Here is a 56,786-nt window from a genome sequence, read left to right as displayed (position 1 = left end):
CCTTCGACGTGGCAGCACCGCAGAACTACCTCGCAGTCATCAAAGTCATCGGTGTCGGCGGCGGTGGTGTCAATGCCATCAACCGGATGATCGAGGTCGGTCTCAAGGGCGTCGAGTTCATCGCCATCAACACCGACGCGCAGGCGCTGTTGATGAGCGACGCCGACGTCAAACTCGACGTCGGCCGCGAACTCACCCGCGGACTCGGCGCCGGAGCCAACCCGGCCGTGGGCCGCAAGGCCGCCGAGGACCACCGCGAGGAGATCGAGGAGGTCCTCAAGGGGGCCGACATGGTCTTCGTGACGGCCGGTGAAGGCGGCGGCACCGGCACCGGCGGCGCCCCCGTCGTGGCCAACATCGCACGCACCCTGGGCGCCCTCACCATCGGCGTGGTCACGCGCCCGTTCACCTTCGAGGGACGGCGCCGCGCCAACCAGGCCGAGGACGGCATCGCCGAACTCCGCGAAGAGGTCGACACCCTCATCGTCATCCCGAACGACCGGCTGCTGTCCATCTCGGACCGCCAGGTCTCGGTCCTCGACGCCTTCAAGTCGGCGGACCAGGTCCTGCTCTCCGGTGTCCAGGGCATTACCGACCTCATCACCACCCCCGGTCTGATCAACCTCGACTTCGCCGACGTCAAGTCGGTCATGTCCGAGGCCGGCTCGGCCCTGATGGGCATCGGTTCGGCCCGCGGCGACGACCGCGCGGTGGCCGCGGCCGAGATGGCGATCTCCTCGCCGCTCCTTGAGGCGTCCATCGACGGCGCCCGAGGTGTCCTTCTCTCCATCTCCGGCGGTTCCGACCTCGGCCTGTTCGAGATCAACGAGGCCGCCCAGCTGGTGAGCGAGGCCGCCCACCCCGAGGCCAACATCATCTTCGGCGCGGTCATCGACGACGCCCTCGGTGACGAAGTCCGGGTCACCGTGATCGCGGCAGGCTTCGACGGCGGCCAGCCGCCGGCCCGCCGGGACAACGTCCTCGGTTCGGCCTCGTCGTCCTCGTCCTCGGGCCGCCGTGAGGAGCCCACCCCGGTACGGCAGACCGAGAGCCGCCCGTCCTTCGGCTCGCTCGGCAGCGTGACGCCCAAGGAGGAGTCGGAGCAGGCTCCCGAGCCGGTGGCCGACCTTCCGGTCTCCCCGCCGGTCCCGCCGTCGCGGTCCTACTCGGACAGCGCGGCCGAGGAACTGGACGTGCCGGACTTCCTGAAGTGATAGATCAGCGCTCCGGAACGAGCACTGTGAACGGCGCGCACTTCGCCTTCACCGACAGGTGGGGCGGGGTGAGCGCCGTTCCGTACGAGGAGCTCAACCTCGGCGGAGCGGTCGGCGACGACCCCGAAGCCGTACGCGCCAACCGTGAACTGGCCGCCAAGTCCCTGGGGCTCGACGCCGCCCAGGTGGTCTGGATGAACCAGGTGCACGGGGCCGACGTGGCGGTGGTGGACCGGCCCTGGGGTTCCGCCGAGCCGATCCCCTCGGTCGACGCGGTCGTCACCGCCCGGCGCGGACTGGTCCTCGCCGTCCTCACGGCCGACTGCACTCCCGTGCTGCTCGCCGACCCGGTCGCCAAGGTCGCCGCCGCGGCCCACGCGGGCCGGCCCGGCATGATCGCCGGGGTCGTCCCCGCCGCCGTACGGGCCATGACGAAACTCGGTGCCGAACCGTCCCGGATCGTCGCCCGCACCGGACCCGCCGTCTGCGGCCGGTGCTACGAAGTGCCGGACGCCATGCGCGCCGAGGTGGCCGCCGTCGAACCGGCGGCGCACGCCGAGACGAGCTGGGGCACTCCCGCGGTCGACGTGACCGCCGGCGTGCACGCGCAGCTCGAGCGGCTCGGGGTGCACGACCGGGAGCAGTCGCCGGTGTGCACGCTGGAGTCGGGGGACCACTTCTCGTACCGCCGCGATCGCACCACGGGGCGACTCGCGGGATATGTGTGGCTGGACTGAGGGGCATGACGGACCGTAAGGACGAACTCGCCGGAAACCTGGCGAAGGTGGAGGAGCGCATCGCCGCCGCGTGTGCGGCCGCCGGGCGGGAGCGCGGGGACGTCACGCTGATCGTGGTCACCAAGACCCACCCCGCGAGGGATGTGCGGATGCTGGCGGAACTCGGCGTGCGTCATGTCGCCGAGAACCGCGACCAGGATGCGGCACCGAAGGCCGCGGAATGTGCCGACTTGCCCCTTGTCTGGCACTTCGTCGGTCAGTTGCAGACCAATAAAGTGCGATCCGTGGTCGGTTACGCGGATCTTGTGCAGTCCGTCGATCGTTCCAAGCTGGTGACTGCCCTGTCGAAGGAGGCCGTGCGGGTCGGGCGCGAAGTGGGCTGCCTGATCCAGGTGGCGCTCGACGCGGGAGCGAGCGGGAGAGGGGAGCGGGGTGGCGTAGGGCCTGGCGGGATCGCGGAGTTGGCCGACCTCGTCGCCGACGCCCCGGGGCTGCGGCTCGACGGGCTGATGACCGTCGCTCCGCTCACCGGGGAGTACGCGGGGCGCGAACAGGCGGCGTTCGAGCGGCTGATGGATTTGTCGACGGACCTGCGCCGAGCGCATCCGGCTGCGAACATGGTCTCCGCAGGGATGAGTGCGGACCTCGAACAAGCCGTGGCGGCCGGAGCGACACATGTACGCGTCGGTACGGCGGTACTCGGAGTACGCCCCAGGCTCGGGTAACGTCGCCAGGAAGTCGGACCACAGCAGAAAATATGGTCATTACCGCAGCATAGCGGGCATAACGACCTCGTGGATCGCGGGCACTTGGCAGTCGTCAGCCGATCCACCACAGAGCGGAGGACTCAGAGAATGGCCGGCGCGATGCGCAAGATGGCGGTCTACCTCGGCCTCGTGGAGGACGATGGGTACGACGGCCGCGGTTTTGATCCCGACGACGACTTCGAACCCGAGCTGGATCCGGAGCCCGAGCGCGACCGGCGACGGCATGAGCTGTCGCACCAGCCGCACAGCTCGCACCAGTCCCACCAGGCACATCAGCCTGAAAGGGACGAACCGGTACGAGTGGTGCAACCTCCGGTGTCACGCGACCCGCTGCCCCGATCCGCTTCGCTAGGCGCGGAATCCGGGCGCCCGGCGCGCATCGCGCCCGTGGCATCCATCACACAAGAACGCGCAAGCCTGGAGAAGAACGCACCGGTGATCATGCCCAAGGTCGTGTCGGAACGAGAGCCTTACCGGATCACGACACTTCACCCCCGGACCTACAACGAGGCCCGTACCATCGGGGAACACTTCCGTGAGGGCACCCCGGTGATCATGAATCTGACTGAGATGGATGACACAGACGCGAAGCGACTTGTCGACTTTGCGGCCGGTTTGGTGTTTGGTCTTCACGGCAGCATCGAGCGGGTGACGCAGAAGGTGTTCCTGTTGTCGCCTGCTAACGTCGATGTCACGGCGGAGGACAAGGCCCGCATCGCAGAGGGCGGGTTCTTCAACCAGAGCTGAGACGCAGGACCGGAAACGGCAGTACAAGTAGGACCCAGCAGTACGGATCAGGGGAGAGGGAAGCGCAGGCAATGAGCGTGGTTCTGGATGTCATCTACATCGCGCTGATGTGCTTCCTCATCGTGCTGATCTTCCGGTTGGTCATGGACTACGTCTTCCAGTTCGCCCGCTCGTGGCAACCCGGCAAGGCGATGGTGGTCGTTCTGGAGGCCACCTACACTGTCACTGATCCACCGCTCAAGCTTCTGCGGCGGTTCATTCCGCCGCTGCGTCTCGGGGGCGTGGCGCTCGACCTGTCCTTCTTCGTACTGATGATCATCGTCTACATCCTGATCTCCGTCGTGAGCCGGCTGTGAACGATACGGTCTTGCCGAATGCCGACGACTACGTTGAGGTGAAGAGATGCCGTTGACCCCCGAGGACGTGCGGAACAAGCAGTTCACGACCGTCCGCCTCCGAGAAGGCTATGACGAGGACGAGGTCGATGCCTTCCTCGACGAGGTCGAAGCCGAACTGACTCGCCTGCTCCGCGAGAACGAGGACCTGCGCGCCAAGCTGGCGGCGGCCACGCGCGCTGCTGCCCAGAATCAGCAGAACATGCGCAAGCCCCCGGAGCAGCAACAGGACCAGCAGCAGGGCGGCATGCAGCAACAGGGAGGCATGCAGCAGCAGGGTATGCCTCAGCAGGGAATGCCGCAGCAAGGCATGCCTCAGCAGGGTATGCCGCAGCAGGGCATGCGAGGTCCCGGCTCTCCGGTGCCGGCCGGAATATCTGGCCCGCCGCAGCAGCAGATGGGTGGCCCCATGGGTGGCCCGCCCCAGCTGCCGAGCGGTGCACCGCAGCTGCCTGCCGGTCCCGGTGGTGGCCAGGGCGGCCCGCAGGGTCCCGGTCAGATGGGCCAGGGTCCGATGGGTCAGGGCCCGATGGGTGGCCAGCCCCCCATGCACCAGCAGATGGGTGGCCCGATGGGCGGTCCCATGGGCGGTCCCGGTCAGGGCCCCGGTGGCGACAGCGCCGCCCGCGTCCTCTCGCTGGCTCAGCAGACCGCCGACCAGGCGATCGCCGAGGCACGTTCCGAGGCCAACAAGATCGTCGGTGAGGCGCGTTCGCGTGCCGAGGGTCTTGAGCGTGACGCCCGTGCCAAGGCCGACGCCCTGGAGCGGGACGCGCAGGAGAAGCACCGTGTCGCGATGGGCTCCCTGGAGTCCGCCCGCGCCACGCTGGAGCGCAAGGTCGAGGACCTGCGTGGCTTCGAGCGCGAGTACCGCACGCGTCTGAAGTCCTACCTGGAGTCGCAGCTGCGTCAGTTGGAGACCCAGGCGGACGACTCGCTGGCACCGCCGCGCGCTCCGGCGGCCGCGTCGCTGCCGCCGTCCCCGGCGCCTTCCATGGCTCCGGCAGGCGCCAGTGCCCCGTCGTACGGCGGCGGCAACCAGGGCATGGGCGGCGGCCCGTCTCCTGCCGGTCCGTCCTACGGCGGCCAGCAGCAGATGTCCCCGGCGATGACCCAGCCGATGGCGCCGGTACGGCCGCAGGGCCCGTCGCCGATGGGCCAGGCTCCCTCGCCGATGCGCGGCTTCCTCATCGACGAGGACGACAACTGACGGTTATGAGTACGCCGTAGGCGTCGGCAGCGTTCAGGGCGGGGCCCCGGATTTTCATCCGGGGCCCCGCCCTTTTGCCGTGCGCGTCCCGGGCTTTGCCGTGCGTGTTCGGGTGCCGGTGCAGGTGTCCTGCGTACGCAACGCCGAAGGCCCGGGTGCGCCAAGATCTTCTTGGACCGCCCGGGCCTTCGTGTGTCGGTGTGCCCCGGGTTACGCCTTGCGCAGGCGGAACGTCAGGGACAGACCCTCGTCCGTGAACGGGGATCCGTAGGTGTCGTCCGTCTCACCCTGGGCGAAGTCACTCGCGAGGACCTCGTCGGCGATGAGGCCGGAGTGCTCGGACAGGGCCGCGACGACGGCCGGGTCCGTGGACGTCCAGCGCAGCGCGATGCGGTCGGCCACGTCGAGGCCGCTGTTCTTGCGGGCCTCCTGGATCAGGCGGATCGCGTCCCGGGCCAGGCCCGCCTGACGCAGCTGCTCCGTGATCTCCAGGTCGAGGGCGACCGTCGCGCCCGAGTCGGACGCCACCGACCAGCCCTCGCGCGGGGTCTCCGTGATGATGACCTCGTCAGGGGCGAGCGTGACCGTCTCGCCGTCGACCTCCACCGATGCCGTGCCCTCGCGCAGGGCCAGGGACAGGGCGGCGGCGTCCGCGTTCGCGACGGCCTTCGCCACGTCCTGGACCCGCTTGCCGAACCGCTTGCCCAGCGCACGGAAGTTGGCCTTCGCCGTCGTGTCGACCAGCGAACCGCCCACCTCGGACAGCGACGCCAGTGACTCGACGTTCAGCTCCTCCGTGATCTGCGCGTGCAGCTCGGCGTCGAGGGAGCCGAAGCCCGTCGCCGCGATCAGCGCGCGCCGCAGCGGCTGACGTGTCTTCACACCCGACTCCGCGCGCGTGGCACGGCCCAGCTCCACCAGTCGTCGTACCAGGACCATCTGCTTCGACAGTTCCGGGTCGATGGCGGACAGGTCCGCCTGCGGCCAGGACGCCAGGTGCACCGACTCGGGGGCGTCGGGGCTGACCGGCACCACCAGGTCCTGCCAGACCCGCTCGGTGATGAACGGGGTCAGCGGGGCCAGCAGCTTGGTGACCGTCTCGACGACCTCGTGCAGGGTGCGCAGCGCCGCCTTGTCGCCCTGCCAGAAGCGGCGACGGGAACGGCGTACGTACCAGTTGGACAGGTCGTCGACGAACGCCGAGAGCAGCTTTCCGGCGCGCTGGGTGTCGTACGACTCCAGGGCCTGCGTCACCTGGTCGGTGAGCGCGTGGAGTTCGGACAGGAGCCAGCGGTCGAGGACCGGCCGGTCCGCCGGGGCCGGATCGGCCTCGCCGGGTGCCCAGTCGGACGTGCGGGCGTACAGGGCCTGGAAGGCGACCGTGTTCCAGTACGTGAGGAGCGTCTTGCGGACGACCTCCTGGATGGTGCCGTGGCCGACGCGGCGGGCCGCCCACGGGGAGCCGCCGGCCGCCATGAACCAGCGGACCGCGTCCGCTCCGTGCTGTTCCATCAGCGGGATCGGCTGCAGGATGTTGCCCAGGTGCTTGGACATCTTGCGGCCGTCCTCGGCGAGGATGTGACCGAGGCAGACGACGTTCTCGTACGACGACTTGTCGAAGACGAGCGTGCCGACGGCCATGAGGGTGTAGAACCACCCGCGTGTCTGGTCGATGGCCTCCGAGATGAACTGCGCCGGGTAGCGGCTCTCGAAGAGCTCCTTGTTCTTGTGCGGGTAGCCCCACTGCGCGAACGGCATCGAACCCGAGTCGTACCAGGCGTCGATGACCTCCGGTACGCGCGTGGCCGTCTTCCGGCACGTCGGGCAGGCGAAGGTGACGTCGTCGATGAACGGGCGGTGCGGGTCGAGCTCCGACTGGTCGGTGCCGGTCAGCTCGGTCAGTTCGGCGCGGGAGCCGACGCAGGTGAGGTGGCCGTCCTCGCAAGTCCAGATGGGCAGCGGGGTGCCCCAGTAGCGGCTGCGGGAGAGCGCCCAGTCGATGTTGTTGTTCAGCCAGTCGCCGAAACGGCCGTGCTTGACGGAGTCCGGGAACCAGTTGGTCTTCTCGTTCTCCTGGAGGAGGCGGTCCTTGACGGCCGTGGTGCGGATGTACCAGGACGGCTGCGCGTAGTAGAGGAGCGCGGTGTGGCAGCGCCAGCAGTGCGGGTAGCTGTGCTCGTACGGGATGTGCTTGAAGAGCAGACCGCGGTTGTGGAGGTCCTCGGTGAGCTTCTCGTCCGCCTTCTTGAAGAAGACGCCGCCCACGAGGGGGACGTCCTCCTCGAAGGTGCCGTCCCGGCGGACCGGGTTCACGACGGGGAGGCCGTACGTGCGGCAGACCTTGAGGTCGTCCTCGCCGAAGGCGGGGGACTGGTGGACCAGCCCCGTACCGTCCTCGGTCGTCACGTACTCGGCGTTGACCACGTAGTGGGCCGGTTCCGGGAACTCGACCAGCTCGAACGGGCGTTGGTAGGTCCAGTGCTCCATCTCGGCGCCGGTGAAGGTCTCGCCCGTGACCTCCCAGCCCTCGCCGAGGGCCTTCTCGACGAGCGGCTCCGCGACGACGAGCCTCTCCTCGCCGTTCGTCGCGACGACGTACCTGACGGCGGGGTGCGCGGCGACGGCGGTGTTGGAGACCAGCGTCCACGGGGTCGTCGTCCACACCAGGAGCGCTGCCTGGCCGGCGAGCGGACCGGAGGTGAGCGGGAAACGGACGTACACCGACGGGTCGACGATCGTCTCGTAGCCCTGCGCCAGCTCGTGGTCCGACAGACCCGTCTCGTCGCGCGGGCACCAGGGGGCGACGCGGTAGTCCTGGACCAGCAGCCCCTTGTTGAAGATCTCCTTCAGCGACCACCAGACGGAGTCCACGTACTCGGGGTCCATCGTGCGGTACGCGTCGTCCAGGTCGACCCAGTAGCCCATGCGGTTCGTGAGCTCGGTGAAGGCGTCGGTGTGGCGGGTCACGGAGTCGCGGCACTTGGCGTTGAACTCGGCGATGCCGTACGCCTCGATGTCCTTCTTGCCGTTGAAGCCGAGCTCCTTCTCCACGGCGATCTCGACCGGCAGGCCGTGGCAGTCCCAGCCGGCCTTGCGGGCCACGTGGTAGCCGCGCATGGTGCGGAAGCGGGGGAAGACGTCCTTGAAGACGCGCGCCTCGATGTGGTGGGCCCCCGGCATGCCGTTGGCCGTGGGCGGGCCCTCGTAGAACACCCACTCGGGGCGGCCCTCGGACTGTTCCAGGGTCTTGGCGAAGATCTTCTGCTCGCGCCAGAAGTCGAGCACGGCGTGCTCGAGCGCGGGCAGGTCGACCTGGGCGGGAACCTGGCGGTACGTCGGCGTTGTCATCAGCGAGCTTCCTCCGGCGGACTTGCTGCGTTCCGTCCGGAGGGACGAGAGCTGTGTCATTCCCTGCGCCGCCTTCGGCGCGCTCCCGCGGTACCACCCTCCTTGGCTCTCCGGTGCGCCGTACGCGCCGGTGAGCCCCCTCATTGGGGTCGCGATGCCGGGTCTACTGGCCGCCTTCTTTCGGCTACGGCTTTCTTCCGGCGGCTCCGGGGTGATCTTCACGTCGCGCTCGCCCCCGGGCTTCCACCGTCCCCGGGTCGCTCTGGGCTGCGTACGTCGCTACTCGTCCCCATCCACGCTTTTCGCTCCGCCCAGTGTACGGCGCCGCGGGGACAGCGGCCGACCGCTTTATCGGCGGCCGTCGGCGGGTGCTCGGTGAGGGCCGGGATGACCCGAATGGCGAGGGGCGCGTGTTCGCACAGTGGGATGCCCCGCTGGGCGGATTACCCGGCGGGGAGCTGGGCACAACGCATGCAGGTTTGCCGCGCGGCGTTCGCGAGGCGGGCGAATCGGGCGGTGCGCCCCGTTGCCGCGAGACTCAAGTCGATTTATCGTCCCAGCACGATTCGCGTGCAAGATCACAATATGTGAAGGGGGCGCGGCCATGGTGGCGAAGAAGACCGCCGTACAGCAGTCGGCGTCCGGGTCCACGGGAGCCTCCGGCGGTGCGGCCAAGGACGTCGGTGGGAAGAAGAGCACGCAGAGGGGCGCGGCCGGGAGGGAAGCCAAGGCCGTGAAGACGGTGGGTACGGCGGCGAAGAGGACCGCCGCGAAGGGCACGGGGGCGGGGGCGAGTGCGGGTACGGGGGGCAAGAGGGCCGTGCCGAAGAAGGCGGCATCGGTGAAGACGGCCGCTGCCAAGAAGGCGGCGGCTTCCGGGGCGGCCCCGTCCGAGGCCGCGGAGGAAGGGCTGGAGAGACCGGCGGCGAAGGAGGCGAGAGACGGCAGGAGGGGGGTGGTGGCGAGGAAGGCCGTGGCCAAGAAGACGGCGGCCAATAAGGCGGCGGCTACGAAGGTGTCGGGCGGGAAGAAGACCGGGGGGAAGACGGTGGCGGCCACGCAGGCCGAAGCCACGAAGGTGGCGGACGGGAAGGCGGCCGCCGTGCAGGAGACGGGCGGAAAGGCGGCGGCCACGAAGGCCGAAGCCACGAAGGTGGCGGACGGGAAGGCGGCCGCCGTGCAGGAGACGGGCGGAAAGGCGGCGGCCACGAAGGCCGGGGCTGTGACGGAGACCCGCGGGAAGGCGGCGGCCGTGAGGAAGACGGGCGGGAAGGCCGCGGCCGGTAAGGGCGCAGGCGGAACGGTGGCGGCCACGAAGGCGGTGGCCACGAAGGAGACCGGGGCGAAGAAGACCGCTGACCGCAAGAGCGGTGCCGCGAGGAGCGGCACTGGTAAAAGCACCTCCACGAAGAGCGCAGCCAAGACGACTGCGGCCAAGAAGAGCACGGTCATGAAGGCGGGCGCGGCGCAGGCCGCGGAGCAGACGGGAGCCACGACGGTGGTTGCGAAGAAGACTCCTGGCACGGCCACGGCGGCGAAGACCGCCCTGCCCAAGGCGCGGATCGTCGCGGCGAAGCCCGGCGAGCTCGCGGTACGCCCCGGCGAGGACCCATGGACGCCGGAAGAGGTCGCGGAGGCGCGCGCAGAACTGTCGTCCGAGGCGACGCGGCTGAGCGACGAGATCACCTCGTCCGAACAGTCCCTGGTGGGCTTGATGCGGGACTCCGGGGACGGCGCCGGCGACGACCAGGCGGACACCGGCACGAAGAACATCACGCGCGAGCACGAGATGGCTCTCGCGGCCAACGCGCGCGAGATGCTCATCCAGACCGAGCGCGCCCTGCAACGGCTCGACGCGGGCACCTACGGCCTGTGCGAGAACTGCGGCAACCCCATCGGCAAGGCCCGCATGCAGGCCTTCCCGCGGGCCACCCTGTGCGTGGAGTGCAAGCAGAAGCAGGAACGCCGGTACTGATCACCTCGCCGCCTGGGGGCGTGTCGTACCCTCGTCCTCAGTCAGGTACCTAGGTTGAGGGACTCACGTGGCAGAGGCGGAGCGCATCATCGGTACGCCGGATATCCCAGAGGCGGCGGGAGGCGGGCCGGAGCAGTCCGAGGAGCACGCCGCGGACGCGTCGGAGACCGCCGCGGGGGCCGAGCGGCCCCGGGGCAGGCGGCGGATCGCCGTGCTGTTCGCCGTCGCGGCCTTCGCGTACGCCCTCGACCTGATCAGCAAGATGATCGTGGTCGCGAAGCTGGAGCACCACGCGCCGATCGAGATCATCGGGGACTGGCTGAAGTTCGAGGCGATCCGCAACGCGGGCGCGGCCTTCGGCTTCGGCGAGGCCTTCACCGTGATCTTCACGGTGATCGCGGCGGCCGTGATCGTGGTCATCGCCCGTCTCGCCCGCAAGCTCTACAGCCTGCCCTGGGCGATCGCGCTCGGCCTGCTGCTCGGCGGTGCGCTCGGCAATCTCACCGACCGGATCTTCCGCTCGCCGGGCGTGTTCGAGGGCGCGGTCGTGGACTTCATCGCGCCCAAGCACTTCGCCGTCTTCAACCTGGCCGACTCGGCGATCGTGTGCGGCGGCATCCTGATCGTGCTGCTGTCGTTCAAGGGTCTCGACCCCGACGGCACCGTCCACAAGGACTGAGGACCGCGCACTCTCGTACGAGAGTGCCGGACCTGTCCGGCATACTCGACGGGTGAGCACGATTCCCGAGATCCGAAACCTGCCCGTGCCCGACGGCTTGGAGGGCGAGCGTGTCGACGCCGCCATCTCCCGCATGTTCGGCTTCTCCCGTACGAAGGCCGCCGAGCTCGCCGCGGCGGGGAAGGTCACGGTCGACGGCTCGGTGGTCGGGAAGTCCGAGCGGGTGCACGGCGGGGCCTGGCTGGAGGTCGAGATGCCGCAGGCGCCCGCGCCGGTGCAGATCGTCGCCGAACCGGTCGAGGGCATGGAGATCGTGCACGACGACGACGACGTGGTCGTGATCGTCAAGCCGGTCGGCGTGGCCGCGCACCCCAGCCCCGGCTGGAGTGGGACGACCGTGATCGGCGGGCTCGCCGCCGCCGGGTACCGGATCTCCACCTCGGGCGCCGCCGAGCGTCAGGGCATCGTGCACCGTCTGGACGTGGGCACGTCCGGCCTGATGGTCGTGGCGAAGTCCGAGTACGCGTACACCTCGCTCAAGCGCCAGTTCAAGGAGCGCACGGTCGACAAGCGCTACCACACGCTCGTCCAGGGCCACCCGGACCCGACCAGTGGCACCATCGACGCGCCCATCGGCCGGCACCCGAACCACGACTACAAGTGGGCGGTCACGGCCGAGGGCAAGCCGTCCATCACGCACTACGACCTCATCGAGGCGTTCCGTGCGGCCTCCCTGCTCGACGTGAAGCTGGAGACCGGCCGCACCCACCAGATCCGCGTCCACATGGCCGCTCACCGGCACCCGTGCGTCGGCGACCTGACGTACGGCGCCGACCCCACGCTCGCCAAGCGGCTCGGCCTGACCCGCCAGTGGCTGCACGCCGTACGGCTGGGCTTCGAGCACCCCGGGGACGGCCAGTGGGTGGAGTTCGAGTGCGGCTACCCGGACGACCTGCAGCAGGCCCTGGACCAGGTCCGCGAGGAGACCTACGCGTGAGCTCCGCGTACCTCGTGCGGGTCGCCGAGGACCTCGCCGACCGTGAGGCGTGCTTCGCGGTCCGCAAGGAGGTCTTCGTCGGCGAGCAGGGGGTCCCCGCCGACCTGGAGTACGACGCGTACGACGCCGGCGCCGTGCATGTGCTGGCGGTCCGGGAGGACGGGACGCCGCTCGGGACCGGGCGGCTGCTGTACGGCGAGGCGGCCGCCGCCAAGACAGACGGCGACCTGTCGGTGGGATCGCTGGGGCGGCTCGCCGTGACGCAGGACGCACGAGGCCTGGGCATAGGGGCCGCTCTGGTAGGCGCCGTCGAGGACGCGGCACGCGCGCGTGGCCTCGCGGCGGTGGACCTGCACGCCCAGACACACGCGCTCGGGTTCTACGAGCGGTTGGGATACGTGGCGTACGGCCCGGAGTTCCCGGACGCCGGGATGCCGCACCGGGCGATGCGGCGCGTGCTGTAGCCGCCGTGCCTGCTGTGGCGAGGGCGTCGAACGGCCGGTGAACACGGTGGCGTGGCAGGCTTGAGGTCTGCTGTGTGAACGCCGAGACGCCCCGGAGCCTGACCGTGGATCAGTTGGCCCTGCTGTTCGTGCTGTTGCTCGGGGCCGTGATGAGCGTCCCGGTCGGGGACCGGCTGAAACTGCCGGCGCCGGTGCTGATGACGCTCCTCGGGATAGTCCTCGCGCTGCTCGACTTCGTGCCGAACGTCAGCATCCCGCCGGAACTCATCCTGCCCCTGCTGTTGCCGCCGCTGCTGTACGCGGCCGTACGGCGCACCTCCTGGCGGCAGTTCACCGCCAACATCCGGCCGATCTTCCTGCTGGCCGTGGCGCTGGTGTTCGTCACCACGGTGTGTGTGGCCGCCGTCGCGAACGCGATCGTGCCGGGGCTGCCGGTGGCCGCCGCCGTGGCGCTCGGCGCGCTGGTCGCGCCGCCCGACCCGGTCGCCGCGACCGCCGTCGCGGGCCAACTCGGGCTGCCGCGGCGGCTGGTGTCCATCCTGGAGGGCGAGGGGCTCTTCAACGACGTGACGGCCATCGTGCTGTACCACGTGGCGATCACCGCGGCCGTGAGCGGGACCTTCTCGCCGTGGCGGGCCGGGCTGGACCTGGTGCTGTCCGCCGTGGTGGCGGTGGTCGTCGGGATCGTGCTGGGGTGGGGCGCCAACAAGCTGATGGATTTGCTCGGGGACCCCACCCTGCAGATCGGGATGACGCTGCTGGTGCCGTTCGCCTCGTACGTGCTGGCCGAGGAGTTCCGCGGGTCCGGGGTGCTGGCCGTGCTCACGACCGCGCTGTTCCTCGCCGAGTACGCCACCGATCCCGACGACGTGCTGACACGGCTGGCCGGGCACACCTTCTGGGACATCGTCGACACGCTGGTCACCGGGGTCGCCTTCGGGCTGATCGGTCTCGAGCTGCACAACGCGATCCGGACCGCGTCCGGACGGTGGGGCGAGATGCTCGGGTGGGCGGCGGCGATCGTGGGTGTGGTCGTGCTCGTACGGCTGCTGTGGCTGTTGCCGGCCACCTGGCTCACCAAGCGGCTGCATGCGAGGCGGGACCACGACGAGGACATTCCGATGAGTCTGCGGGAGACCGTCGTCATGTGGTGGTCCGGGATGCGAGGAGTGGCGTCGGTGGCGCTGGCGTTGGCGATTCCCCTGCAGACCGATGACGGTTCGGCCTTTCCCGACCGGGACGAGATCGTGTTCATCGCGTTCGGAGTGATCATGGCCACCCTGGTGCTGCAGGGGCTGACCCTGCCGTGGCTGGTGAGGCGACTGGGTGTGCAGGCCGACACGGACCGGGAGAAGGAGTTCGAGAAGGCGCTGGCCGTGCGGGCGGCGAAGGCGGCGAAGCGCAGGCTCCGCGAGATCGAGGCTGCGGAGGAGCTGCCGGAGGAGTTGTCCGAGCAGATGCTGCGGCGGGCCCACGATATCGGCGTGCGGATCAGTCCGGAGGTGGTGGAGGACGAGCGGCGGGAGGCGCATGAGCAGCGGGTGCGCAGGCTCAAGCGGGTGCGGCGGATCCAGGGGGAGATGTTGAGCGCGGCCCGGCATGAGGTGCTGGCGGCGCGGAGTGAGGCGGGGGCGGATCCGGAGGTGGTGGATCGGGTGCTGCGGCATCTGGATGTGCGGAGTTTGCGGTGATGTGTCGGGTGCGGGCGGGTGGGAATTGCCCTGTTGGTTTCCCACCCGCGCACCACCGTTTCCAGTTGGTCGAGGGGGCGGGCCCTCCTGTGGGGGTTGCTCGTCGGCGGCGGCTGCCCGTTCGTGCTTCGCCGGGTCAGCCGCCCGAGCGCGGTGACTCGTAGCCGCGGCTCGCGGCCACCCCGTCGCGCGCGAGGTCGTCCCGGTGGGGGCGGCCGTTCGTGCGGCTCGGGGGCAGGTACGCGTCCGCCGTGTTGACCCGGGGGAGGGCGTACGGGTGTTCCGTGGCCAGCCAGCGGATCATCTGTTCGCGGACCGTGACGCGGACCGTCCAGATGTCGTCGGCGTCCTTGGCGGTCATCAGCGCCCGCACCTGCATGGTGTTCGGGGTGGTGTCCGTCACGTCCAGGCCGTAGGCGCGGCCGTCCCAGGCGGGGCACTCGCGCAGGATGTCGCGGAGCTTGTCGCGCATCGTGTCCACCGGCGCGGTGTGGTCGACGTGCCAGAAGACGATGCCGGTCATCTGGGGGGTGCCGCGCGACCAGTTCTCGAACGGCTTGGACGTGAAGTACGAGACGGGCATGGTGATCCGGCGCTCGTCCCAGGTCCGTACGGTCAGGAAGGTCAGCGTGATCTCCTCGACCGTGCCCCACTCGCCGTCCACCACGACGGTGTCGCCGATGCGCACCATGTCGCCGAAGGCGATCTGGAACCCCGCGAACATGTTGCTGAGCGTCGACTGGGCGGCGACACCGGCGACGATGCCGAGGATTCCGGCCGAGGCCAGCAGCGAGGCGCCCGCCGCGCGGAACGCCGGGAACGTCAGCAGCATCGTGGCCACGGCCACCACGCCGACGGTCGCGGAGACCACGCGCATGATCAGCGACACCTGGGTACGGACGCGCCGGACCCGGGCCGGGTCGCGGTGGGCGCGCGCATAGCGGGTGTACGTCGTCTCCACTATCGCGGCGGCGATCCGGATCACCAGCCACGCCGTTGCCCCGATCAGCACCAGCGTGAGGGTACGGCCGATGCCGATGCTGTGCCGTTCCAGAAGCTTCGCCTCGTCGTACGACCCTCTCAGCATGGCCGCGCAGAGCACGAGTTGGTAGGGGATACGGCCACGGCGCAGCAGACCCCACAGGGGGGTCTCGTGATGCCGTGCGTCGGCCTTGCGCAGCAACAGATCGGTCGCCCAGCCGATGACCAGGGTGAGGGCGACCGACCCGCCGACCACGATCAGTGGGCGGAGTAGATTCTCCATGCCCACGAACGTAACCGGCCTCGGGCGTTCATGAACATGTGACTTCGCGCTCAAGGTGGGTACGGCCGTGGCACGGGGCGAAGATCGCGGCCGTGACCTGCGTTGTCGTACCCGGCTGGCACCATGGCCTCATGAACATCGTGCTCTTTCACTCGACCTTCGGTCTCAGGCCCGCGGTGCGCGCCGCGGCGGACCGGCTGCGCGCGGCCNATCGCGGCCGTGACCTGCGTTGTCGTACCCGGCTGGCACCATGGCCTCATGAACATCGTGCTCTTTCACTCGACCTTCGGTCTCAGGCCCGCGGTGCGCGCCGCGGCGGACCGGCTGCGCGCGGCCGGACACGAGGTGTGGACGCCGGACCTCTTCGAGGGGCGTACGTTCGAGACGGTCGAGGAGGGCATGGCCTTCAACGACGGGATCGGCAAGGACGAGTTGCTCAAGCGCGCCGTCCTGGCCGCCGCGCCCTACTCGGAACGCGGACTGGTCTACGCCGGGTTCTCCCTCGGCGCGTCCGTCGCGCAGACCCTCGCGCTCGGTGACGAGAAGGCGCGTGGCCTGCTGCTCCTGCACGGCACGTCGGACATCGCGGCGAACGCGACCGTGGACGAGCTGCCCGTGCAGCTGCACGTCGCCGAGCCGGACCCCTTCGAGACCGACGACTGGCTGAGCGCCTGGTACCTCCAGATGGGCAGAGCGGGCGCGGACGTGGAGGTGTACCGGTACGCCGGGGCCGGCCACCTGTACACCGACCCCGACCTGCCCGACTACGACGAGGAGGCCGCCGAGGCCACCTGGCGGGTGGCGCTCGGTTTCCTCGACAGTCTGTAGAGCCCGTGCTGCGCGGCTACACGGGGTCGTACGTCCGCTCCACCTTCTGGGTGCCGCTGCGCGTGCGGTACGAGCGGGCCCAGGCCGAGGTCGCGTCCGGCCTGGTGCGGTCGGACAGGACGTAGTAGTCCATCTGCGCGCGGGCGGCCGTGATGTCCAGGACGCCGTAGCCGTGGCGGTCGGTGTCGACCCAGTGGACGTGCCGGTTGGCGGCCTTGATGATCGGCGCGGCGACCGCGGAGATCGTGCCCTCGGGGGCCTTCACGATGTCGTCGAGGTTGTCGGAGGTGACGGAGGTGACGACGAACTCCGTGGCCGCCGAGGCGGACAGCGGGTAGGTGCCGGCGTCCACCGGTACGTCGTTGGCCCACGCCATGTGGATGTCGCCGGTCAGGAAGACGGTGTTGCGGATGGCGTTCGAGCGCAGATGGGCCAGCAGTTCGCGGCGGTCGTCGGTGTAGCCGTCCCACTGGTCGGTGTTGAGGGCGAGGCCCTCCTTCGGCAGGCCGAGCAGTTCGGCGAGCGGTCTGAGCAGGTCGGCGGCGAGGGAGCCGATCGCGAACGGCGAGATCATCACGGAGTTGCCGATCAGCCGCCAGGTGGTGTCGGACGTCTTGAGCCCGGCCTTCAGCCAGTCGAGCTGGGCGCGGCCGGTGAGCGTGCGGTCCGGGTCGTCGACCGAGCCGTTGCCGACGGCGGCCTGCTGCGAGCGGAAGGAGCGCAGGTCCAGGAGCGAGAGGTCGACGAGCTTGCCGAAGCGCAGCCGCCGGTAGGTGGTGCCGGCGATCGCGGTGCGCACCGGCATCCACTCGAAGTAGGCCTGCTTGGCGGCTGCCTGACGCGCCGACCAGGCGCCCTCGGCACCCTCGGTGTGGTTCTCGGCCCCGCCTGACCAGGCGTCGTTGGCGAACTCGTGGTCGTCCCAGATGGCGATGACGGGAGCGACGGCGTGCAGGGCCTGGAGGTCGGCGTCGGTCTTGTAACGTCCGTGCCGGATGCGGTAGTCGGCCAGGGTGAGGATCTCGTGCGCGGGCGCGTGCGGCCGGACCACGGTGTCGCGCGTCCCGTACTCGCCGGTGCCGTACTCGTAGATGTAGTCGCCCAGGTGCAGCCAGGCGTCCAGGTCGCCGCGGGCCGCGAGATGGCGGTACGACGAGAAGTAGCCGGCCTCCCAGTTGGCGCAGGAGACCACGCCGAAGCGGAGGTTCGCGACGGCGGCGTCGGCGGCCGGGGCGGTGCGGGTGCGGGCGACGGGGGAGTCGGTGCCCCCGGCGGAGAAGCGGAACCAGTAGTCGGTGGCGGGTTCCAGGCCGCGTACGTCCGCCTTGACGGTGTGGTCCGAGGCGGCGGTCGCGGTGACCGAGCCCTTGGCGACGATGTTCGTCAGCGCCTTGTCCCTGGCGACGACCCAGTCGACCGAGGTGTCCGGGCCGAGCCCGGAGCCCGGTATCGCCTCGGCGGTGGGCGTCACCCGGGTCCACAGCAGGACGCCGCCCGGCAGGGGATCGCCGGAGGCGACGCCGTGCAGGAAGGCGGGGGAGTCCGTGGCGGCCCGGGCGGGCAGGGCGGCGGCCAGGGGGCCGGCCAGGACGGCGGTGGCGGCCGCGGCCTTGACGACCGTACGGCGGCGCGGGGACAGGGAGTTGACTTGCTCGGATGCTCTGTGTCGTCTGGTCACGGCCGATCAGGTTACTGATCGGTATGCACGAGAGCGGGCGAACTCGCGAAAGTTCGCCCGCTCTTTGTCCGACGGTCGCTCTTCGAGCGGCGTCCGGGTCAGGCCTTGAGGGCCGCCTGGATCGCCGTGTTGAAGTCGGCGACCGTCATCGGCGCGTTCTTGCCGTCGGAGCCGGTCAGCGTCTTGCCGTCCATCTTCAGGGTCGGGGTGCCGGTCACGCCGCTGTCGTCGAACTTCGCCGACATCTCCAGCGCCCACTTGTCGTAGGTGCCGTTCTTCACGGCGCTCTGGAACTTCGTGTTGCCCTTGAGCGCGGAGACCGTGTCGGCCACCTTGATGAGGTAGGCGTCGTCCTTGAACTTGTCGTCGTTCTCCTCCGGGTGCCACTTCGTCGAGTACAGGGCGGTCTTGTACTCGAGGAAGGCCTCGGGGCTGACGTCGAGCGCGGCGCCCATGGCGCTGAGGGCGTTCTTGGAGCCCTCGCCGCCCAGGCCGTTGTCGAGGAAGCTGGCGCCGACGTACTGCACCTTGTAGGTGCCGTCCTCGACGCCCTTGTCCACCGTCGTGCCGACGGTCTGCTCGAACTGGGCGCAGACCGGGCAGCGCGGGTCCTCGTACATGACCAGGGTCTTCTTGGCGCTGCTCTTGCCGATGACGACGGTCGTGCCGTTCGTGCCCGTGGTGTTGGCCGGCTTGACGAGCTTGTCGTCCTTGGCGGCGTCCCAGTAACCGGGCTTGTTGCCCTGGACGACCGTGTAGCCGATGCCGCCGGCTATCGCCAGGACGGCGACTATGGAACCGGCGACGATGACCTGCCGCTTGACCTTGTTGCGCTTGGCCTGGCGCTCGCGCTCCTGGCGCAGGCGCTCGCGGGCTGCGGTCTTCGCGGCCTGGCTGTTCCGCTTTGCCATGGGTGATCTCCGTAAGGGGACGCGCACACGTCGTGTGCGGGATACGTAAGGGGGACTGGTGGTGCTCAGGCGAAAGCGACCGAGCACGGCGGTCCACGCCGTCCCAGGGAGTGCACGAGGATCCGCTCGCGCGCGGTGCTCGTACGGCGGCCGGGGCGCTGCGGGCGGCACACGGAGGGCGACGGCCCCGCGGTCACGGCCACCGCCGCGACCGCCAGCAGCAGCGGCCGGAAGGTGGTCGCGGTCATCGCCCGCAGCAACTGGGCCAGCGCGCGCTCGCCGCGGCGCAGCCAGGCGGCGGCCAGGAGGCCGACGCCCAGGTGCGCGCCGAGCAGCAGCCAGGCTGTCGCCGGATCGGCGTGGGCGAGCAGACCGCCGAGGCGGTCCGGGTCGGCGCCCGTCACCCGGGCCAGCGGGGCGCCGACACTGGTGCCGTCGCCGCACAGCAGGTCGAGGCCGACGGAGCGCAGCGGGCCGGTGACCGGGCCGCCCGCGGCGCCGTAGCAGACGTGCTGGCCGGTGGTGAACACGGTGTCGGCGGCCAGCTCCAGCGGGATCAGCAGGGCGGCGATCCGGCCGAAGCCGCGCTCGCGGCCGGCCAGCGCGTAGGCCAGGGCGAACACGGCGGCGGCGACCACCGCCACCGTGTTCAGCGGCAGCGGCGTCCGGGACAGCAGCACGTGCGACGCGGTGCTGAGCGTCACGACGAGTGCCGTGAACAGCGCCGCGCGCACGGCTCTGAGCTGGGTCCCGGATATGTCCATAGCGGAGGAGAGTCTGTCACGCGGGCCTGTAAGGGACCCCTAAAGGGTTCCTGTGCGCGGCCGTTCCGTCACAGACCTGGAATCCGGCCGTTGCGGAACAGGTCCACGAAGATCTGGTGGTCGGCGCGCGCGCGTGCGCCGTAGCCGTGCGCGAAGTCGACCAGGAGGTTCGCGAAGCCGGCGCCGTCGTCGGAGTCCGCCGCGAGGGCCGCGTCGATGGCCCGCTCGGTGGAGAAGGGCACCAGGGACTCGCCGGACTGGTCGTCCGCCGCCCCGTGCATGGTGGCGGTGGCCCGGCCCAGGTCGGCGACGACCCCGGCGATCTCCTCCGGGTCGTCGATGTCGCCCCAGTCGAGGTCCACGGCGTACGGCGAGACCTCGGCGACCAGCTGGCCCGAGCCGCCCAGCTCGGTCCAGCCGAGCCACGGGTCGGCGTGAGCCTGGAGGGCACGCTGCGAGATCACCGTGCGGTGGCCCTCGTGCTGGAAGTAGTCCCGGATCGCCGGGTCCGTGATGTGGCGGGAGACGGCCGGGGTCTGGGCCTGCTTGATGTAGATCACGACGTCGTTCTCCAGGGCGTCGCTGTGGCCCTCCAGGAGGATGTTGTAGGACGGCAGCCCGGCCGAGCCGATGCCGATGCCGCGGCGGCCGACGACGTCCTTCACGCGGTACGAGTCGGGGCGGGCCAGGGACGAGTCCGGCAGCGTCTCCAGGTAGCCGTCGAAAGCGGCGAGGACCTTGTAGCGGGTGGCCGCGTCCAGTTCGATGGAGCCGCCGCCCGGGGCGAAGCGGCGCTCGAAGTCACGGATCTCCGTCATCGAGTCGAGCAGGCCGAAGCGGGTCAGCGAGCGGGCGTCGCGCAGCGCGTCGAGGAGCGGGCCCTCGGCGGTGTCCAGGGTGAAGGGCGGCACCTCGTCGCTCTTGGCGCCGGTGGCCAGGGCGTGGATCCGCTCGCGGTACGCACCCGCGTACACCCGCACCAGCTCGGTGATCTGGTCGTCGCCGAGCGCCTTCGCGTACCCGATCAGGGCGATGGAGGCGGAGAAGCGCTTCAGGTCCCAGGTGAAGGGGCCGACGTACGCCTCGTCGAAGTCGTTGACGTTGAAGATCAGCCGGCCGTTGGCGTCCATGTACGTGCCGAAGTTCTCCGCGTGCAGGTCGCCGTGGATCCACACCCGGGAGGTGCGCTCGTCCAGATACGGGCCACGGAGTATCCGCTCGCCACCCTGCCCACCCTGCCCGGCGTTCTCGGCGTCGAGGTCGTGGTAGAAGAGGCACGCCGTGCCCCGGTAGAACGCGAACGCCGAGGCCGCCATCTTGCGGAACTTGACGCGGAACGCTGCCGGGTCGGCGGCCAGGAGCTGCCCGAAGGCGGTGTCGAAAACGGCGAGGATCTCCTCGCCGCGGTGCTCGTCGTTGAGCTGCGGGACCGACATCGCTGGGTGCCTCCTGGTGCGGGTGGTGCGTGACATGGGGGGCGGATCGCCCGTCTTCTTGCAACGTCCGACGGTACGCGGGAGTGCCCCGCGACTCCTCCTTGAAGGTACGGGGGAGACGCCTCCCGGTGTCAGTGCCGAGGCATAGACTTCGACGCTGTCCCCCCAGACTGCCCGCAGCCTGTCGCCGAGCGTTTTCCATGGAGGCCACGCCGTGTCAAAGCCGCCGTTCACGCACCTGCACGTCCACACCCAGTACTCGCTGCTGGACGGTGCCGCGCGGCTCAAGGACATGTTCGACGCGTGCAACGAGATGGGCATGACCCACATCGCGATGTCCGACCACGGCAACCTGCACGGGGCGTACGACTTCTTCCACACCGCGAAGAAGGCGGGGGTCACCCCGATCATCGGCATCGAGGCGTACGTCGCGCCCGAGTCCCGGCGCAACAAGCGCAAGATCCAGTGGGGCCAGCCGCACCAGAAGCGGGACGACGTCTCCGGTTCGGGTGGTTACACCCACAAGACGATCTGGGCGGCCAACGCGAAGGGCCTGCACAACCTCTTCAAGCTCTCCTCCGACGCGTACGCCGAGGGCTGGCTGCAGAAGTGGCCCCGCATGGACAAGGAGACCATCTCCCAGTGGTCCGAGGGGCTCATCGCCTCCACCGGCTGTCCCTCCGGCGAGCTCCAGACCCGGCTGCGGCTCGGCCAGTTCGACGAGGCGCTGAAGGCGGCCTCCGAGTACCAGGACATCTTCGGCAAGGACCGGTACTTCCTGGAGCTGATGGACCACGGCATCGAGATCGAGCACCGGGTCCGCGACGGACTGCTGGAGATCGGCAAGAAGCTCGGCATCCCGCCGCTGGTCACCAACGACTCGCACTACACGTACGCGCACGAGTCGGTCGCGCATGACGCGCTGCTGTGCATCCAGACCGGCAAGAACCTCTCCGACCCGGACCGCTTCCGCTTCGACGGCACCGGCTACTACCTGAAGTCCACCGACGAGATGTACGCCATCGACTCCTCGGACGCCTGGCAGGAGGGCTGCGCCAACACCCTCCTGGTGGCCGAGCAGATCGACACGGCCGGCATGTTCGAGGCGAAGAACCTCATGCCGAAGTTCGACATCCCCGAGGGCTTCACCGAGGTCACCTGGTTCAAGGAGGAGGTCCGCCGGGGCATGGAGCGCCGCTTCCCCGGCGGCATTCCGGAAGACCGGCAGAAGCAGGTCGAGTACGAGATGGACGTCATCATCCAGATGGGGTTCCCGGGGTACTTCCTCGTCGTCGCCGACTTCATCATGTGGGCCAAGAACCAGGGCATCGCGGTCGGCCCCGGCCGAGGCTCCGCGGCCGGCTCGATCGTCGCGTACGCCATGGGCATCACCGACCTCGACCCGATCCCGCACGGCCTGATCTTCGAGCGGTTCCTCAACCCCGAGCGCGTCTCCATGCCCGATGTCGACATCGACTTCGACGAGCGTCGGCGCGTCGAGGTGATCCGGTACGTGACCGAGAAGTACGGCGCCGACAAGGTCGCCATGATCGGCACCTACGGCAAGATCAAGGCGAAGAACGCCATCAAGGACTCCGCGCGCGTGCTCGGCTACCCGTACGCGATGGGCGACCGCCTCACCAAGGCGATGCCCGCCGACGTCCTCGGCAAGGGCATCGACCTGAACGGCATCACCGACCCCACGCACCCCCGCTACAGCGAGGCGGGCGAGATCCGGGCGATGTACGAGAACGAACCGGACGTGAAGAAGGTCATCGACACCGCCAAGGGCGTCGAGGGTCTGGTCCGGCAGATGGGTGTGCACGCGGCGGGCGTGATCATGTCCAGCGAACCCATCGTCGACCACGCCCCCATCTGGGTGCGGCACACCGACGGCGTGACCATCACCCAGTGGGACTACCCCCAGTGCGAGTCGCTGGGCCTGCTGAAGATGGACTTCCTGGGCCTGCGCAACCTCACGATCATGGACGACGCCATCAAGATGGTGAAGGCCAACAAGGGCATCGATCTGGAGATGCTCGCCCTGCCGCTGGACGACCCCAAGACCTTCGAACTGCTCTGCCGCGGTGACACCCTCGGTGTCTTCCAGTTCGACGGCGGCCCGATGCGTTCGCTGCTCCGCCAGATGCAGCCCGACAACTTCGAGGACATCTCCGCCGTCTCGGCCCTCTACCGGCCGGGCCCGATGGGCATGAACTCGCACATCAACTACGCGGAGCGCAAGAACGGCCGCCAGGAGATCACGCCGATCCACAAGGAGCTGGAGGAGCCCCTCGAGGAGGTCCTGGCCGTCACCTACGGCCTGATCGTCTACCAGGAGCAGGTCCAGAAGGCCGCCCAGATCATCGCCGGGTACTCGCTCGGCGAGGCCGACATCCTCCGCCGCGTGATGGGCAAGAAGAAGCCCGACGAGCTGGCGAAGAACTTCGTCCTCTTCCAGGAGGGCGCCAAGAAGAAGGGGTACAGCGACGAGGCCATCCAGGCCCTGTGGGACGTGCTGGTCCCCTTCGCCGGATACGCGTTCAACAAGGCCCACTCGGCCGCGTACGGACTGGTCTCGTACTGGACGGCGTACCTGAAGGCGAACTACCCCGCCGAGTACATGGCCGCGCTGCTCACCTCGGTCAAGGACGACAAGGACAAGTCGGCCGTCTACCTCAACGAGTGCCGGCGCATGGGCATCAAGGTGCTCCCGCCGAACGTCAACGAGTCGATGTCCAACTTCGCCGCGCAGGGCGACGACGTGATCCTCTTCGGCCTCTCCGCGGTGCGCAACGTCGGTACGAACGTGGTCGAGTCGATCATCAAGAGCCGCAACTCCAAGGGAAAGTACGCGTCCTTCCCCGACTACCTCGACAAGGTCGAGGCGGTCGTCTGCAACAAGCGCACCACCGAATCGCTGATCAAGGCGGGCGCCTTCGACAGCATGGGGCACACCCGCAAGGGCCTCACCGCGCACTTCGAGCCGATGATCGACAACGTGGTGGCGGTCAAGCGCAAGGAGGCCGAGGGCCAGTTCGACCTCTTCGGCGGCATGGGCGAGGAGGAGACGAGCGAGCCCGGCTTCGGACTCGACGTGGAGTTCACGACCGACGAGTGGGACAAGGCCTATCTGCTCGCCCAGGAGCGGGAGATGCTCGGTCTGTACGTCTCCGACCACCCGCTCTTCGGCCTGGAGCACGTGCTGTCCGACAAGGCCGACGCGGGCATCGCCCAGCTCACCGGAGGTGAGCACTCCGACGGCGCGGTCGTCACCATCGGCGGCATCATCTCGGGCCTCCAGCGCAAGATGACCAAGCAGGGCAACGCCTGGGCCATCGCCACGGTCGAGGACCTGGCCGGCTCCATCGAGTGCATGTTCTTCCCCGCGACCTACCAGCTCGTGTCGACCCAACTCGTCGAGGACGCCGTGGTGTTCGTCAAGGGCCGTCTCGACAAGCGCGAGGACGTGCCCCGCCTCGTCGCGATGGAGCTCCAGGTGCCGGACCTGTCGAACGCGGGCACCAACGCCCCCGTCATCCTCACCATCCCGGCCACCCGGGTCACCCCGCCGATGGTCAGCCGGCTCGGCGAGATCCTCAGCCACCACAAGGGCGACAGCGAGGTGCGGATCAAGCTCCAGGGCCCGCGCAAGACGACCGTGCTGCGTCTGGACCGGCATCGGGTGAAGCCGGATCCGGCGCTCTTCGGCGATCTGAAGGTGCTGCTGGGGCCGTCCTGCCTGGCCGGTTGAGCGGCTGACCGGCCGAGCAACTGACGTACGCGAGGGGCGCGCCCATGATCGGGTGCGCCCCTCGGTGTGTGCCGGGCCGCAACAGCCCGTGACGCGGAGGTCAGTTGTGACCGAAGCGCTTCTCGCGGCTCTTGCGTGCCATGTCGCCGGGAGTCGCCTGCGGGGCGTGAGACGGGGGCTGCGTGTCCACCGTGGGCTGCTGGACCGTCTGGTGGCCACGCTCGGACTGCGACTGCTTACGTTCACGGTTCTTGTTCTTGGCCATGGTGTCTGCCTCCTGAAGGGGATCTAGGGGCCAGGGCCGGGATCAGATTCACATAGGCTGACAAGGAGCGCATGTCGGATAATTACCGTCTGTGACAGGGTTGGTCGGGGAGCGATACCTCGAAACGCCACGCCGAAGATCGAGTTCGGGCCGTTAACCCCCGCACGGTCGGGCAGACTCGAAGGAAGCCCGAAGCAAACCTCCCGGAAAGAGGGTGGATCGCGTGGACCGCTGCATCGTCCTGGTGGACGCCGGGTATCTGCTGGGGGCCGCCGCCAGTCTCCTCGCCGGGGAGCCCTCGCGGTCCCGCATCACCGTCGACCACACCGCCCTCGTCCAGGGCCTGCGTGAACGCGCCGAGTCCGACACGGAACGGCCCCTGCTGCGCATCTACTGGTTCGACGGCGCCCCCGACCGCGTCCCGCAGCCCGAGCACCGCAGACTGCGCGTGATGCCCCGCGTCACCGTCCGGCTGGGCGCCCTGACCCGCAGCGACGGACGCTGGGCCCAGAAGGGCGTGGACGCCGCGATGCACGCCGAGCTGACCGAGCTGGCCCGCAACCGCGCCTGCTCCGACGTCGTCCTGGTGACCGGCGACGGGGACCTGCTGCCGGGCATGATGGCCGCCAAGGAGCACGGGGTCGCCGTACACCTGTGGGCCGTGCAGGCCGCCGACGGGGACTACAACCAGTCCGAGGACCTGGTCGCCGAGGCCGACGAGCGGCGCGTGCTGGACCGCACGTGGATCACCAAGGCCGTACGTGCCAAGGACCTCGGCGGGATCTGCGCGCCGCCGCCCGTGCCGCGGCCCGAGATCGCCGCGATCCTCTCCGCGCCGCTGCCCGAGTCCGCGCACTCCGCGCACTCCACTGCGGCCGAGCGGTCGGTCGAGGAGGAGCACGCCCCGGCGGCCGCCGTCTCGGAGAACGGCACGCAGGAGCGGGCACCCGCCGCCAAGGGCGTGCCCACGCCGAAGGACCTGGCCGCGCTGCGCGCGCCCGGCCCGCAGCCCGCCCAGCCCCCGCAGACCGCGACCCTGCGCTGGTCCTCAGACAAAGGGTGGGTCGACCGGCCCGGCGGCGCCGTCGAGCCCCCCGAGGTCGCCTCGCTGCCGACGCTCGCCCAGGTGACCACGGCGGAGCAGCGGTGGGCCGACCGGGAGGAGGACATCACGACCGTCGGCGGCGACCCGTTCGAGGTCGGACAGGTGTTCGCGCGGCGCTGGATGGAGCGCCTCGGGGACCAGGTCCACCTGCAGAAACTGTCCGGGATGTACCCGCGGATCCCGCACCGGATCGACGGCGAGCTGCTGCGGTACGCCGCGCGGTTCGGGCTGCTCGCGCACAAGGACGACCAGATCGACGAGCACGACCGGTATGCGATCCGGGCCGGGTTCTGGCGGGAGATCGACGTGCGGACGGCCGCCGAACACGCGCCCGCCGGGGAGTGAGATCTTTACCGGTGGTTGTGCCGTTATGGACCGACCCGAGAGCGGACCAGGGTTCCGGACCCCGTAGTCTCGTGCCTTGTGAGTACGCGCGCGACACCGGCACTTCGACACAGTGATGATGTCGTGTGCGCCGTGCGCGGGCTGACCAAGACCTATCCGGCCGTTCGGGGGCGGCGCGGCACGCCGGCAACGCCCGAGGTGAGGGCCACCGACGACGTACGGCTGGAGATCAGGCGCGGCGAGATCTTCGGGCTCCTCGGACCGAACGGCGCCGGGAAGACCACCCTCGTACGGCAGCTGACCGGGCTGATGCGGCCCGACCGCGGCAGTGTCGAGATCCTCGGGCACGACATCGTGCGGCACCCGGAGCGGGCCTCGCGGATCCTCGCCTACCTCGGGCAGGAGTCCACCGCCCTCGACGACCTGACCGTGTCGCTCGCCGCCGAGACCACCGGACGGCTGCGCGGGCTGGAGGCGGCGCAGGCACGGGCCGAGCGGGACGCCGTACTCGACGAGCTGGGGCTCACCCCGCTCGCCGGGCGGCCGCTCAGGAAACTCTCCGGCGGACAGCGCCGGCTCGCCTGCTTCGCCGCCGCGCTCGTCGGGGCGCGGCCGCTGCTCGTCCTCGACGAGCCCACCAGCGGCATGGACCCCGTGGCGCGACGCGCGGTGTGGTCCGCCGTCGACCGGCGCCGGGCCGAGCACGGCACGACCGTCCTGCTCGTCACCCACAACGTCATCGAGGCCGAGACGGTCCTCGACCGGGTCGCCGTGCTCGACCAAGGACGGGTGATCGCCTGCGACACCCCCACAGGACTCAAGGAACAGGTCGCCGGCGAGGTGCGGGTCGACCTGGTGTGGCGCGAGTCCGCCCCGCTGCACGTGCCCGAGGTGGCCGCGCTGCGGGACCGGGCCGTGGAGTCCGGACGCCGCTGGACGCTGCGGCTCGCCCCGGAGGAGGCCCGTACGGTCGTCGCCACGGTCACCGGCGGGGCCGCGTTCGCCGCGCTGGACGACTTCACGCTGACCACGCCGAGCCTGGAGGACGTGTACCTGGCGCTGGGCGGCGCCGCACGACAGGGGCTGGTGAAGGCGTGAGCCGACCGCCCACGGGCGTGAGTACTGTGACCGCCGCATCCGTACCGAACACGACGACTGCCGGAGTGCAACCGAGAGAGGGGAGCCGCGCGACGTGAGTGTCGTACCCGCCGAGGCTCTGCCGGGCAGCGTCCTGGCCGTGGAGGAGACGGTCCGGGAAGCGGCCGAGCTCGGACCGCGCGCACGGCTGTGGCCGGCGCTCGCGGCCGTGTACCGGGCACAGCTGTCCCGCGCGCGGGTGGCGCGGATCCCGCTGCTGTTCGTCGCGACCTTCCAGTCGGTCGGGATCATGATCCTGATGCGGGGGGTCGTGGACGGCGGGGGCGAGGCGCAGGCCGTGGTCGCCGGGTCGTCGGTGCTCGTCGTCGCCTTCGTCGCGCTGAACCTGCTCGCCCAGTACTTCGGCCAGCTGCGCGCCAGCGGCGGCCTCGACCACTACGCGACGCTCCCCGTGCCGCCGGCGGCCGTGGTGCTCGGGGCGGCGGGCGCGTACGCGTCCTTCACCGTGCCGGGGACCGTGGTCACCGCGGTCTTCGGATGCGTGCTGTTCGGGCTGCCGCTCGCGAACCTGTGGGTGCTGCTGGCCGTCATCCCGCTCGCGGGCGCCGCGCTCGCAGGGCTCGGGGCCGCGCTCGGGCTGCTCGCGCCGCGTCCGGAACTGGCCACCCTGCTCGGACAGCTGGGCATGTCCGCGGCGCTCCTGCTCGGGGTCCTGCCGGCGGACCGGATGCCGGAGGCCGTGCGGTTCACGCGGGACCTGCTGCCGTCGACGTACGGCGTCGAGGCCTTCGCGCGGACCTTCGAGCCGCACCCCGACTGGGCGTTCGTGCTCGGTGACCTCGCCGTGTGCGCCGGGGTCGGCGTGGTCTCGCTGGCCGTCGCCACCTGGGCCTACCGCCGGGCGGCCGTCCGATGACGCGCCGCACAGGCGGGCCTGGCACGATGTCAGGGTGACCGCACCGTTGACTCCTCCTCCGCCGCCCCACGAACACTCCTCGCACAGCGCGTGGCAGTCCGTCCCTCCCGGGTACGCGGCCCCCGCGCCGGACGCCCCGTACGGCGCGCACGGTTCGTACGGACAGGACGGTCCCGGGATGAAGACGGAAGTGCGGGAGGCCGCCGTCGTCACGGTGGCGGTGGCGCTCGGCGGGGTGCTGCTCGGGGTGCTGTGGTGGTGGCTGGCGCCGCACGTGCCGCTGGTCGGCGGTCTGGACGAGCAGGGGAACTGGGTCGTCTTCCTCCAGGACACCGAGGGCGAGCAGGCGGTCGGTGTCGATGGAACGTTCACTCTGCTGGCGTTGGCCTTCGGCGTGGTGAGCGCGTCGGCCGTGTTCCTCGTGCGCAGGCGCGGCGGAGTGCCGCTGGTCGTGGCGCTCACCGTCGGCGGGCTGCTCGCGTCGCTGCTGGCGTGGCGGCTCGGGGTGTGGCTGGGGCCCGCCCAGGACGTCATCGCGCATGCCAAGGACGTGGGCAAGGGGGTCACGTTCTCGGCGCCGCTGAAGCTGGGGGCGAAGGGGGCCCTGATGGCCTGGTCGCTGGCCGCGCTGGTCATGCATCTGGGGCTGACGGCGCTCTTCGGGCCCCGGGATCCGGACCCTTACGACCACCAGCAGGGTCCGGTTCCCAAGGACGGCTACGGGACCCCGCAGGCCTGACGATCGACCCAGGTCTCACGCCCGCCCGATGGGGGCCACCACCGCTTCGGTGAGCTTGGCCAGGTCGTCGGGGGAGAGTTCGACCTCCAGGCCGCGGCGGCCCGCCGAGACGCAGATCGTCGGGTGGGCGGAGGCGGACTCGTCCAGGACGGTGGCGAGCTTCTTGCGCTGGCCGAGCGGGGAGATGCCGCCGCGGACATAGCCGGTGGTGCGTTCGGCGAGTGCCGGGTCGGCCATCGCGGCGCGCTTGCCGCCGACCGCCGCCGCCAGTGCCTTGAGGTCCAGCTGGCCGGCCACCGGAACGACGGCGACGGTCAGGGTGCCGTCGACGTCGGCGACCAGCGTCTTGAAGACCCGCTCCGGCGAGACGCCCATCGCCTCGGCCGCCTCCTCGCCGTACGACGGGTGCGCGGGGTCGTGGTCGTAGGAGTGGACCGTGTACGGCACTCCCGCGGCCGTCAGGGCCACCGTCGCCGGCGTGCCGCCCGCCTGCTGCTGCTTCTTCGACTTCTTCGCCATCGCGGCCTGGTTCCGCCTGTTCCCCAGAGGTCGTACGTCAGTTGAGACTCGTCGGGCCGCGCGTCAGTTCCGCCGCGGGCAACGACGGAAGGTTACGGATGATCGCCGTCTCCGCGCGCAGGATTTTCAGTTCGTCGCGCAGCCGGGACGCGGTGTCCGGGGCCTGGAGCAGGCGCTGCTTGGTCGGGACGTCCAGCATCATCGCGGCGGCCACGAGGTAGGAGATCACGGACGGTTCGTCCGGCAGGTCCGCGCCGGTGGACAGGGAGCGCTCGCGGGCGCCGGCGAGGCGCTTCTGGTACTGGCGGAAGGCCCGCAGCACGCCCTCCGCCAGCGCGCCCGCCTCCTCACCCGGGTCCTCGGGCAGCTCCTCCAGTTCCGCCGTCAGGAACGGGCCCGACGCGTCGACCGTCAGCAGCCGTACCCGGGTGGTGCCCGTCGCCAGGACCTCGAAGGTGCCGTCGGCCCCCTCCCGGATGGTCGCGGCGTCCGCGATGCAGCCGAACCCGTGGAACGCCTTGACCGGGTCGTCGCCGAAGCCGGCCGCGGCACCGCGCTCGGCCACGGCGGTCTGGTCCGGCATGCCGGGTGCGGTCGATGCCACCTCGTGGCCGTCACGGATCGCCACCACGGCGAACCGGCGTGGTTCGTCCTCGGGTGTCTTCACCAACTCGCGCATCATGGCGCGATAGCGCTCCTCGAAAATGTTCAGTGGCAGCACGAGCCCCGGGAACAGCACGGAGTTCAGGGGGAAGAGCGGAAGCCGGACGGTGGTCACGACGCAAAAGCCTAATGGTCGCCGGAGTGGGCGCGTCCGCCGTGCTCACTCCGTGGATGGCCGGCAGCCGTGTTCCGGCGGACCTCGTCGCGGATCTCCAGGAACCGGCCGAGCGGATCGTCCGAGAACCGGTCCCAGGGGAAGGAGGTGGCGTACGGGCCGATCCGGTGCAGCTCCTCCTCGGCGTCCGTCCAGCGCTCCAGCCGTACCAGCACGTACACCAGCTTGTTCCGCACCTCGGCCGGCCAGGGGTCGGCCGCCGGGAACCGGGCGGAGAGCGCGATCGCCCGGTCGGCCGCCGCGTCCAGTCGCTCGACCGGTACCTCGGGGCCGCAGCCGTCGGTCAGGTAGGAGAAGGCCGTCCGGGCCGGCAGCGCCTGGACCAGGGAGTCGGCCGGAGCGTCCTGCGCGGCCAGATCGGCGAAGTCGAAGCAGGCGTGGTGGGAGCCGTGCCACGAGGCGGCGAGATAGCGCAGGGCGGCCACATGACAGCCGTAGTGGTGCGGGGCACGGCGGACCGCCGCCTCCCACAGCTGCTCGAAGTACTTGTGCCCGGCGTTCGCGCCGCGCGCGTGGTCCAGCGCGATCCGCCACGGCACCGGGTCCCGGTCGTCGCCGTGCGCGGCGGCCGTGATCAAGGGGGTCGCCTGGCGCAGCAGTTCCGCCCGCGCCGGTGACTGCCAGGCGTGCTCCAGCACGAGCTGGGCGCCGATCAGCAGCGCGTCGGGATCGGTGGGCGCGGCCCTGCGCCAGTCCTCGTACCACTCGCCGCGGGAGCGGGCGAAGGCGGCGAGTCTTCGCGCGTAGCGATCGCGGTTCTCCCAGTCGGCGCCGAGGCGGGTGGCGGCGAGCAGGTGGGCGGCGGGCTCGTAGTCGCCCCGCGCGGCCGCGACGAGTGCGGGACCGAGCCGGTCGTCGGGCGCGTCGAGGAGGATCTCGTCGTCGGCGGGGAGCGGGCCGAGGCGCGAGGGCTCCCGGGGCGTCCGGGACGAGCGGATGAAGGGGGGCAGCAGAGCCATGGTGCCGACCATTGAAGGTCCGCTGGCCGACGGAGCGCCAGTGCGAACGGGCAACTCGCGGAAAGTTGTACGCGCCAAGGTCAAGGACAGGTAAAAGGGTGACCGTTCAACAACTTCTGCCCCACTAGCCCCACCAGCCCCGCTAACCGCGCCGCAGCAGCCGCGTGGCCCCCGCCGCCACCGTCGTCGCCAGGATCCAGCCCAGCAGGATGATCGCGGCGGCCAGCCACTGCCAGCCGCCCCGCAGCTGCCAGGATCCGGCCTGGCCCAGGTCGATCACCGGCAGCAGCAGGTCGAGGGCGAACAGGGCCGGATTCCACTGCGGGTGCTCGCCGCGCCTGATCGGCGGATGGCCGGCGTGCGCGAAGGCCACCGAACTCGCCGCCCACAGCACCGCCATCCACACGGCGGCCCGGCCCGGCCGGTACCCGTAGGCGACCGTCCCGTCCTGCACGTACCCCCACAGCTTGGCGGCGATCGGCAGGCTCTCGCGGCGGCGGCGCTGCTTGGCCAGCAGCACCTCGCGGGCGTCCTCGTCCTCGCCGCCGGTCCGCAGTACGGCGGCGAGTCGTTCGTACGGCTCCGGGTTGTACTCGGCGGTCGCCGCGGCCAGCCACTCCAGCCGTTCGTTCAGCGGGAACGGGCCGCGCGGCACCAGGTTCTCGTAGCTGAAGCCGCCCATGTGCAGCCGGCCAGGGCCCGGCCACGCGTCGGCCCGGTCCATCAGGTTGACCACCCGCGCCCCCGACAGCACGACCGTGCCCCGCGTCGGACGCTCCCCGAGGAAGCGCAGCTCGGGCGTCTGCACGCGGCGCAGTGACAGCTCCTGCTCGTCGGTGAGGGTGAACCGGGCCCGCTCCAGGTCGACCGCGTCCCCGAACCGCCCGTCGTCGAGGCGCAGCCCGCCCTGGCAGGCGAACCGCTGGATGCGCGTCCCGCGCGCGGGCGTCGCGCCGCTGAGCAGGACGCTGCCGACGCCCGCCGGGGTCAGGTACAGCGAGCGCTCCACGGTCAGCTGGGGGGCGTTCAGGGCGAGCCGCGAGTAGGGGTTGACCAGCCGGGCACCGCGCAGGCTCAGCGAGACACCGATCTTCGCGCTGCGCAGGCTCAGCTCGCCGTGCGACTCCAGGAGCTCGGCCTGGAGGTCCTGGCCGACGGTGAGGCCGTCCGCGGCGATCGAGCGGCCGCTGCGGTCGCGGTGCACGATCGCCTGGTTGAGCATCAGATCCGTGCCGATCTGCGCGTCGGTGAGCCGGATGCCGTTCTGGAAACGACAGCGCGGCAGATGCAGATCGCCCTCGGTGTGCACCCGGGCCGCCTCCAGGCGCGGCACCGAGCAGTCCACCATCCGCAGGGTCGTGAAGTGGGCCTCGGGCAGCAGGACGTCCCGCTCGAACCGGCAGCCGCGCAGCTCGACGTACGGCACCACCGTGCCGCCCGCGAGGTCCAGGCTGTCGCTGATCTGCACCCCGACGAGCTTCAGGGACGACACGCGGCCCGCGAGCGCGGGCGGTCCGTCCAGGAGCAGCCAGCACACGATCCGCGCCCGCACGGTCCGCTCGGGCCCCCAGGGGTGCCCGCCGTGCGGATCGTCGACGACGGTGTCGCCGCTGCTCAGGTCGTACACACTGCCGTTGCGGAACGCCTGCCACATCCCGGCCTCGGCGGCGGTCAGATCGTCCGGCAGGTCTCCGTCCCGGATGCCGGCCCCTTCGGTCACGTGGCTTCCATCCCCCTCATCTACTCGTGGGTTCGTACAACTGTTCATGCCCGTTGTGTGACGCCCGGAACACCAGACGTGAAGGGGATCTCCCGGGTTCCGCCCCGGTCTGTATCAGCCATTGATACGCGCGAACGACGCCCGATCCCGGTCTGAGAGAATTGACGACGTGATCTCCCGAATCGATCTGCGCGGCGACGCCCTTCCCGAAGGCCCCGCCCTGCGCGACCTGCTGCCCCGAGCCGACTTCGACGTCTCGGCCGCCCTGGAGAAGGTGCGTCCGATCTGCGAGGCCGTGCATCATCGGGGCGACGCGGCGCTGATCGACTTCGCCGAGAAGTTCGACGGGGTGCGCCTGGAGTCCGTACGGGTTCCGGCCGAGGCGCTGACCGGGGCCCTCGCTGAGCTGGACCCGGCCGTGCGCGCGGCCCTGGAGGAGTCCATCCGCCGCGCCCGTCTCGTCCACCGCGAGCAGCGCCGTACGACGCACACGACCCAGGTCGTGCCCGGCGGTTCGGTGACCGAGAAGTGGGTGCCGGTCGATCGCGTCGGTCTCTACGCGCCCGGCGGGCGGTCCGTCTACCCGTCCTCCGTGATCATGAACGTGGTGCCCGCGCAGGAGGCCGGCGTCGAGTCGATCGCCCTCGCCTCCCCGGCGCAGGCCGACTTCGACGGCCTGCCGCACCCGACGATCCTCGCCGCGTGCGCGCTGCTCGGCATCGACGAGGTGTACGCGGCCGGCGGTGCGACCGCCGTCGCGATGTTCGCGTACGGCACCGAGTCCTGCCCGCCCGCCAACATGGTCACCGGCCCCGGCAACATCTGGGTCGCCGCCGCCAAGCGCTACTTCACCGGCAAGATCGGCATCGACGCCGAGGCCGGCCCGACCGAGATCGCGATCCTCGCGGACGACACGGCCGACCCGGTGCACGTCGCCTCCGACCTGATCAGCCAGGCCGAGCACGACCCGCTGGCCGCCGCCGTGCTGGTCACCGACTCCGTGGAGCTCGCGGACGCGGTGGCGAAGGAGCTGGAGCCGCAGGTCGCGGCCAGCAAGCACATCGAGGACCGGATCGTGCCCGCCCTCGCCGGCAGGCAGTCCGCGATCGTTCTCGTCGACGGCGTGGAGGAAGGGCTCAGGGTCGTCGACGCGTACGGCGCCGAGCACCTGGAGATCCAGACCGCTCAGGCCTCGGACGTCGCCGACCGCGTGCGCAACGCCGGCGCGATCTTCATCGGCCCCTGGGCGCCGGTCTCGCTCGGCGACTACGCGGCCGGGTCCAACCACGTCCTGCCCACCGGCGGCTGCGCCTGCCACTCCTCGGGCCTGTCCGTCCAGTCCTTCCTGCGCGGCATCCACATCGTCGACTACACGAAGGACGCGCTGGCCGACGTGGCGCACCACGTGGTGACGCTCGCGGAGGCGGAGGACCTGCCCGCGCACGGCGCGGCGATCAAGGCGCGGTTCGGATGGAAGGTACCGGCGAGCAAGTGAGTTTTGGAATCGACGATCTCCCCGTACGGGACGAGCTGCGCGGCAAGTCCCCTTATGGCGCCCCCCAGTTGGACGTCCCCGTACGGCTGAACACCAACGAGAACCCCTATCCGCTGCCCGAGCCGCTGGTCGAGCGGATCGCCGAGCGGGTGCGCGAGGCGGCCCGCAACCTCAACCGCTACCCGGACCGGGACGCGGTGGAGCTGCGCACCCAGCTCGCCAAGTACCTCACCGACACCGCCGGGCACGAGGTCGGCGTCGCCAACCTCTGGGCCGCCAACGGCTCCAACGAGGTCATCCAGCAGCTGCTGCAGACCTTCGGCGGACCAGGCCGTACGGCGATCGGCTTCGAGCCGTCGTACTCGATGCACGGACTCATCGCGCGCGGCACCGGCACGGGCTGGATCTCCGGCCCACGGGGCGAGGACTTCACGATCGACCTCGCCGCCGCCGAGAAGGCGATCGCCGAGCACCGGCCGGACGTCGTCTTCGTCACCACCCCCAACAACCCCACCGGAACCGCCGTCCCGCGCGAGACGGTCCTCGCCCTGTACGAGGCCGCGCAGGCGGCGGGGCCCTCGATGGTCGTGGTCGACGAGGCCTACATCGAGTTCAGCCACGGCGCCTCGCTGCTGCCGCTCATCGAGGGCAGGCCGAACCTCGTCGTCTCGCGGACGATGTCCAAGGCCTTCGGCGCGGCGGGGCTGCGCCTCGGCTATCTCGCCGCGCACCCGGCGGTCGTGGACGCCGTCCAGCTCGTACGGCTGCCGTACCACCTGTCCGCGATCACGCAGGCGACCGCGCTGGCCGCCCTGGAGCACACCGACACCCTGCTCGGGTACGTCGAGCAGTTGAAGGCCGAGCGGGACCGGCTGGTCTCCGAACTGCTGGCGATCGGCTACGAGGTGACGGCGTCGGACGCCAACTTCGTGCAGTTCGGCCGGTTCGACGACGCCCACGCCGTGTGGCGACAGATCCTCGACCGGGGCGTCCTGGTCCGGGACAACGGTGTGCCGGGATGGTTGCGGGTCACCGCGGGAACCCCCGCCGAAAACGACGCGTTCCTCGACGCGGTCCGTGAGTTGAAGAAGGAGCAGAGCGCATGAGCCGCGTTGGACGTGTGGAACGGGTGACCAAGGAGACCTCTGTCCTCGTCGAGATCGATCTCGACGGGTCCGGCAAGGTCGATGTGTCGACAGGCGTCGGTTTCTACGACCACATGCTCGACCAGCTCGGCCGGCACGGTCTGTTCGACCTGACCGTGAAGACCGAGGGCGACCTGCACATCGACTCGCACCACACCATCGAGGACAGCGCCCTCGCGCTGGGCGCCGCCTTCAAGCAGGCGCTCGGTGACAAGGTGGGCATCTACCGCTTCGGCAACTGCACGGTCCCGCTGGACGAGTCGCTCGCCCAGGTGACCGTCGACCTGTCCGGCCGCCCGTACCTCGTGCACACCGAGCCCGAGAAGATGGCGCCGATGATCGGTGAGTACGACACCACGATGACCCGGCACATCCTGGAGTCCTTCGTCGCCCAGGCGCAGATCGCCCTGCACGTGCACGTGCCCTACGGACGCAACGCGCACCACATCGTGGAGTGCCAGTTCAAGGCACTGGCCCGGGCGCTGCGGTACGCGTCCGAGCGTGACCCGCGCGCGGCCGGCATCCTCCCGTCCACGAAGGGCGCGCTGTGACCGGCCTGTCGACCATCCTGATCGTCGTCGGCCTCTTCCTGGCCGGCGGGATCTACTCCTTCGTCAAGCAGCAGATGCCGAAGAGCCTCATCGTGCTGCTCTCGATCGGCGCCGCGATGTGCCTCGTCGCGGGCGTCATGAGGCTGGAGGTGTGGAATTGAGCACCGGATCGAAGAAAGTGGTCGTCTTCGACTACGGCTTCGGCAACGTCCGTTCCGCCGAGCGTGCTCTCGCGCGCGCGGGAGCCGACGTCGAGATAACACGCGACTACGACAAGGCCATGAACGCGGACGGCCTGCTGGTGCCGGGCGTCGGCGCCTTCGCCGCCTGTATGAAGGGCCTGAAGGAAGCACGCGGCGACTGGATCGTCGACCGCCGGCTGTCCGGCGGGCGCCCCGTGATGGGCATCTGCGTCGGCATGCAGATCCTCTTCGCGCGCGGCATCGAGCACGGCGTCCAGAGCGAGGGCCTCGACGAGTGGCCCGGCTCGGTCGAACCGCTGCAGGCCGAGATCGTGCCCCACATGGGCTGGAACACCGTCGACGCGCCGGCCGACTCGCAGCTCTTCGCGGGCCTGGACGCCGACGCGCGCTTCTACTTCGTGCACTCCTACGCCGTCCACGACTGGAGCCTGGAGACGCACAACGCGGCCATCCGCGCCCCCAAGGTCACCTGGTCGACCCACGGCAAGCCCTTCGTGGCCGCCGTGGAGAACGGCGCCCTGTGGGCCACGCAGTTCCACCCCGAGAAGTCCGGCGACGCCGGAGCGCAGCTGCTGACCAACTGGATCGGAACCCTCTGATGTCCTCGAACCCCTCAGGACGGCTCGAACTCCTCCCCGCCGTCGACGTCCGTGACGGCCAGGCGGTCCGGCTCGTCCACGGCGAGTCCGGCTCGGAGACCTCGTACGGCTCCCCGCTGCAGGCCGCCCTCGCCTGGCAGCACTCGGGCGCCGAGTGGCTGCACCTGGTCGACCTGGACGCGGCGTTCGGCACCGGCGACAACCGGGCCGTGATCGGCGAGATCGCCAAGGCGATGGACATCAAGGTGGAGCTCTCCGGGGGCATCCGCGACGACGCCGCCCTCGCCGCCGCCCTGGCCACCGGCTGCACCCGGGTCAATCTCGGCACGGCCGCCCTGGAGACCCCGGACTGGGTCGCCAAGGTCATCGCCGAGCACGGCGACAAGATCGCCGTGGGGCTCGACGTACGCGGCACGACATTGCGCGGACGCGGCTGGACCAGCGACGGGGGCGACCTCTACGAGACGCTGGAGCGCCTCGACAAGGAGGGCTGCGCGCGGTACGTGGTGACGGACATCGCCAAGGACGGCACGTTGCAGGGCCCCAACCTGGAACTGCTGCGCAAGGTGTGCGCGGCGACCGACCGGCCCGTCGTGGCCTCCGGCGGTGTGTCGTCGCTGGACGACCTGCGGGCCATCGCCGAGCTGGTACCCCTCGGTGTCGAGGGCGCCATCGTCGGGAAGGCCCTGTACGCGAAGGCGTTCACCCTCGAAGAGGCCCTGGAGGCGGTGGCCCGGTGAGCGACCTTCGACGCGTGACGACCGGCGCGCCCTGGGAGGAGACCTTCGGGTACTCCCGGGCGGTGGAACTCCCGAACGGCCTGGTGCTGGTCTCCGGCTGCACGTCCATCGTGGACGGCGAGATCGCCGGGGGCGACCCGTACGAGCAGACGGTCAACGCCTTCGACGTCGCGTTCGCGGCGCTGGGGGAACTGGGTCTGGGCCGCGAGGACGTCGTGCGGACGCGCATGTACCTCACTCACGCCCGGGACGTCGACGACGTCGGACGCGCTCACAAGGAGCTGTTCGACTCCGTCCGGCCCGCCGCATCCATGATCATCGTCTCCGGCTTCGTGGACCCCAGTCTGGTGGTCGAGGTCGAGGTGGAGGCGTACCGAGGAGCAGACAAGTCATGACCCTGGCCGTCCGAGTCATCCCCTGCCTGGACGTGGACAACGGCCGGGTCGTCAAGGGCGTCAACTTCCAGAACCTGCGCGACGCGGGCGACCCCGTCGAGATGGCCAAGGTGTACGACGCCGAGGGCGCCGACGAGCTGACGTTCCTGGACATCACCGCCTCGTCGGGCAACCGCGAGACGACGTACGACGTGGTGCGCCGCACCGCCGAGCAGGTGTTCATCCCGCTGACGGTCGGCGGCGGCGTCCGTGCGGCCGAGGACGTGGACAAGCTGCTGCGGGCGGGCGCCGACAAGGTGGGCGTCAACACCGCCGCGATCGCCCGCCCCGACCTCATCCGCGAGATCGCCGAGCGGTTCGGCCGGCAGGTGCTCGTCCTGTCGGTGGACGCGCGGCGCACCGAGTCGGGCTCCTTCGAGGTCACCACCCACGGCGGCCGCAAGGGCACCGGCATCGACGCGGTCGAGTGGGCGCACCGGGCCGCCGAGCTGGGCGCGGGGGAGATCCTGCTCAACTCGATGGACGCGGACGGGACGAAGGACGGCTACGACCTGGAGATGATCGCCGCCGTCCGCAAGCACGTGACGGTTCCGGTGATCGCCTCCGGCGGCGCGGGCAAGCTGGCCGACTTCGCGCCGGCCGTCGCGGCGGGCGCGAACGCGGTGCTCGCGGCGTCCGTCTTCCACTTCGGCGATCTGCGGATCGGGCAGGTGAAGGACGCACTACGGGAGTCGGGGCATCCGGTGAGGTGACGTTCGGCTCGAGCCCCGGCTGCCTTTCGAGGCCGCCGGGGCTTTCTTCTTGGCCGAACCGAAGCGGAGCCGAAGAAGGACCTGCGCGAGCACGTCGCCCCGCCCCTGTACGCCTTCCCGTTCCGCGCCTGAAAGGCACCCACCGTGAGCGCCTCACTCACCGCCCCGGCCGTCGGCACCGGCAGACCGGCCCACCGTGACGGCAACGTTCTGCGCTGGCTCGCCGCCTACACCTCCTCGATGGTCGGCGACAGCGTGTACTACATCGCCCTGTCCTGGGCCGCCGTACAGGCCGGGACGCCCGCCCAGGCCGGAGTGGTCATGGCGGTGAGCGCGGTGCCGCGGGCCCTGCTGATGCTGGGCGGGGGAGTGATCGCCGACCGGTTCGGGCCGCGCAGGGTCGTCATCGGCAGTGACGCGGTGCGCTGCGCGGCCGGGTTCGCGGTGGCCGCGCTGCTGTTCTTCACCAGCCCCGGACTGTGGCCGCTGGCCCTGCTCGCCCTGGTCTTCGGCACCGTCGACGCCGTGTTCGTTCCCGCGGTGGGCGCCCTCCCCGCGCGCGTGACGAGCCGCGATCAGCTCGCGCGCGTGCAAGGTATGCGGGGCCTCGCGATCAGATTCGCGAGCATCGTCGGCGCCCCGCTCGGCGGTCTCGCGGTGGCGGCGGGCGGTGCGGCGGCGGCCTTCGGGCTGGCGGGCCTGCTGATCGCGGTGTCGGTGCCGCTGCTGCTCTGCGTACGGCTGCGGGAACTGCCCCCGGACGACAAGGCGGCCGCCCGCGGTGGCACCGCCTGGCGCGACCTGGTGGCCGGACTGCGCTACATACGCCGACACCGCGTGCTGGCCCCGCTGATGGTGGCCATCGCCCTCGGCGACCTCGGCTTCGTCGGCCCCCTCAACGTCGGCCTGACCCTGCTCGCCGACGAGCGCGGCTGGGGCGCCTCCGGCATGGGCTGGGTGCTCGCCGGGTTCGGCACCGGCGCGGGCGGCGCCTCCCTCCTGCTGACCGTGCGCGGGCGCCTGCCGCACGCCGGGCAGGTCGCGGCGTACGCCCTCCTCGCGGGCTCGGTCGCCATCGGCGCCCTCGCCTTCGTCCCGGGGGTCCTCGCGGCCGTCGGGGTGGCCCTGCTCATCGGCCTGCTCGCGGGGCTCAGCGGCGTCATGTGCGGCGCCCTGCTGCAGACCCAGGCCGACCCCGCCTACCTGGGCCGTGTCACCGCCGTCTCCGGCCTGGTGAGCCTCGGCTTCGCCCCGCTGAGCATGCCGCTGTGCGCCGCGGCCATCGGCGTCTGGGGGACCGGTCCGGTCTTCGTCGTCAGCGCCGTGGTCTGCGGGCTCGGCGGGGTCGTCGCGCTGTGCGTCCGCGACCTGCGGCGCGCGCAACTGCCCGGCTGAACGGGACAGGCGCGCGCAACCGCCCAACTGAACGGGACAGGCGCCAACCGCCCCGCTGAGCGGGACTTCAGATACCGAGCTGCTTCGACCCGTGCAGCTTGTCGATCGCCTCCTTGTCGCCGTCCAGCTCGACGTGGACCGCGTCCTGGCGGCCGTAGAGGAACAGCAGCAGCTCCGACGGCTCGCCGGTCACCGTCACGACCGGCGTGCCGCGGTGGGCGACGGCGGTCTGGCCGTCCGGGCGGCGCAGCACCAGGCCCGTCGCGACGCCGCGGCCCATCAGACGGGCGGTGCGCTCCAGGCGGGACCACAGGGCGTCCTGGAAGACCTTGTCGAGTTCGCGCGGGGACCAGTCGGGCTGGGCGCGGCGGACGTCCTCGGTGTGGACGTAGAACTCGATGGTGTTGGACGCCTCGTCGATCTGCTTGAGGGAGAAGGGCGAGAACCGGGGCGGGCCGGTCCGGATGAGCTGGATCAGTTCCTCGTACGGCTTGGCCGCGAACTCGTCCATCACCTTCTCCAGGCGTGGTTCGAGCTGCTTGATCAGTATGCCGCCGGCGGCGTCGGGGCGGCGCTCGCGCACCACCACGTGCGCGGCCAGGTCACGGGTCAGCCAGCCCTCGCACAGGGTCGGGGCCTCAGGGCCCGCGGCCTCCAACAGGTCGGCCAGGAGAAGTCGTTCACGCTTGGCGAAAGTCGACATGACAGTCAGCCTACGGCCGTCCGTCCGGTCCGCACAGTGGACACCCCCCGGTGACTGTCAGTGGCGGGCGGCACAATGGCACCATGACCAGCAGCACGCCCCGCCAGCCCAGCGGGCTCGACCCCGACATCGCCGCGCGTCTCAAGCGCAGCGCCGACGGGCTCCTGCCCGCCATCGCCCAGCAGTACGACACCGGGGAGGTGCTGATGCTCGGCTGGATGGACGACGAGGCGCTGCACCGCACGCTCACCACCGGCCGATGCACCTACTGGTCGCGCAGCCGCCGGGAGTACTGGGTCAAGGGCGACACCTCCGGCCACTTCCAGTGGGTCAAGTCGGTGGCCCTGGACTGCGACGCGGACACCGTGCTGGTCAAGGTCGACCAGGTCGGCGCCGCCTGCCACACCGGCGCGCGCACCTGCTTCGACGCCGACGTGCTGGTCAAGGACGCCGGTTCCGGCGTCCCGGCCGCGGATCAGTAGGGTCAGCCGCCATGGACCTCGAGACCTTCCGCAAGCTGGCCACCGACCGCCGTGTCATCCCCGTCACCCGCAAGCTCCTCGCCGACGGCGACACCCCGGTCGGGCTCTACCGCAAGCTCGCCGCCGAGCGCCCCGGCACCTTCCTGCTGGAGTCCGCGGAGAACGGCCGCTCGTGGTCCCGTTACTCGTTCGTCGGCGTCCGCTCCGCCGCGACCCTCACCGCGCGCGACGGGCAGGCCCACTGGCTCGGCACCCCGCCCGTCGGCGTCCCCGCGGACGGCGACCCCCTCGTCGCCCTGCGCGCCACCATCGAGGCCCTGCACACCCCCCACCAGGAGGGCCTGCCGCCCTTCACCGGCGGCATGGTCGGCTACCTCGGCTACGACATCGTGCGCCGCCTGGAGAAGATCGGCCCCGGCGAGCGCGACGACCTCAAGCTGCCCGAGCTGACCATGCTCCTCACCAGCGACCTCGCCGTGATGGACCACTGGGAGGGCTCGGTCCTGCTGATCGCCAACGCGATCAACCACAACGACCTCGACACCGGCGTCGACGAGGCCCACGCGGACGCGGTGGCCCGCCTGGACGCCATGGAGGCGGACCTGTCGCGGGCGGTCGCCCAGCCCCCGGCCGTCCTGCCCCCCTCCGAACTCCCCGAGTACACGGCCCTGTGGGGCGGCCCCGAATTCCAGGAGGCCGTCGAGGACGTCAAGGAGCGCATCCGCGCGGGCGAGGCCTTCCAGGTCGTACCGTCGCAGCGCTTCGAAACACCGTGCACGGCGAGCGCGTTGGACGTGTACCGGGTACTGCGGGCGACGAACCCCTCCCCGTACATGTACCTGTTCCGCTTCGACGGCTTCGACGTCGTCGGCTCGTCCCCCGAGGCCCTCGTCAAGGTCGAGGACGGGCAGGCCATGGTCCACCCCATCGCCGGCACCCGGCACCGCGGGGCCACCCCGCAGGAGGACCAGGCCCTCGCCGACGAGCTGCTCGCCGACCCGAAGGAGCGCGCCGAGCACCTCATGCTGGTCGACCTGGGGCGCAACGACCTCGGACGGGTCTGCGAGCCGGGCTCGGTCGAGGTCGTCGACTTCATGTCCGTCGAGCGGTACTCGCACGTCATGCACATCGTCTCGACGGTCACCGGCAAGGTCGCCACGGGCCGCACGGCCTTCGACGTCCTGACGGCCTGCTTCCCGGCGGGCACCCTCTCCGGAGCCCCCAAGCCCCGCGCCATGCAGATCATCGACGAACTGGAACCGTCCCGGCGCGGCCTGTACGGCGGCTGCGTGGGCTATCTGGACTTCGCCGGCGACTCCGACACCGCCATCGCCATCCGTACGGCCCTGCTGCGGGGCGGCACGGCATACGTCCAGGCGGGCGCCGGCATCGTCGCGGACTCCGACCCGGTCGCCGAGGACCAGGAGTGCCGCAACAAGGCGGCGGCGGTCCTGCGCGCGGTCCACACGGCCAACCGGCTCGTCAAATAGGGCGCTTATCACTGAACCCCGGGTGACGATTCGCCCGTGGTTCAGGCGATAGTGGAGGACGTGACTCCCGTACCTCACCCCCGTTCCGAAGCCGCAGAACCCGCCCGGGCCGGCCGCCGGAGTCTTGCCGTCGCCCTGCTCAGCGGGGCGCTCGGCGCGGCCGTGGCGTTGCTCGCTACCCGCCAGCAGTGGTCGCAGGGCACCGCGACCGTGGCCGGCGGCAGCTTCCCGCTGACCGCCACGGGCAGCGACGTGACGGGCGTGCCCGCGTCCCTGGCCATAGTGGGCCTCGCCGCGCTCGTCGCCGTCTTCGCCGTCCGCCGGGCCGGCCGCTTCCTGGTGGCCGCCCTGCTCGCGCTCTCCGGCGCCGGCATCATCGCCGCGGCCCTCCTCGGTGTCGACGACAGCTCCGCGCTCGACGAGCAGGCGGCGAAGGCCTCCGGCGACACCTCGGCCACCGTCGACGCGCTCTCCCACACCGCCTGGCCGTACGTCGCGGCCGCCGGCGGTGCCCTGCTCCTCCTGGCCGGCCTGCTCGCCCTGCGCTACGGACGCCAGTGGCCCGCGATGTCCGGCCGCTACGAGCGCTCCGGCGCCCCCCGTCCGCGCCGCCAGGCACCCGCCATCGACCCCGACCGCCCCGAGGACATCTGGAAGGCCCTGGACCGGGGCGAGGACCCGACCGGCGCGTAGGCCTCCGGCGGTCGCGCGGTCACGCGGTCAAGGCGGCTACGGGGGCGGGGTTTCGGTGATGTGCCGGGTGCGGGTGCGTGGGGGCTGGTCGCGCAGTTCCCCGCGCCCCTGGGGGTGCGGCCCGCGCCCCCTGTCAGGCAGGCCACGGCCGCCGTCCCGTCGGTTCCCGACGCGCGAGGGCCGACCCCCGGGCACCCGGCAGGCGCGCGTGCGGAACAATGGACCATGAGCGTCCGGCTCAGACACGTACACAGCAACGAGGAGCAAGTCATGGCGGGCAGCAGCCACGGTCACACCCCGGCCGCCTGGACCGGTGTCATCATCGCCTTCATCGGTTTCACCGTCGCCGGCGCCTTCATGGTGCTGGCCGAGCCGGCGGGCTTCTGGGGCGGCATGGTGATCGTGGTCCTCGGTGGCGTGGTCGGCTGGATCATGCGGGCGATGGGCCTGGGCCAGCCGAAGAGCAACCACCCGGTGCACGAGAAGGCGGAGAAGCGCGAGCCCGCGAGCGTCGAGAGCTGATCGCGTACGACTTCGTGGAGGGGCGGCCCGGCGTGATGCCGGGGCCGCCCCTCACGCGCGTCCAGGGGGCCGTACAGGGCACAATGCGAGCGTGGACGCCGACAGCCGGAGCACCCGGACGACATCGCCCTCCGACGCCGCCGACGGGGGCGTGCTGGGCCGGCTGGCCGTGCCCGCGGGAGTGCTCGCGGCGGTCGTCGGGGCCTTCGCGTACGTGGGCACCGTGGATCCCAACCAGCCCGGCCACTACCCGGTCTGCCCGCTGCTGCGCCTCACCGGCATCTACTGCCCGGGGTGCGGCGGGCTGCGCAGCGCGCACGCCTTCGTCCACGGCGACTTCGTCGCGGCGCTCGGCGACAACGCCCTGGCCGTCGTCGGCTACTTCGCCTTCGCGGTGATGTGGACCGTCTGGGTGGTCCGTGCGGTGCGCGGACGGCCGTCGAGGATCGTTCTCCGGCCGGTGCAGCTGTGGAGTCTCGGCGCGTTGGTGCTGGTCTTCACGATTGTCCGGAACCTGCCGTTCGGTGGCTGGCTACATCCTTGATCAATTCGCAAAGGTCCAGGTAGTGGGACCGGCGTCAACCGGATGCGAGGCCTACGCCCTCCTGCGGATACCATCGAAGTGACCACCGGTTTCGTCCGACGATACGGTCCGGTGACAGAAGTCCAACCGCTTGAACAGTCAACCGTCTGGAAGGGGGCCGCTCGCGTGAGTGTGCTCGACGAGATCATCGACGGAGTCCGTGCCGACCTCGCGGAACGGCAGGCGCGCGTCAGCCTCGACGAGCTCAAGGAGCGTGCGGCGAAGGCTCCCGCGGCCAAGGACGGACTCGCCGCACTGCGGGGCGACGGCGTCAAGGTCATCTGCGAGGTCAAGCGCTCCAGCCCGTCCAAGGGCGCGTTGGCCGCGATCGCCGATCCGGCCGGCCTCGCCGCCGACTACGAGGCGGGCGGCGCCGCCGTCATCTCCGTACTGACCGAGGAGCGCCGCTTCGGCGGCTCGCTGGCCGACCTCGAAGCGGTCCGCGCGCGCGTGGACATCCCCCTGCTGCGCAAGGACTTCATCGTCACCTCGTACCAGCTGTGGGAGGCCCGTGCCTACGGCGCCGACCTCGCGCTGCTCATCGTGGCCGCCCTGGACCAGCCCGCCCTCGAGTCCCTCATCGAGCGCGCCGAGTCCATCGGGCTCACCCCGATCGTCGAGGTGCACGACGAGGACGAGGTGGAGCGCGCGGTGGACGCGGGCGCCAAGGTGATCGGCGTCAACGCGCGCAACCTGAAGACGCTGGAGGTCGACCGCACGACCTTCGAGCGGCTGGCACCGGAGATCCCGGACAACCTCGTCAAGATCGCCGAGTCCGGCGTCCGCGGCCCGCACGACCTCATCGCCTACGCCAACGCCGGCGCGGACGCGGTCCTGGTGGGCGAGTCCCTGGTGACCGGCAAGGACCCCAAGACGGCGGTCGCCGACCTGGTGGCGGCGGGCGAGCACCCCGCACTCCGGCACGGCCGGGGCTGACGGGACCGCTAAGCTGACTCCGATGACGCTCTCGACCACCCTGCCGACCCCGGACCGGTACGCCCGCCTGGCGCGCGGCTGCCGGCCCCGCGGCTGCCGCGCGCCCGCACGCCGGGTGCACGGGCGTCGGGTGCGGTACGTCATCGGCGACGAGCCGGGCCAGGTGAACGGCATGCGATGGCAGCGCCCCTTCAGGGGCGCGGGACAGTTCTGAACATGCGGCTCCGCCGCGTGGGCGCGACCGGCCACAACGGTCGCGCAGTCGACTGACAACCTCCGCCCCACGGCGATCAGTGTCTTCCCCACACTCACCGTGAGGTTCCAGCATGCCCAGCGAGTTCTTCATCCCCGACCCCGAGGGTCAGATCCCCAGCGCCGAAGGCTACTTCGGCGCGTTCGGCGGCAAGTTCATCCCGGAGGCGCTCGTCGCCGCCGTGGACGAGGTCGCCGTCGAGTACGAGAAGGCGAAGGGGGACCCCGAGTTCGCGCGCGAACTCGACGACCTCCTCGTCCACTACACCGGCCGGCCCAGCTCCCTCACCGAGGTGCCCAGGTTCGCCGAACACGCCGGCGGCGCCCGGGTGTTCCTCAAGCGCGAGGACCTCAACCACACCGGCTCGCACAAGATCAACAACGTGCTGGGCCAGGCCCTGCTCACCAAGCGGATGGGCAAGACCCGCGTCATCGCCGAGACCGGTGCCGGCCAGCACGGTGTCGCGACCGCCACCGCCTGCGCCCTGTTCGGGCTCGAGTGCACCATCTACATGGGGGAGATCGACACCCAGCGCCAGGCGCTCAACGTGGCCCGGATGCGCATGCTCGGCGCCGAGGTCATCGCCGTGAAGTCCGGCAGTCGCACCCTGAAGGACGCGATCAACGAGGCGTTCCGCGACTGGGTCGCCAACGTCGACCGCACCCACTACCTGTTCGGGACCGTGGCCGGACCGCACCCCTTCCCGGCCATGGTGCGCGACTTCCACCGGGTGATCGGCGTCGAGGCCCGCCGCCAGATCCTGGAGCGCGCCGGACGTCTGCCCGACGCCGCCATCGCCTGCGTCGGCGGCGGCTCCAACGCCATCGGCCTCTTCCACGCCTTCATCCCGGACGCGGACGTACGCCTCATCGGCTGCGAGCCCGCCGGGCACGGCGTGGAGACCGGCGAGCACGCGGCGACCCTGACGGCCGGCGAGCCCGGCATCCTGCACGGCTCGCGGTCGTACGTCCTCCAGGACGAGGAGGGCCAGATCACCGAGCCGTACTCGATCTCGGCCGGACTCGACTACCCCGGCATCGGCCCCGAGCACGCCTACCTCAAGGACAGCGGCCGCGGCGAATACCGCGCGGTCACCGACGACGCGGCGATGCAGGCCCTGCGCCTGCTGTCGCGGACCGAGGGCATCATCCCTGCCATCGAGAGCGCCCACGCGCTGGCCGGTGCGCTGGAGGTCGGCAAGGAGCTGGGCAAGGACGGGCTGATCGTGATCAACCTGTCGGGCCGCGGCGACAAGGACATGGACACGGCCGCCCGCTACTTCGACCTGTACGACACCGACGCCCAGGTCGCCGCCGACCAGGACGCCGACACCGCTGAGATCGAGGGGGACGCCAAGTGAGCGGGAACATCCAACTGCTGTCCGACACCCTCGCCGCCGCCAAGGCGGAGGGGCGTTCCGCGCTCATCGCCTACCTCCCGGCCGGGTTCCCGACCGTGGACGGCGGCATCGCGGCGATCAAGGCCGTCTTCGACGGCGGCGCGGACATCGTCGAGGTGGGCCTGCCGCACAGTGACCCGGTTCTCGACGGCCCGGTCATCCAGACCGCGGACGACATCGCCCTGCGCGGCGGCGTCAAGATCGCGGACGTCATGCGGACGGTCCGTGAGGCCCACGGGGCGACCGGGAAGCCGGTGCTCGTGATGACGTATTGGAACCCGATCGACCGCTACGGCGTCGAGCGCTTCACCGCCGAACTTGCCGAGGCGGGCGGCGCCGGGTGCATCCTGCCCGACCTGCCCGTGCAGGAGTCGGCGCTGTGGAGGGAGCACGCGCAGAAGCACGGGCTCGCGACGGTCTTCGTGGTCGCACCCAGCAGCAAGGACGCACGGCTCGCCAAGATCACCGCGGCGGGCAGCGGCTTCGTCTACGCCGCCTCCCTGATGGGCGTCACCGGCACCCGCGCGTCGGTCGGAGAGCAGGCCCAGGACCTGGTGCAGCGCACCCGGGCCACCGGCACCGGCCTGCCGGTCTGTGTCGGGCTCGGCGTCTCCGACGCGGCTCAGGCCGCCGAGGTCGCCGGCTTCGCCGACGGGGTGATCGTCGGCTCGGCCTTCGTCAAGCGGATGCTGGACGCGCCCGACGACGCGGCCGGCGTCGAGGCGGTCCGCGCGCTCGCCGGTGAACTCGCCAAGGGCGTGCGCGGAAAGGCGTAGCAAGGCGGGACATGTCATACAGGTCACTCGAACGGGTGGACCTGGGACCGGGGAGGCGCGGTGCGCCTCCCCGGTTCGTTCTGCGGGATGTGAGCGAGAAGAAGCGAGAGGGAAAGCGCACCGCCCGGGAGCGGCTGGCGGAAGAGCGCGAGAGAGGGAAGTCCGCGGAGAAGCGGCGCAGGGTGCTGATCGTGGGCGCGAGCGTGGTCTGCGTCCTGGGTCTCGCGGCGGTGATCGGCGTGGTCGCGGCGAACGTGGGCAAGGACGACGGCAGCGACTCCGCGGGCCCGGTCGTGGTGCCCTCGGGGGCCAAGGGCAAGGACAGCCTCGCCATCCCGGTCGGCAAGGAAAGCGCCAAGTCGACGCTCACGGTCTGGGAGGACTTCCGCTGCCCGGCCTGCAAGGCCTTCGAGACGGCGTACCGGCCGGCGATCCACGAGCTGACGGCCGCCGGGCAGCTGAAGGTGGACTACCACCTGGCGACGATCATCGACGGCAACATGGGCGGTACCGGCTCCCGCAACGCCGCCAACGCGGCGGCCTGCGCCCAGGACGTCGGCAAGTTCACGGCGTACCACGACGTGCTGTACGACAACCAGCCCGCGGAGACCGACGACGCCTTCGCCCAGAACAGCAAGCTCATCGAACTGGCGGCCAAGGTCGACGGTCTCGACACGGCCGCGTTCCGTACGTGTGTCGAGAAGGGCACCCACAACAGCTGGGTCGAGAAGTCCGCCGCGGCCTTCCGCGACGGCGGCTTCAGCGGCACGCCGACCGTGATCCTCAACGGCAAGAACATCTACCAGGACCAGACCATGACCCCGGCGAAGCTGAAGCAGCTGGTGCAGGAGGCCGACACGGCGTGACCAGCGGGTGAGGGCCTTTCACACCCGCCCGTTATGGACCCGTAGCCGGGCTGCCCGTCGTGGGCCCGGTCCGGCACGGTAGCGTCGACCCTGCCATGGAACTTGCCTACATTCCCAGCCCGTCGCGCGGGGTGCTGTACCTCGGACCCATTCCGCTGCGCGGCTACGCGTTCTGCATCATCATCGGCGTCTTCGTAGCCGTCTGGCTCGGCAACAAGCGCTGGCTCGCCCGGGGAGGGCGGGCCGGCACGGTGGCCGACATCGCGGTCTGGGCCGTGCCGTTCGGTCTGGTCGGCGGCCGGCTCTACCACGTGATCACGGACTACGAGCTGTACTTCAGCGAGGGCCGCGACTGGGTGGACGCCTTCAAGATCTGGGAAGGCGGTCTCGGCATCTGGGGCGCGATCGCGCTCGGTGCCGTGGGCGCGTGGATCGGCTGCCGGCGCCGGGGCATCCCGCTGCCCGCCTGGGCCGACGCCCTCGCCCCCGGTATCGCCCTCGCCCAGGCGATCGGCCGTTGGGGCAACTGGTTCAACCAGGAGCTGTACGGCAAGGAGAGCGACCTTCCCTGGGCCCTGCACATCACCTCGTCCGCGGACGGCCGGGTGCCCGGCTACTACCAGCCGACGTTCCTGTACGAGTCGCTGTGGTGCGTCGGTGTCGCCCTCCTCGTCATCTGGGCCGACCGCCGCTTCACGCTGGGGCACGGCCGGGCCTTCGCGCTGTACGTCGCCTCGTACTGCGTGGGCCGGTTCTGGATCGAGTACCTGCGTGTCGACGACGCCCACCACATCCTGGGCCTGCGCCTGAACAACTGGACCGCGATGATCGTGTTCCTGCTCGCGGTGGTCTACCTCGTGCTGTCGGCGAAGAAGCGGCCGGGCCGGGAGACGGTGGTCGAGCCGGGCGCCGAGCCCGCCGACGGTGACAGTGCCTCCGGCGACGAGTCCGAGGACGGTGCCGAGGCCGACGAGAAGCCCGAAGCCGAGGCCAAGACGGAAGCCGACGCCGAGGCCAAGGACGAGGTCAAGGACGAGGCCGGGTCGGGGAAGAAGACCTGACGGTCGGTCGTACGTGGATGAGGGCGCCCTGGGATCTCCGGGCGCCCTCCGTCATGTGCGGTGGGCCAGCGACAGCGTGCGTCGCGCTACCGCGACCACGGCCGCGTCGACGAATCTTCCGTCCGGCAGCGCCTGGGCACCCTGGTCCGTGGTCGCCGCCTTGACGATCGTCTCCGCTTCCTCGATCTCTTCCTCCGTGGGCAGGTAGGCCCGTTCGATGACCGGCAGTTGCCGGGGGTGGATGGCGGCGCGGCCGAGGAAGCCGAGGGCGCGGCCGTGGAGGCAGGAGGCGGCGAGGCCGTCCAGGTCGCGGATGTCGGGGTGGACGGACTGGGGTGGTGGGGCGAGGCCCGCCGCACGCGCGGCCACGACCACGCGGGAGCGGCACCAGTCGAGGCCCGAGTCGTCACGCAGGCCCAGGTCGGCGCGGAGGTCCGCCTCGCCGACGGCGATGCCGCGCAGGGCCGGGTGTGCGGTGGCGATGGCGTGGGCGAGTTCGATGCCCAGGGCCGATTCCAGGAGCGCGTGGAGCGGGGGTGCGCCGCCGTCGGCGGGGACCGTGCCCTCGGCGACGCGGACGATCTGTCCGGGGGAGGTCACCTTCGGGAGGCGGAGGCCCGAGACGCCCGGGAGGGCCGCCACCGCCGCCAGATCAGCCGCCGCGAGCGGTCCGTCCAGGGCGTTCACGCGGACGTGGACCGGTACCGGCTGCGGCTCGGAGAGGAATTCGGCGGTGGCCTCGCGGGCGTACTCCTTGCGGCCTGGGGCGACCGCGTCCTCCAGGTCGATCACGACGACGTCGGCGCCGCAGGCGAGGGCCTTGGCGACCACGCGGGGGCGGTCGCCGGGGACGTACAGCCAGGTGAGCGGGGGTGCCGTCATACGGTGCCGTCCTCCCGCAGGGCGTCGATGTCCGCCGGTGTCAGGCCCAGCTCGGCCAGGACCTCCGCCGTGTCGGCGCCGTGCGGGCGGCCCGTCCAGCGGATCGCGCCGGGGGTGGCGGAGAGGCGGAACAGGACGTTCTGCATGCGGAGGGGGCCCAGCTCGGGGTCGTCGACCGTGGTGACGGTGTCGAGGGCCTGGTACTGCGGGTCGGCCATCACGTCCCTCACGTCCTGGATCGGCGCGACGGCCGCCTCCGCCTTCTCGAAGGCCGCGAGGACCTCGGTGCGGGTGCGCTCGGCGATCCAGGAGCCGACCGCCTCGTCGAGGACGTCGCAGTGGGCGGCCCGCTCGGCGCCGGTGGCGAACCACGGCTCGTCGATCAGGTCCGGGCGGCCGACCAGGCACATCACGCGCTCGGCGATCGACTGGGCGGAGGTGGAGACGGCGACCCAGGTGCCGTCCGCGGTGCGGTAGGTGTTGCGCGGGGCGTTGTTCTGGGAGCGGTTGCCGGTGCGCGGCTGGACGTGGCCCAGTTGGTCGTACCAGAGGGTCTGCGGGCCCAGGGCCATCAGGATCGGTTCGATCAGGGCCATGTCGACGACCTGGCCCTCGCCGGTGCGGTCGCGGGCGGCGAGTGCCGTCATCACCGCGTACGCCGTGGCGAGGCCCGCGATCGAGTCGGCCAGGCCGAACGGCGGGAGTGTCGGGGGCGCGTCCGGTTCGCCGGTGATCGCCGCGAAGCCGCTCATCGCCTCGGCGAGGGTGCCGAAGCCGGGGCGGTGGGCGTACGGGCCGAACTGGCCGAAGCCGGTGACGCGGGTGAGGACCAGGCGGGGGTTGGCGGCCGACAGTTCCTCCCAGCCGAGGTCCCACTTCTCCAGGGTGCCGGGGCGGAAGTTCTCGATCACGACGTCCGCGGTCGCCGCGAGACGCAGGAGGGTGCTGCGGCCGGCCGGCTTGGAGAGGTTCAGCGTGATCGTGCGCTTGTTGCGGCCGAGCAGCTTCCACCACAGACCCACGCCGTTCTTCGACGGCCCGTGGCCCCGGGAGGGGTCGGGTTTGGCCGGGTGCTCGACCTTGATGACCTCCGCGCCGAAGTCGCCGAGCATCGTGGCGGCGAGCGGGCCGGCGAAGAGGGTGGCGAGGTCGAGGACGCGCAGGCCGGTGAGGGGGGTGGCGGTCGTGGGCCGGTCTGCGGTGGTGAACTCGGCAGCCGTCGTGTGGTGGTCTGTCGTCATGTGGTGCACCCCGCTTCGATCTCGGACCGGTACGGCATCGAGGCCGAGGCGCCCGGGCGTTGCACGGGGCCCGTCACGGCCTCACCGCGCTGAGGCGCCTTCCCGACGTGGGCGACGAGGTCCCTGTTCGTGCTGCCGAGCACGGCGATGTGGGTCATGGGCGGGGTGCCTCCAGGTGGGTGAGCTCGTGGGTGAGGCGGGCCGGGGTGTCGAAGCCGGTGCCGTTGAAGTCGCCGACGGAGGTGGACAGGCGGTTCTTGAGGGGGGCCGTCCAGCGGTCGGGGAGGGCGGCGGGGGTGCCGGCGAGGAGGGCGGCGATGCTGCCGGCCGTGGCGCCGTTGGAGTCGGTGTCCCAGCCTCCGGAAACGGCGCGGCAGATGGAGCCGGTGAAGTCGCCGTCCGCGTGGGTGAGGGCGGCGGCGATCAGGGCGGTGTTGGGGATCGCGTGGACCCAGTGGTGGGTCGGTGCGTGGGTGGCGTGGAGCGTGTCGACGACCGCGTCGAAGTCGTCGTGCGCTTGGGCCAGTTGGATGGCGTGGGTGACGGCCCTCGCCAGCCGGGAGGCCGGGGGGATCACGGTGAGGCCGGTACGCAGGCAGGTGTGGATGTCGTGGGTGCCGGTGGCTGCCTGCGCGATGGTGGCCGCGACGAACATCGCCGCGTAGACGCCGTTGGCGGTGTGGGTGAGGGTGGCGTCCCGGTGGGCCTGTTCCGCGGCGGCCGCGGGGTCGCCGGGGTTGGTCCAGCCGTGGACGTCGGCGCGGATCAGGGCGCCGATCCATTCGCGGAAGGGGTTGCGGTGGCGGGCCGTGCGCGGGGGTTCCAGGCCGGTGAGGAGGTTGCGGTAGGCGATGCGTTCGGCGGTGAACGTGCGGCCGGCCGGGAGTTCGTCGAGCCAGAGGGAGGCGACGTCCTTGGTGGTGAAGGTCCTGCCGTGGCGTTGGAGCAGGAGGAGGTTGAGGAGGGGGTAGTTGAGGTCGTCGTCCTCCGGCATGCCGTCGATGTTCTCGGCGAGGGACGTTTGTGCCGAGCGGCGGTTCCAGGGGTGCTGCGTCAGGAGTTCGGTGGGGACACCCCGGGCTGTGAAATAGGTGTTCAGGGGCCAGTTGCCGGCGGATCCGGCCAGTTGGCGGATGGCGTCGAGGGGCAGCTTCTCGACGGGTTTGCCGAGGAGGCAGCCGACGGCTCTGCCCAGCCAGGCGGCTTCCAGGCGGGCCTGGGCGGAGGTCGCCGCGGGGGTGGCGTCGATCGCCGGAGCTTGCGGGGGAGGTTGTGTGGGCCAGGCCGGGCAGCCGGCCTTGATTCTCGCGAGGTCCGTGGGCTCGTTGTCCGCCAACTTGCTCGGCAGGTCCGCCAGTTCGTCCAGCAGGTCCTCGGCGAGCTGCCGTAGGTATCTCGACGCCGGTTCCGGCGATGCGCCCGCGCGCAGAGGGGCGTCCCTGCCGCCCGCCGCTCTCCATCTCGCCGCGATCGCCGACGGCTCGCGGCCGTCCTGGGCCGCCTGGTGGAGTTCGTGGCCGATCAGGTCCTCGGGCTGGACCCAGGTGAGGCGGAGCATCTCAGGCTCCGAGTCCGGTGAGGGCCGCCTCGTGGGACCGGCGGCGGGTCACGTCCCGCCGGAAGATCTCGCGGGCGACGGTCGTGAGGGTGGTGGCCGGTTCCCAGAGGTCCAGGCGGCTGGCTTCGGAGACCTGCTTCGCCCAGTCCTGAGGGACCGGGGAGCCGAGGGCGCCTGCCATCGCGCCCGCCATGGTGGCGATGGAGTCGCAGTCGCGGCCGTAGTTCACCGCGCCCAGGACCGCGTGACGGTAGTCGCCGCGGGAGACCACCAGCATGCCCAGGGCGATCGGGAGTTCCTCGATCGTGTGCAGGCGGGAGGGGCGGCGGGCACCGAGCGAGGGCTGCCGGTAGTCGGGACCGACCGTGTCGTACGGGGCCACCGCCTTGCGCAGCGGGGCAAGCGCGGACTCGAAGTCCGTGTGCCGTGAGGCCGTTTCACAGACCTCCTCGATGGCCGCCCGGGTGCCGTCCTTCGCCAGCGCGAGGCAGGCGGAGACGACCGAGTCCGGGGTCGCGCCGGGTGTGCTCGCCGCCGCCACCGCCGCCGCGAAGACGGCCGCCGCCTCACGGCCGTACGACGACTGATGAGCGCCCGCGATGTCCAGCGCCTCGGCGTACGCGCCCGCCGGGTTGGCCGCGTTGACCAGACCGACCGGGGCCATGTACATCGCCGCGCCGCAGTTGACGATGTTGCCGACGCCGGCCTCGCGGGGGTCGACGTGGCCGTAGTGGAGACGGGCCACCAGCCACTTCTCCGCGAGGAAGACGCGCTGCAGCGGGAGTGCCTCCGTCTCCAGCTCCGGGATCCAGCGCGGGTTCGTCATCAGGTCCGGCACCAGGTGGTCCGCGATCGCGTACGCGTCCAGGTGGTCGCGGACCCGCGCGTACACCCGCACCAGCGCGTGCGTCATCAAGGTGTCGTCGGTGACGTGGCCGTCGCCCTTGTGGTACGGCGCGATGGGGCGGGCCGTGCGCCAGGCGTCGCCGTTCCAGGGGCCCACGATGCCGTGGACGCGGCCGGCGTGGCGTTCGACGATCTGCTCGGGGGAGTAGCCCTCGACGGGGCCGCCCAGCGCGTCGCCGACGGCCGCCCCGACGAGGGCGGCGGTGATGCGTTCGTCCAGACCCGACGCGGGAGCTTTTTCCTCTTTGGGTGTCATGCCCCGAATCATCCCTCTGGTGGGGCCGGTTGTGCGGCTTCCAGGAGTTCGGCGAGTTCCACCAGGTCCGTGCCGGTGAGGCGGGGGAGTACGCAGCCGGAGAGGGTGCGGCAACTGTCGCGCCAGGAGGCGGGGATCGACACGCCGCCGCCGAGGGCGCCGGTGAGGGCGCCCGCGAGGGCCGGCGCCGAGTCGGCGACCCGGGAGAGGCAGGCCGCCGCAGGTACCGCCTCCGCGATCCGGCCCTTCGCCGCCCAGGCCAGGGCCAGGGCGACCGGGACCGTCTCGGCGGCGGCGATGCCGTAGCTGTAGACGTGGTCGACGATCTGGTGTTCCAGCAGGGGGACGAGGGCGAAGGCGCTCTCGGCGTCCTGGGCGAGCCTGAGGGCTTCGCGGGCGTTGCGGCCGATCTCGGTGGACTCGGGGAGTTCCGCGAGTGCGGCGGTGACGCATGCCTGTACGCCGGCTCCCCCCAGGGCGAGGGCGAGTGCCGCGGCCATCGCGCGGGCGCCGTGCACGCCGTCGCCGTCCTGGGTGTAGCGGGCGTCGAACTCGGCGAGTTCCGCGGCGAGTCGGGGGTCGCCGGGGTGGGCCACGGCCAGGACGCAGGCCCGTACGCAGGCGGCGTCGTCGAAGTAGTGCGGGTTGTCGTGGCCGGTGGCGGGCGGGCGCAGGCCGGTGGCGAGGTTGCCGAGGCCGGCGCGGACGGAGATGCGGGCGCGCAGGGGGATCACCGCGGACTCGATCTCGGGGGCACGGTCGGCCGCCGCGGCGACCTCGCTGGCCAGGGCGCTCCAGGTCAGGTCGATGGCGGCGCGGGTACGGCGTTGCCGGCTCAGGTCGCCGAGGACGGTGTCGTCGCCGGCGCGCAGGACCGCTTCCGCCGTGAAGACCGCCCACTCGGCGTCGTCGGAGGGACCCAGCCGGAGGGGTTCGGGGGGCTGGTTCAGGGCGATGGGGACGGGGAGGGTGGTCGTGGCGTTCTGTTCGGCGAAGGTGTCGAGTTCGCGGGTCAGGCGGCGGGTCCAGTCGGGCATGCGGGCGGCTCGGTGGCGGGCGGCGGGCCAGCCGGCGGCGTCGCCTGCCGCCAGGCCGAGCAGGAGGCCCTCGATTCGGCGTGGTGGGGTGCGGTAATGGGTTGCCTGGACCTCGGCTTCGCCTTCGGCCTTTTTGTACCCACCCGCACCGCCCGTGCGGGTTTCGTCCTCGGGTGCGAGTGGCCCTTGTGGGGGTTCCTCGCCGTCGGGGGTCGCGGGTGCGAGCAGCTGTGGTGCCGCACCCTCGTCCCAGGGGATGGGCGGGGTCATGAGAGGGCCTCCGTCTCGTTCAGGATCTCGTTCACGCTCTCGATCGGGATCTCGCTCGGTACGAAGCCCCCCGCGCCCCATCGCCCGTCCTCGCCCGGCGTCAGCAGCTCCGCCACGTCCAGGACGTGGTGGCCCGCCATGGACGGCAGGCAGCTGCCGCGGGCCGGGCCGATCGCGGCGGCCCAGCCGGCCGGGATCGCACCGGCGCCGTGGGTGGCGCCGGCCAGGGCGCCC

55 protein-coding genes and 1 pseudogene are annotated in these 56,786 nt (G+C 71.1%); 37 read left to right on the top strand and 19 right to left on the bottom strand.

Annotated elements, in window-relative coordinates:
- Positions 1-8: 8 nt before the first annotated feature.
- The 6 genes from ftsZ to ACWBNA_RS40670 all read left to right on the top strand — a co-directional run bounded on the left by ftsZ (position 9) and on the right by ACWBNA_RS40670 (position 5,070).
- Positions 9-1,214 (top strand): cell division protein FtsZ, encoded by a 1,206-nt coding sequence (gene ftsZ / locus ACWBNA_RS40695; RefSeq protein WP_217237244.1) that lies wholly within the window; start codon positions 9-11, stop codon positions 1,212-1,214.
- A 26-nt stretch (positions 1,215-1,240) separates the two neighbouring features.
- The gene (gene pgeF / locus ACWBNA_RS40690) at positions 1,241-1,951 is read left to right on the top strand and encodes a peptidoglycan editing factor PgeF (protein WP_482709614.1); all 711 of its coding nucleotides are present in this window, start codon (positions 1,241-1,243) and stop codon (positions 1,949-1,951) included.
- 5 nt (positions 1,952-1,956) lie between these two features.
- Entirely contained in the window at positions 1,957-2,676 is a 720-nt protein-coding gene (locus tag ACWBNA_RS40685; protein ID WP_482709613.1) for a YggS family pyridoxal phosphate-dependent enzyme, read from the top strand.
- 129 nt (positions 2,677-2,805) lie between these two features.
- A complete protein-coding gene (locus ACWBNA_RS40680; protein WP_482709612.1) occupies positions 2,806-3,465 on the top strand; it encodes a cell division protein SepF in 660 nt (219 codons plus the stop codon).
- Between the two features lie 71 nt (positions 3,466-3,536).
- On the top strand, positions 3,537-3,821 hold the full coding sequence (locus tag ACWBNA_RS40675; RefSeq protein WP_030596379.1) for a YggT family protein: 285 nt from the start codon (positions 3,537-3,539) through the stop codon (positions 3,819-3,821).
- A gap of 46 nt (positions 3,822-3,867) precedes the next feature.
- Positions 3,868-5,070 (top strand): DivIVA domain-containing protein, encoded by a 1,203-nt coding sequence (locus tag ACWBNA_RS40670; protein ID WP_482709611.1) that lies wholly within the window; start codon positions 3,868-3,870, stop codon positions 5,068-5,070.
- Positions 5,071-5,280: 210 nt separating this feature from the next.
- Here ACWBNA_RS40670 and ileS read toward each other — a convergent pair whose 3' ends face one another.
- Positions 5,281-8,418 (bottom strand): isoleucine--tRNA ligase, encoded by a 3,138-nt coding sequence (gene ileS / locus ACWBNA_RS40665; protein WP_482709610.1) that lies wholly within the window; start codon positions 8,416-8,418, stop codon positions 5,281-5,283.
- Positions 8,419-9,022: 604 nt separating this feature from the next.
- Between ileS and ACWBNA_RS40660 the strand changes: the two genes are divergently transcribed.
- The 5 genes from ACWBNA_RS40660 (at position 9,023) to ACWBNA_RS40640 (ending at position 14,224) form a co-directional block, all read left to right on the top strand.
- Positions 9,023-10,393, top strand: a complete 1,371-nt coding sequence (locus tag ACWBNA_RS40660) for a TraR/DksA family transcriptional regulator (RefSeq protein ID WP_482709609.1) — start codon at positions 9,023-9,025, stop codon at positions 10,391-10,393.
- A gap of 67 nt (positions 10,394-10,460) precedes the next feature.
- A complete protein-coding gene (gene lspA, locus ACWBNA_RS40655) occupies positions 10,461-11,072 on the top strand; it encodes a signal peptidase II (RefSeq protein ID WP_482709608.1) in 612 nt (203 codons plus the stop codon).
- 52 nt (positions 11,073-11,124) lie between these two features.
- The gene (locus ACWBNA_RS40650) at positions 11,125-12,069 is read left to right on the top strand and encodes an RluA family pseudouridine synthase (protein ID WP_482709607.1); all 945 of its coding nucleotides are present in this window, start codon (positions 11,125-11,127) and stop codon (positions 12,067-12,069) included.
- A complete protein-coding gene (locus ACWBNA_RS40645; RefSeq protein WP_482709605.1) occupies positions 12,066-12,533 on the top strand; it encodes a GNAT family N-acetyltransferase in 468 nt (155 codons plus the stop codon). Before ACWBNA_RS40650 ends, ACWBNA_RS40645 begins: the two co-directional genes overlap by 4 nt.
- Positions 12,534-12,637: 104 nt before the next feature.
- Positions 12,638-14,224 (top strand): Na+/H+ antiporter, encoded by a 1,587-nt coding sequence (locus ACWBNA_RS40640; protein ID WP_482709604.1) that lies wholly within the window; start codon positions 12,638-12,640, stop codon positions 14,222-14,224.
- Positions 14,225-14,360: 136 nt separating this feature from the next.
- On the opposite strand, the gene ACWBNA_RS40635 is transcribed toward ACWBNA_RS40640, so the two are convergent.
- Complete coding sequence (locus tag ACWBNA_RS40635; protein WP_482709603.1) at positions 14,361-15,488, bottom strand: mechanosensitive ion channel family protein; 1,128 nt, start codon at positions 15,486-15,488, stop codon at positions 14,361-14,363.
- Between the two features lie 258 nt (positions 15,489-15,746).
- Here ACWBNA_RS40635 and ACWBNA_RS40630 point away from each other — a divergent pair, with 258 nt between their 5' ends.
- A complete protein-coding gene (locus tag ACWBNA_RS40630; protein ID WP_482709601.1) occupies positions 15,747-16,316 on the top strand; it encodes a dienelactone hydrolase family protein in 570 nt (189 codons plus the stop codon).
- 16 nt (positions 16,317-16,332) lie between these two features.
- On the opposite strand, the gene ACWBNA_RS40625 is transcribed toward ACWBNA_RS40630, so the two are convergent.
- From ACWBNA_RS40625 to ACWBNA_RS40610, 4 genes are all read right to left on the bottom strand, one after another.
- Positions 16,333-17,994: an alkaline phosphatase D family protein gene (locus ACWBNA_RS40625; protein ID WP_482709599.1), complete on the bottom strand. Its 1,662-nt coding sequence runs from the start codon at positions 17,992-17,994 to the stop codon at positions 16,333-16,335.
- Between the two features lie 98 nt (positions 17,995-18,092).
- Positions 18,093-18,905, bottom strand: coding sequence for a thioredoxin domain-containing protein (locus ACWBNA_RS40620; RefSeq protein ID WP_482709598.1), 813 nt, complete (start codon positions 18,903-18,905; stop codon positions 18,093-18,095).
- A gap of 65 nt (positions 18,906-18,970) precedes the next feature.
- On the bottom strand, positions 18,971-19,669 hold the full coding sequence (locus tag ACWBNA_RS40615) for a hypothetical protein (protein ID WP_482709597.1): 699 nt from the start codon (positions 19,667-19,669) through the stop codon (positions 18,971-18,973).
- 68 nt (positions 19,670-19,737) lie between these two features.
- On the bottom strand, positions 19,738-21,105 hold the full coding sequence (locus ACWBNA_RS40610; RefSeq protein WP_482709596.1) for a DUF2252 domain-containing protein: 1,368 nt from the start codon (positions 21,103-21,105) through the stop codon (positions 19,738-19,740).
- Positions 21,106-21,319: 214 nt separating this feature from the next.
- On the opposite strand from ACWBNA_RS40610, the gene dnaE reads away from it, so the two are divergent.
- Positions 21,320-24,859, top strand: coding sequence for a DNA polymerase III subunit alpha (gene dnaE / locus ACWBNA_RS40605; protein WP_482709595.1), 3,540 nt, complete (start codon positions 21,320-21,322; stop codon positions 24,857-24,859).
- A gap of 100 nt (positions 24,860-24,959) precedes the next feature.
- Here the strand turns inward: dnaE and ACWBNA_RS40600 are convergent, their stop codons facing one another.
- Positions 24,960-25,124: a hypothetical protein gene (locus ACWBNA_RS40600; protein ID WP_482709594.1), complete on the bottom strand. Its 165-nt coding sequence runs from the start codon at positions 25,122-25,124 to the stop codon at positions 24,960-24,962.
- A 223-nt stretch (positions 25,125-25,347) separates the two neighbouring features.
- Between ACWBNA_RS40600 and ACWBNA_RS40595 the strand changes: the two genes are divergently transcribed.
- The 4 genes from ACWBNA_RS40595 (at position 25,348) to ACWBNA_RS40580 (ending at position 29,327) form a co-directional block, all read left to right on the top strand.
- Positions 25,348-26,574 (top strand): NYN domain-containing protein, encoded by a 1,227-nt coding sequence (locus tag ACWBNA_RS40595; protein WP_482709593.1) that lies wholly within the window; start codon positions 25,348-25,350, stop codon positions 26,572-26,574.
- 123 nt (positions 26,575-26,697) lie between these two features.
- The gene (locus tag ACWBNA_RS40590; RefSeq protein WP_482709592.1) at positions 26,698-27,672 is read left to right on the top strand and encodes an ABC transporter ATP-binding protein; all 975 of its coding nucleotides are present in this window, start codon (positions 26,698-26,700) and stop codon (positions 27,670-27,672) included.
- A 94-nt stretch (positions 27,673-27,766) separates the two neighbouring features.
- Positions 27,767-28,588 (top strand): ABC transporter permease, encoded by an 822-nt coding sequence (locus tag ACWBNA_RS40585; RefSeq protein ID WP_482709590.1) that lies wholly within the window; start codon positions 27,767-27,769, stop codon positions 28,586-28,588.
- Positions 28,589-28,622: 34 nt separating this feature from the next.
- Complete coding sequence (locus ACWBNA_RS40580; protein WP_482709589.1) at positions 28,623-29,327, top strand: AAA family ATPase; 705 nt, start codon at positions 28,623-28,625, stop codon at positions 29,325-29,327.
- Between the two features lie 15 nt (positions 29,328-29,342).
- On the opposite strand, the gene ybaK is transcribed toward ACWBNA_RS40580, so the two are convergent.
- The 4 genes from ybaK to ACWBNA_RS40560 form a co-directional block, all read right to left on the bottom strand.
- Positions 29,343-29,846, bottom strand: a complete 504-nt coding sequence (ybaK, locus tag ACWBNA_RS40575; protein ID WP_482709588.1) for a Cys-tRNA(Pro) deacylase — start codon at positions 29,844-29,846, stop codon at positions 29,343-29,345.
- 37 nt (positions 29,847-29,883) lie between these two features.
- The gene (locus ACWBNA_RS40570; protein ID WP_482709587.1) at positions 29,884-30,624 is read right to left on the bottom strand and encodes an LON peptidase substrate-binding domain-containing protein; all 741 of its coding nucleotides are present in this window, start codon (positions 30,622-30,624) and stop codon (positions 29,884-29,886) included.
- Between the two features lie 11 nt (positions 30,625-30,635).
- Complete coding sequence (locus tag ACWBNA_RS40565) at positions 30,636-31,655, bottom strand: hypothetical protein (protein WP_482709586.1); 1,020 nt, start codon at positions 31,653-31,655, stop codon at positions 30,636-30,638.
- Between the two features lie 130 nt (positions 31,656-31,785).
- Entirely contained in the window at positions 31,786-33,363 is a 1,578-nt protein-coding gene (locus ACWBNA_RS40560; protein WP_482709585.1) for an oxidoreductase, read from the bottom strand.
- Between the two features lie 169 nt (positions 33,364-33,532).
- On the opposite strand from ACWBNA_RS40560, the gene hisD reads away from it, so the two are divergent.
- The 9 genes from hisD to ACWBNA_RS40515 all read left to right on the top strand — a co-directional run bounded on the left by hisD (position 33,533) and on the right by ACWBNA_RS40515 (position 40,638).
- Positions 33,533-34,858 (top strand): histidinol dehydrogenase, encoded by a 1,326-nt coding sequence (gene hisD / locus ACWBNA_RS40555; protein WP_482709584.1) that lies wholly within the window; start codon positions 33,533-33,535, stop codon positions 34,856-34,858.
- Positions 34,855-35,964 carry a histidinol-phosphate transaminase gene (locus tag ACWBNA_RS40550; protein WP_482709582.1) on the top strand — a complete coding sequence of 370 codons (1,110 nt, stop codon included), beginning with the start codon at positions 34,855-34,857 and terminating at the stop codon, positions 35,962-35,964. Before hisD ends, ACWBNA_RS40550 begins: the two co-directional genes overlap by 4 nt.
- The gene (gene hisB / locus ACWBNA_RS40545) at positions 35,961-36,554 is read left to right on the top strand and encodes an imidazoleglycerol-phosphate dehydratase HisB (protein WP_046261880.1); all 594 of its coding nucleotides are present in this window, start codon (positions 35,961-35,963) and stop codon (positions 36,552-36,554) included. The genes ACWBNA_RS40550 and hisB overlap by 4 nt, the downstream gene beginning before the upstream one ends.
- Positions 36,551-36,715 carry a hypothetical protein gene (locus tag ACWBNA_RS40540; RefSeq protein ID WP_482709581.1) on the top strand — a complete coding sequence of 55 codons (165 nt, stop codon included), beginning with the start codon at positions 36,551-36,553 and terminating at the stop codon, positions 36,713-36,715. The genes hisB and ACWBNA_RS40540 overlap by 4 nt, the downstream gene beginning before the upstream one ends.
- Positions 36,706-37,356 (top strand): imidazole glycerol phosphate synthase subunit HisH, encoded by a 651-nt coding sequence (hisH, locus tag ACWBNA_RS40535; RefSeq protein ID WP_482709579.1) that lies wholly within the window; start codon positions 36,706-36,708, stop codon positions 37,354-37,356. Before ACWBNA_RS40540 ends, hisH begins: the two co-directional genes overlap by 10 nt.
- Positions 37,356-38,096, top strand: a complete 741-nt coding sequence (gene priA / locus ACWBNA_RS40530) for a bifunctional 1-(5-phosphoribosyl)-5-((5-phosphoribosylamino)methylideneamino)imidazole-4-carboxamide isomerase/phosphoribosylanthranilate isomerase PriA (RefSeq protein WP_482709578.1) — start codon at positions 37,356-37,358, stop codon at positions 38,094-38,096. The genes hisH and priA overlap by 1 nt, the downstream gene beginning before the upstream one ends.
- Positions 38,093-38,491, top strand: coding sequence for a RidA family protein (locus ACWBNA_RS40525; RefSeq protein WP_482709577.1), 399 nt, complete (start codon positions 38,093-38,095; stop codon positions 38,489-38,491). The genes priA and ACWBNA_RS40525 overlap by 4 nt, the downstream gene beginning before the upstream one ends.
- Positions 38,488-39,243 carry an imidazole glycerol phosphate synthase subunit HisF gene (gene hisF, locus ACWBNA_RS40520; protein WP_482709576.1) on the top strand — a complete coding sequence of 252 codons (756 nt, stop codon included), beginning with the start codon at positions 38,488-38,490 and terminating at the stop codon, positions 39,241-39,243. The genes ACWBNA_RS40525 and hisF overlap by 4 nt, the downstream gene beginning before the upstream one ends.
- Positions 39,244-39,387: 144 nt before the next feature.
- Positions 39,388-40,638: an MFS transporter gene (locus ACWBNA_RS40515; RefSeq protein ID WP_482709575.1), complete on the top strand. Its 1,251-nt coding sequence runs from the start codon at positions 39,388-39,390 to the stop codon at positions 40,636-40,638.
- 67 nt (positions 40,639-40,705) lie between these two features.
- Here the strand turns inward: ACWBNA_RS40515 and ACWBNA_RS40510 are convergent, their stop codons facing one another.
- Entirely contained in the window at positions 40,706-41,341 is a 636-nt protein-coding gene (locus tag ACWBNA_RS40510) for a TIGR03085 family metal-binding protein (protein WP_482709574.1), read from the bottom strand.
- Between the two features lie 83 nt (positions 41,342-41,424).
- On the opposite strand from ACWBNA_RS40510, the gene hisI reads away from it, so the two are divergent.
- The 11 genes from hisI to lgt all read left to right on the top strand — a co-directional run bounded on the left by hisI (position 41,425) and on the right by lgt (position 50,402).
- Positions 41,425-41,823, top strand: coding sequence for a phosphoribosyl-AMP cyclohydrolase (gene hisI, locus ACWBNA_RS40505; RefSeq protein ID WP_482709573.1), 399 nt, complete (start codon positions 41,425-41,427; stop codon positions 41,821-41,823).
- Between the two features lie 11 nt (positions 41,824-41,834).
- Positions 41,835-43,313 carry an anthranilate synthase component I gene (locus ACWBNA_RS40500; protein WP_482709572.1) on the top strand — a complete coding sequence of 493 codons (1,479 nt, stop codon included), beginning with the start codon at positions 41,835-41,837 and terminating at the stop codon, positions 43,311-43,313.
- Positions 43,314-43,364: 51 nt separating this feature from the next.
- Positions 43,365-44,006: a TIGR02234 family membrane protein gene (locus tag ACWBNA_RS40495; RefSeq protein WP_482709625.1), complete on the top strand. Its 642-nt coding sequence runs from the start codon at positions 43,365-43,367 to the stop codon at positions 44,004-44,006.
- Positions 44,007-44,276: 270 nt separating this feature from the next.
- Positions 44,277-44,528 carry an HGxxPAAW family protein gene (locus tag ACWBNA_RS40490; protein WP_482709570.1) on the top strand — a complete coding sequence of 84 codons (252 nt, stop codon included), beginning with the start codon at positions 44,277-44,279 and terminating at the stop codon, positions 44,526-44,528.
- A 91-nt stretch (positions 44,529-44,619) separates the two neighbouring features.
- On the top strand, positions 44,620-45,072 hold the full coding sequence (locus tag ACWBNA_RS40485) for a DUF2752 domain-containing protein (RefSeq protein WP_482709569.1): 453 nt from the start codon (positions 44,620-44,622) through the stop codon (positions 45,070-45,072).
- Positions 45,073-45,237: 165 nt separating this feature from the next.
- On the top strand, positions 45,238-46,047 hold the full coding sequence (trpC, locus tag ACWBNA_RS40480; protein ID WP_482709568.1) for an indole-3-glycerol phosphate synthase TrpC: 810 nt from the start codon (positions 45,238-45,240) through the stop codon (positions 46,045-46,047).
- A gap of 22 nt (positions 46,048-46,069) precedes the next feature.
- Positions 46,070-46,261 carry a tryptophan biosynthesis modulator TrpM gene (gene trpM, locus ACWBNA_RS40475; protein WP_482709567.1) on the top strand — a complete coding sequence of 64 codons (192 nt, stop codon included), beginning with the start codon at positions 46,070-46,072 and terminating at the stop codon, positions 46,259-46,261.
- Positions 46,262-46,373: 112 nt separating this feature from the next.
- Entirely contained in the window at positions 46,374-47,660 is a 1,287-nt protein-coding gene (gene trpB / locus ACWBNA_RS40470; RefSeq protein ID WP_482709565.1) for a tryptophan synthase subunit beta, read from the top strand.
- Entirely contained in the window at positions 47,657-48,475 is an 819-nt protein-coding gene (gene trpA, locus ACWBNA_RS40465; RefSeq protein WP_482709564.1) for a tryptophan synthase subunit alpha, read from the top strand. Before trpB ends, trpA begins: the two co-directional genes overlap by 4 nt.
- An 89-nt stretch (positions 48,476-48,564) precedes the next feature.
- Complete coding sequence (locus ACWBNA_RS40460; protein WP_482709562.1) at positions 48,565-49,341, top strand: DsbA family protein; 777 nt, start codon at positions 48,565-48,567, stop codon at positions 49,339-49,341.
- Between the two features lie 95 nt (positions 49,342-49,436).
- A complete protein-coding gene (gene lgt / locus ACWBNA_RS40455) occupies positions 49,437-50,402 on the top strand; it encodes a prolipoprotein diacylglyceryl transferase (protein WP_482709561.1) in 966 nt (321 codons plus the stop codon).
- A gap of 51 nt (positions 50,403-50,453) precedes the next feature.
- Here the strand turns inward: lgt and ACWBNA_RS40450 are convergent, their stop codons facing one another.
- From ACWBNA_RS40450 to ACWBNA_RS40420, 7 genes and pseudogenes are all read right to left on the bottom strand, one after another.
- A complete protein-coding gene (locus ACWBNA_RS40450) occupies positions 50,454-51,284 on the bottom strand; it encodes an HpcH/HpaI aldolase/citrate lyase family protein (RefSeq protein WP_482709560.1) in 831 nt (276 codons plus the stop codon).
- On the bottom strand, positions 51,281-52,525 hold the full coding sequence (locus tag ACWBNA_RS40445; protein ID WP_482709559.1) for a CaiB/BaiF CoA transferase family protein: 1,245 nt from the start codon (positions 52,523-52,525) through the stop codon (positions 51,281-51,283). The genes ACWBNA_RS40450 and ACWBNA_RS40445 overlap by 4 nt, the downstream gene beginning before the upstream one ends.
- Positions 52,522-52,683, bottom strand: coding sequence for a hypothetical protein (locus ACWBNA_RS40440; protein ID WP_482709558.1), 162 nt, complete (start codon positions 52,681-52,683; stop codon positions 52,522-52,524). Before ACWBNA_RS40440 ends, ACWBNA_RS40445 begins: the two co-directional genes overlap by 4 nt.
- The gene (locus ACWBNA_RS40435) at positions 52,680-54,083 is read right to left on the bottom strand and encodes an ADP-ribosylglycohydrolase family protein (RefSeq protein ID WP_482709556.1); all 1,404 of its coding nucleotides are present in this window, start codon (positions 54,081-54,083) and stop codon (positions 52,680-52,682) included. The genes ACWBNA_RS40440 and ACWBNA_RS40435 overlap by 4 nt, the downstream gene beginning before the upstream one ends.
- 1 nt (position 54,084) lies before the next feature.
- Entirely contained in the window at positions 54,085-55,245 is a 1,161-nt protein-coding gene (locus ACWBNA_RS40430) for an ADP-ribosylglycohydrolase family protein (RefSeq protein WP_482709554.1), read from the bottom strand.
- Between the two features lie 8 nt (positions 55,246-55,253).
- The gene (locus ACWBNA_RS40425; protein WP_482709553.1) at positions 55,254-56,552 is read right to left on the bottom strand and encodes an ADP-ribosylglycohydrolase family protein; all 1,299 of its coding nucleotides are present in this window, start codon (positions 56,550-56,552) and stop codon (positions 55,254-55,256) included.
- Positions 56,549-56,786: pseudogene (locus ACWBNA_RS40420) on the bottom strand (hypothetical protein); the annotation flags it as partial. The gene ACWBNA_RS40425 and the pseudogene ACWBNA_RS40420, both read right to left, overlap by 4 nt.

The organism is Streptomyces sp. Q2 (assembly GCF_056820935.1).
Note: the sequence above shows the minus strand (reverse complement) of the source record. Positions and strands in the feature narration are given on the sequence as shown.

Excerpts from the sequence above, each read along its gene's own strand:
- trpM (WP_482709567.1), top strand. The coding sequence starts at position 46,070 with ATGACGCTCTCGACCACCCTGCCGACCCCGGACCGGTACGCCCGCCTG.
- ybaK (WP_482709588.1), bottom strand. The coding sequence starts at position 29,846 with ATGGCGAAGAAGTCGAAGAAGCAGCAGCAGGCGGGCGGCACGCCGGCG.
- ACWBNA_RS40445 (WP_482709559.1), bottom strand. The coding sequence starts at position 52,525 with ATGACGACAGACCACCACACGACGGCTGCCGAGTTCACCACCGCAGAC.
- ACWBNA_RS40680 (WP_482709612.1), top strand. The coding sequence starts at position 2,806 with ATGGCCGGCGCGATGCGCAAGATGGCGGTCTACCTCGGCCTCGTGGAG.
- ACWBNA_RS40630 (WP_482709601.1), top strand. The coding sequence starts at position 15,747 with ATGAACATCGTGCTCTTTCACTCGACCTTCGGTCTCAGGCCCGCGGTG.
- hisF (WP_482709576.1), top strand. The coding sequence starts at position 38,488 with ATGACCCTGGCCGTCCGAGTCATCCCCTGCCTGGACGTGGACAACGGC.
- ACWBNA_RS40510 (WP_482709574.1), bottom strand. The coding sequence starts at position 41,341 with ATGTCGACTTTCGCCAAGCGTGAACGACTTCTCCTGGCCGACCTGTTG.
- ileS (WP_482709610.1), bottom strand. The coding sequence starts at position 8,418 with ATGACAACGCCGACGTACCGCCAGGTTCCCGCCCAGGTCGACCTGCCC.
- hisI (WP_482709573.1), top strand. The coding sequence starts at position 41,425 with ATGACCAGCAGCACGCCCCGCCAGCCCAGCGGGCTCGACCCCGACATC.
- ACWBNA_RS40670 (WP_482709611.1), top strand. The coding sequence starts at position 3,868 with ATGCCGTTGACCCCCGAGGACGTGCGGAACAAGCAGTTCACGACCGTC.
- ACWBNA_RS40435 (WP_482709556.1), bottom strand. The coding sequence starts at position 54,083 with ATGCTCCGCCTCACCTGGGTCCAGCCCGAGGACCTGATCGGCCACGAA.
- hisB (WP_046261880.1), top strand. The coding sequence starts at position 35,961 with ATGAGCCGCGTTGGACGTGTGGAACGGGTGACCAAGGAGACCTCTGTC.
- ACWBNA_RS40635 (WP_482709603.1), bottom strand. The coding sequence starts at position 15,488 with ATGGAGAATCTACTCCGCCCACTGATCGTGGTCGGCGGGTCGGTCGCC.
- ACWBNA_RS40440 (WP_482709558.1), bottom strand. The coding sequence starts at position 52,683 with ATGACCCACATCGCCGTGCTCGGCAGCACGAACAGGGACCTCGTCGCC.
- ACWBNA_RS40610 (WP_482709596.1), bottom strand. The coding sequence starts at position 21,105 with ATGTCGGTCCCGCAGCTCAACGACGAGCACCGCGGCGAGGAGATCCTC.
- trpB (WP_482709565.1), top strand. The coding sequence starts at position 46,374 with ATGCCCAGCGAGTTCTTCATCCCCGACCCCGAGGGTCAGATCCCCAGC.
- priA (WP_482709578.1), top strand. The coding sequence starts at position 37,356 with ATGTCCTCGAACCCCTCAGGACGGCTCGAACTCCTCCCCGCCGTCGAC.
- ACWBNA_RS40500 (WP_482709572.1), top strand. The coding sequence starts at position 41,835 with ATGGACCTCGAGACCTTCCGCAAGCTGGCCACCGACCGCCGTGTCATC.
- lgt (WP_482709561.1), top strand. The coding sequence starts at position 49,437 with ATGGAACTTGCCTACATTCCCAGCCCGTCGCGCGGGGTGCTGTACCTC.
- ACWBNA_RS40450 (WP_482709560.1), bottom strand. The coding sequence starts at position 51,284 with ATGACGGCACCCCCGCTCACCTGGCTGTACGTCCCCGGCGACCGCCCC.
- ACWBNA_RS40600 (WP_482709594.1), bottom strand. The coding sequence starts at position 25,124 with ATGGCCAAGAACAAGAACCGTGAACGTAAGCAGTCGCAGTCCGAGCGT.
- ACWBNA_RS40620 (WP_482709598.1), bottom strand. The coding sequence starts at position 18,905 with ATGGCAAAGCGGAACAGCCAGGCCGCGAAGACCGCAGCCCGCGAGCGC.
- ACWBNA_RS40425 (WP_482709553.1), bottom strand. The coding sequence starts at position 56,552 with ATGACCCCGCCCATCCCCTGGGACGAGGGTGCGGCACCACAGCTGCTC.
- ACWBNA_RS40660 (WP_482709609.1), top strand. The coding sequence starts at position 9,023 with ATGGTGGCGAAGAAGACCGCCGTACAGCAGTCGGCGTCCGGGTCCACG.
- ACWBNA_RS40675 (WP_030596379.1), top strand. The coding sequence starts at position 3,537 with ATGAGCGTGGTTCTGGATGTCATCTACATCGCGCTGATGTGCTTCCTC.
- ACWBNA_RS40615 (WP_482709597.1), bottom strand. The coding sequence starts at position 19,669 with ATGGACATATCCGGGACCCAGCTCAGAGCCGTGCGCGCGGCGCTGTTC.
- ACWBNA_RS40490 (WP_482709570.1), top strand. The coding sequence starts at position 44,277 with ATGGCGGGCAGCAGCCACGGTCACACCCCGGCCGCCTGGACCGGTGTC.
- ACWBNA_RS40685 (WP_482709613.1), top strand. The coding sequence starts at position 1,957 with ATGACGGACCGTAAGGACGAACTCGCCGGAAACCTGGCGAAGGTGGAG.
- ACWBNA_RS40430 (WP_482709554.1), bottom strand. The coding sequence starts at position 55,245 with ATGACACCCAAAGAGGAAAAAGCTCCCGCGTCGGGTCTGGACGAACGC.
- ACWBNA_RS40565 (WP_482709586.1), bottom strand. The coding sequence starts at position 31,655 with ATGGTCGGCACCATGGCTCTGCTGCCCCCCTTCATCCGCTCGTCCCGG.